The sequence below is a fragment of the Streptococcus infantis genome (assembly GCF_021497965.1).
Taxonomy (GTDB): domain Bacteria; phylum Bacillota; class Bacilli; order Lactobacillales; family Streptococcaceae; genus Streptococcus; species Streptococcus infantis_B.
In genome coordinates, this window is the sequence record NZ_CP046525.1 from 172,305 (window position 1) to 229,975 (window position 57,671).

37 protein-coding genes, 8 tRNA genes, 2 rRNA genes and 3 pseudogenes (2 of these 50 cut by a window edge) are annotated in these 57,671 nt (G+C 40.6%); 36 read left to right on the top strand and 14 right to left on the bottom strand.

All coding sequences use genetic code 11. From position 1 onward, the window contains the following. Positions 1 to 777 carry the 3' portion of a VOC family protein gene (locus GOM46_RS00910; protein WP_235083689.1) on the top strand. The gene continues 78 nt to the left of window position 1, outside the view, so the window shows 777 of its 855 coding nt (coding positions 79–855); its start codon lies off the left edge, out of view; its stop codon occupies positions 775 to 777. 49 nt (positions 778 to 826) lie between these two features. Here the strand turns inward: GOM46_RS00910 and GOM46_RS00915 are convergent, their stop codons facing one another. Then, complete coding sequence (locus tag GOM46_RS00915) at positions 827 to 2,839, bottom strand: DUF2079 domain-containing protein (RefSeq protein WP_235083690.1); 2,013 nt, start codon at positions 2,837 to 2,839, stop codon at positions 827 to 829. 486 nt (positions 2,840 to 3,325) lie between these two features. On the opposite strand from GOM46_RS00915, the gene GOM46_RS00920 reads away from it, so the two are divergent. Then, positions 3,326 to 3,583 (top strand): metal-sensitive transcriptional regulator, encoded by a 258-nt coding sequence (locus GOM46_RS00920; protein ID WP_006150993.1) that lies wholly within the window; start codon positions 3,326 to 3,328, stop codon positions 3,581 to 3,583. A gap of 97 nt (positions 3,584 to 3,680) precedes the next feature. Here GOM46_RS00920 and GOM46_RS00925 read toward each other — a convergent pair whose 3' ends face one another. Genes GOM46_RS00925 through GOM46_RS00935 form a run of 3 tightly spaced genes read right to left on the bottom strand, consistent with a single transcriptional unit; the run spans position 3,681 to position 5,945 of the window. Further along, positions 3,681 to 3,974: a rhodanese-like domain-containing protein gene (locus tag GOM46_RS00925; RefSeq protein WP_235083691.1), complete on the bottom strand. Its 294-nt coding sequence runs from the start codon at positions 3,972 to 3,974 to the stop codon at positions 3,681 to 3,683. After that, positions 3,964 to 5,619, bottom strand: a complete 1,656-nt coding sequence (locus tag GOM46_RS00930; protein ID WP_235083692.1) for an FAD-dependent oxidoreductase — start codon at positions 5,617 to 5,619, stop codon at positions 3,964 to 3,966. The genes GOM46_RS00925 and GOM46_RS00930 overlap by 11 nt, the downstream gene beginning before the upstream one ends. 20 nt (positions 5,620 to 5,639) lie before the next feature. Next, the gene (locus tag GOM46_RS00935; RefSeq protein ID WP_235083693.1) at positions 5,640 to 5,945 is read right to left on the bottom strand and encodes a rhodanese-like domain-containing protein; all 306 of its coding nucleotides are present in this window, start codon (positions 5,943 to 5,945) and stop codon (positions 5,640 to 5,642) included. A gap of 532 nt (positions 5,946 to 6,477) precedes the next feature. Between GOM46_RS00935 and GOM46_RS00940 the strand changes: the two genes are divergently transcribed. The 5 genes from GOM46_RS00940 (at position 6,478) to GOM46_RS00960 (ending at position 22,677) form a co-directional block, all read left to right on the top strand. Further along, positions 6,478 to 10,080 carry a DNA-directed RNA polymerase subunit beta gene (locus GOM46_RS00940; protein ID WP_235083694.1) on the top strand — a complete coding sequence of 1,201 codons (3,603 nt, stop codon included), beginning with the start codon at positions 6,478 to 6,480 and terminating at the stop codon, positions 10,078 to 10,080. A 32-nt stretch (positions 10,081 to 10,112) separates the two neighbouring features. Then, positions 10,113 to 13,763 carry a DNA-directed RNA polymerase subunit beta' gene (gene rpoC / locus GOM46_RS00945; protein ID WP_235083695.1) on the top strand — a complete coding sequence of 1,217 codons (3,651 nt, stop codon included), beginning with the start codon at positions 10,113 to 10,115 and terminating at the stop codon, positions 13,761 to 13,763. Positions 13,764 to 14,021: 258 nt separating this feature from the next. Further along, positions 14,022 to 20,567, top strand: coding sequence for a CshA/CshB family fibrillar adhesin-related protein (locus GOM46_RS00950; RefSeq protein ID WP_235083696.1), 6,546 nt, complete (start codon positions 14,022 to 14,024; stop codon positions 20,565 to 20,567). 145 nt (positions 20,568 to 20,712) lie between these two features. Beyond that, positions 20,713 to 21,276, top strand: a complete 564-nt coding sequence (locus GOM46_RS00955; protein ID WP_235083697.1) for a sugar O-acetyltransferase — start codon at positions 20,713 to 20,715, stop codon at positions 21,274 to 21,276. Between the two features lie 153 nt (positions 21,277 to 21,429). After that, positions 21,430 to 22,677, top strand: coding sequence for a carbohydrate-binding domain-containing protein (locus tag GOM46_RS00960; protein ID WP_235083698.1), 1,248 nt, complete (start codon positions 21,430 to 21,432; stop codon positions 22,675 to 22,677). 60 nt (positions 22,678 to 22,737) lie between these two features. On the opposite strand, the gene GOM46_RS00965 is transcribed toward GOM46_RS00960, so the two are convergent. The 3 genes from GOM46_RS00965 to GOM46_RS00975 form a co-directional block, all read right to left on the bottom strand. Then, positions 22,738 to 22,941, bottom strand: a complete 204-nt coding sequence (locus tag GOM46_RS00965; protein ID WP_000020982.1) for a CsbD family protein — start codon at positions 22,939 to 22,941, stop codon at positions 22,738 to 22,740. Between the two features lie 116 nt (positions 22,942 to 23,057). Further along, complete coding sequence (locus tag GOM46_RS00970; protein WP_235083699.1) at positions 23,058 to 23,690, bottom strand: DUF421 domain-containing protein; 633 nt, start codon at positions 23,688 to 23,690, stop codon at positions 23,058 to 23,060. After that, positions 23,687 to 24,139, bottom strand: coding sequence for a DUF3290 family protein (locus tag GOM46_RS00975; RefSeq protein ID WP_235083700.1), 453 nt, complete (start codon positions 24,137 to 24,139; stop codon positions 23,687 to 23,689). The genes GOM46_RS00970 and GOM46_RS00975 overlap by 4 nt, the downstream gene beginning before the upstream one ends. Positions 24,140 to 24,330: 191 nt before the next feature. Between GOM46_RS00975 and GOM46_RS00980 the strand changes: the two genes are divergently transcribed. The 15 genes and pseudogenes from GOM46_RS00980 (at position 24,331) to GOM46_RS01055 (ending at position 38,549) form a co-directional block, all read left to right on the top strand. Beyond that, positions 24,331 to 25,095: a nucleoside phosphorylase gene (locus tag GOM46_RS00980; protein WP_235083701.1), complete on the top strand. Its 765-nt coding sequence runs from the start codon at positions 24,331 to 24,333 to the stop codon at positions 25,093 to 25,095. Positions 25,096 to 26,532: 1,437 nt separating this feature from the next. Beyond that, positions 26,533 to 27,196: pseudogene (locus GOM46_RS00985) on the top strand (potassium channel family protein). 136 nt (positions 27,197 to 27,332) lie between these two features. After that, positions 27,333 to 27,441: pseudogene (locus GOM46_RS08410) on the top strand (YSIRK-type signal peptide-containing protein); the annotation flags it as partial. Positions 27,442 to 28,749: 1,308 nt separating this feature from the next. Then, complete coding sequence (locus GOM46_RS00995) at positions 28,750 to 28,824, top strand: hypothetical protein (RefSeq protein WP_235084134.1); 75 nt, start codon at positions 28,750 to 28,752, stop codon at positions 28,822 to 28,824. Between the two features lie 2,689 nt (positions 28,825 to 31,513). Further along, positions 31,514 to 32,081, top strand: a pseudogene (locus GOM46_RS01005) (30S ribosomal protein S4); the annotation flags it as partial. 587 nt (positions 32,082 to 32,668) lie between these two features. Beyond that, positions 32,669 to 34,190 (top strand): 16S ribosomal RNA (locus tag GOM46_RS01010). A 54-nt stretch (positions 34,191 to 34,244) separates the two neighbouring features. After that, positions 34,245 to 34,315, top strand: a tRNA-Ala gene (locus GOM46_RS01015). Between the two features lie 118 nt (positions 34,316 to 34,433). Next, positions 34,434 to 37,322, top strand: a 23S ribosomal RNA gene (locus tag GOM46_RS01020). The 16S and 23S rRNA genes sit together here with 8 tRNA genes alongside, the layout of an rRNA operon. Before the next feature lie 380 nt (positions 37,323 to 37,702). Beyond that, positions 37,703 to 37,773, top strand: a tRNA-Ile gene (locus tag GOM46_RS01025). Between the two features lie 264 nt (positions 37,774 to 38,037). Next, a tRNA-Phe gene (locus tag GOM46_RS01030) sits at positions 38,038 to 38,112 on the top strand. A gap of 16 nt (positions 38,113 to 38,128) precedes the next feature. Beyond that, positions 38,129 to 38,209 (top strand) — tRNA-Tyr (locus tag GOM46_RS01035). A 6-nt stretch (positions 38,210 to 38,215) separates the two neighbouring features. Next, positions 38,216 to 38,286: transfer RNA gene (locus GOM46_RS01040), tRNA-Trp, on the top strand. A 12-nt stretch (positions 38,287 to 38,298) separates the two neighbouring features. Continuing rightward, positions 38,299 to 38,371 (top strand) — tRNA-His (locus tag GOM46_RS01045). Between the two features lie 13 nt (positions 38,372 to 38,384). After that, positions 38,385 to 38,456, top strand: a tRNA-Gln gene (locus GOM46_RS01050). Positions 38,457 to 38,465: 9 nt separating this feature from the next. Next, positions 38,466 to 38,549 (top strand) — tRNA-Leu (locus GOM46_RS01055). Positions 38,550 to 38,610: 61 nt separating this feature from the next. Here GOM46_RS01055 and GOM46_RS01060 read toward each other — a convergent pair. The 6 genes from GOM46_RS01060 to GOM46_RS01085 all read right to left on the bottom strand — a co-directional run bounded on the left by GOM46_RS01060 (position 38,611) and on the right by GOM46_RS01085 (position 43,744). Continuing rightward, on the bottom strand, positions 38,611 to 39,762 hold the full coding sequence (locus tag GOM46_RS01060) for a tyrosine-type recombinase/integrase (protein ID WP_235083702.1): 1,152 nt from the start codon (positions 39,760 to 39,762) through the stop codon (positions 38,611 to 38,613). 51 nt (positions 39,763 to 39,813) lie between these two features. Continuing rightward, on the bottom strand, positions 39,814 to 40,152 hold the full coding sequence (locus GOM46_RS01065) for a DUF771 domain-containing protein (protein WP_235083703.1): 339 nt from the start codon (positions 40,150 to 40,152) through the stop codon (positions 39,814 to 39,816). A 64-nt stretch (positions 40,153 to 40,216) separates the two neighbouring features. Next, entirely contained in the window at positions 40,217 to 41,452 is a 1,236-nt protein-coding gene (locus tag GOM46_RS01070) for a replication protein RepA (protein ID WP_235083704.1), read from the bottom strand. 148 nt (positions 41,453 to 41,600) lie between these two features. Further along, on the bottom strand, positions 41,601 to 42,218 hold the full coding sequence (locus GOM46_RS01075; RefSeq protein WP_235083705.1) for a hypothetical protein: 618 nt from the start codon (positions 42,216 to 42,218) through the stop codon (positions 41,601 to 41,603). Further along, positions 42,215 to 43,384 (bottom strand): FtsK/SpoIIIE domain-containing protein, encoded by a 1,170-nt coding sequence (locus GOM46_RS01080; RefSeq protein ID WP_235083706.1) that lies wholly within the window; start codon positions 43,382 to 43,384, stop codon positions 42,215 to 42,217. The genes GOM46_RS01075 and GOM46_RS01080 overlap by 4 nt, the downstream gene beginning before the upstream one ends. 3 nt (positions 43,385 to 43,387) lie before the next feature. Beyond that, the gene (locus GOM46_RS01085) at positions 43,388 to 43,744 is read right to left on the bottom strand and encodes a hypothetical protein (protein ID WP_235083707.1); all 357 of its coding nucleotides are present in this window, start codon (positions 43,742 to 43,744) and stop codon (positions 43,388 to 43,390) included. A 231-nt stretch (positions 43,745 to 43,975) separates the two neighbouring features. On the opposite strand from GOM46_RS01085, the gene GOM46_RS01090 reads away from it, so the two are divergent. Further along, positions 43,976 to 44,521 (top strand): hypothetical protein, encoded by a 546-nt coding sequence (locus GOM46_RS01090; protein WP_235083708.1) that lies wholly within the window; start codon positions 43,976 to 43,978, stop codon positions 44,519 to 44,521. 15 nt (positions 44,522 to 44,536) lie between these two features. On the opposite strand, the gene GOM46_RS01095 is transcribed toward GOM46_RS01090, so the two are convergent. After that, positions 44,537 to 44,875, bottom strand: a complete 339-nt coding sequence (locus tag GOM46_RS01095; RefSeq protein ID WP_235083709.1) for a helix-turn-helix domain-containing protein — start codon at positions 44,873 to 44,875, stop codon at positions 44,537 to 44,539. 164 nt (positions 44,876 to 45,039) lie between these two features. On the opposite strand from GOM46_RS01095, the gene GOM46_RS01100 reads away from it, so the two are divergent. From GOM46_RS01100 to GOM46_RS01160, 13 genes are all read left to right on the top strand, one after another. Further along, positions 45,040 to 47,658 carry an SEC10/PgrA surface exclusion domain-containing protein gene (locus GOM46_RS01100; RefSeq protein ID WP_235083710.1) on the top strand — a complete coding sequence of 873 codons (2,619 nt, stop codon included), beginning with the start codon at positions 45,040 to 45,042 and terminating at the stop codon, positions 47,656 to 47,658. Between the two features lie 580 nt (positions 47,659 to 48,238). Next, positions 48,239 to 49,390 (top strand): N-acetylglucosamine-6-phosphate deacetylase, encoded by a 1,152-nt coding sequence (gene nagA / locus GOM46_RS01105; protein ID WP_006150219.1) that lies wholly within the window; start codon positions 48,239 to 48,241, stop codon positions 49,388 to 49,390. Between the two features lie 165 nt (positions 49,391 to 49,555). After that, positions 49,556 to 49,933: a DUF1033 family protein gene (locus GOM46_RS01110; RefSeq protein WP_006150119.1), complete on the top strand. Its 378-nt coding sequence runs from the start codon at positions 49,556 to 49,558 to the stop codon at positions 49,931 to 49,933. A 51-nt stretch (positions 49,934 to 49,984) separates the two neighbouring features. Continuing rightward, positions 49,985 to 50,923 carry a competence type IV pilus ATPase ComGA gene (comGA, locus tag GOM46_RS01115; RefSeq protein WP_235083711.1) on the top strand — a complete coding sequence of 313 codons (939 nt, stop codon included), beginning with the start codon at positions 49,985 to 49,987 and terminating at the stop codon, positions 50,921 to 50,923. Then, positions 50,847 to 51,890, top strand: coding sequence for a competence type IV pilus assembly protein ComGB (gene comGB, locus GOM46_RS01120; RefSeq protein ID WP_235083712.1), 1,044 nt, complete (start codon positions 50,847 to 50,849; stop codon positions 51,888 to 51,890). Before comGA ends, comGB begins: the two co-directional genes overlap by 77 nt. Further along, the gene (gene comGC, locus GOM46_RS01125) at positions 51,891 to 52,214 is read left to right on the top strand and encodes a competence type IV pilus major pilin ComGC (protein WP_235083713.1); all 324 of its coding nucleotides are present in this window, start codon (positions 51,891 to 51,893) and stop codon (positions 52,212 to 52,214) included. After that, the gene (comGD, locus tag GOM46_RS01130) at positions 52,177 to 52,611 is read left to right on the top strand and encodes a competence type IV pilus minor pilin ComGD (protein WP_029689590.1); all 435 of its coding nucleotides are present in this window, start codon (positions 52,177 to 52,179) and stop codon (positions 52,609 to 52,611) included. Before comGC ends, comGD begins: the two co-directional genes overlap by 38 nt. After that, positions 52,574 to 52,876 (top strand): competence type IV pilus minor pilin ComGE, encoded by a 303-nt coding sequence (comGE, locus tag GOM46_RS01135; protein WP_025169999.1) that lies wholly within the window; start codon positions 52,574 to 52,576, stop codon positions 52,874 to 52,876. Before comGD ends, comGE begins: the two co-directional genes overlap by 38 nt. Continuing rightward, positions 52,839 to 53,300: a competence type IV pilus minor pilin ComGF gene (comGF, locus tag GOM46_RS01140; RefSeq protein WP_235083714.1), complete on the top strand. Its 462-nt coding sequence runs from the start codon at positions 52,839 to 52,841 to the stop codon at positions 53,298 to 53,300. The genes comGE and comGF overlap by 38 nt, the downstream gene beginning before the upstream one ends. Further along, complete coding sequence (gene comGG, locus GOM46_RS01145) at positions 53,278 to 53,715, top strand: competence type IV pilus minor pilin ComGG (protein WP_235083715.1); 438 nt, start codon at positions 53,278 to 53,280, stop codon at positions 53,713 to 53,715. The genes comGF and comGG overlap by 23 nt, the downstream gene beginning before the upstream one ends. A 58-nt stretch (positions 53,716 to 53,773) precedes the next feature. After that, entirely contained in the window at positions 53,774 to 54,475 is a 702-nt protein-coding gene (locus GOM46_RS01150; RefSeq protein ID WP_235083716.1) for a histidine phosphatase family protein, read from the top strand. Between the two features lie 191 nt (positions 54,476 to 54,666). Further along, on the top strand, positions 54,667 to 56,373 hold the full coding sequence (locus GOM46_RS01155) for an ABC transporter ATP-binding protein (RefSeq protein WP_235083717.1): 1,707 nt from the start codon (positions 54,667 to 54,669) through the stop codon (positions 56,371 to 56,373). A gap of 1 nt (position 56,374) precedes the next feature. Beyond that, on the top strand, positions 56,375 to 57,671 hold the 5' portion of the coding sequence (locus GOM46_RS01160) for an ABC transporter ATP-binding protein (protein WP_235083718.1). 470 nt of this gene lie beyond the right edge of the window; the window shows 1,297 of its 1,767 coding nt (coding positions 1–1,297); it begins with the start codon at positions 56,375 to 56,377; its stop codon lies beyond the right edge, outside the window.

Here is a 57,671-nt window from a genome sequence, read left to right on the forward strand (position 1 = left end):
TTTTATCACCAATTACTAGGTTTGGAGATTTTGAATCAATCGGAGAAAGAAGTTCTTTTAGGTGCTGGAGGAAAACCGTTAGTAAAACTGATCCAAATAGAGGATGCCAGCAATCCTAAGCAGAGCTACGGACTTTATCATATGGCCTTGCTCTTACCGAGCCGAGAAGACTTGGCTAATGTTTTTAAACACTTGCTCGATTTAAAGATACCGTTAGTTGGTGGAGCGGACCATGGTTATAGCGAGGCTATCTATTTGGAAGATATAGAGGGTAATGGTATTGAACTCTACAGAGACAAACCTGTAACAGTCTGGGATATTCGTGAGGATGGCCGTATTATTGGTGTGACAGAAGAACTGTCTGCCCAAGATATCTATGAACTGGGACAAGAACTAGATCCCTTTGTAATTGCAAGTGGTACTAGAATGGGACATGTTCATCTATCCGTTAAAAACAGTCGAGAAGCGTCTGCCTTTTACCAAGGTTCTCTAGGTCTTAAGGATAAATTCACGATTCCACACGCCAGTTGGATTGCATCGGGGAATTACCATCATCATCTAGCAGTTAATGAATGGGGAGGTAAAAACTTAGCTCCTCGTGAGCAAGGAATGGCAGGCCTAGCCTACTATGTCGTTGAAGTTGAGAACAAAGAGGAATTATTAAAAGTATTTGCTCAATCTCAAACTGGCAAGGCGATAACTCAGTGGATTTCCTCTTCAGAGTTCAGCATGATTGATAAAGATGGTATCGTGACGCGAGTTAGAGTGGGAAATTAGAAAAGAGCGGTTCAGTCTACTTTAGAAGTAGTTTGAACTGCTCTCTTTTTTATTCAGGTTTTTCGAGAATGAAAAGTTCTTTTGTTGCGTACTTACTTTCTTTATATCCTAGTGTTTCATAACTAGTAATTAAAGGATCATAGACATCGTTCTTTCCTTTTTGTTCACGTGGAATTACGACATAATCAATTGATGGGTCAGCTTTTCGTTGGTTGTGGTAGAAAATATCGTATAAGGCCCGATGTTTTCTAAGTGCAGGTGTATAGCCCCCTTCTGCAACGATTGAGGCATCTTCTGGTAGAATTTCTAGGCCGTATTTGATTGCTTCAAATTTCTCTTTATTTTGTTGATAATAGCCAATGTTGAAAGACCAACTTTGAGTAAGGCGATGAAGAATAGTACCAGAAAAAATCATGCCAACAAAAATAAATGAAATCACCATTTTTTCGTTAATGTGTTTGTGCAATTTTAAATCTTCTAGAGCTAGCAAGGCCATTATGAAGAGTAAGGCTCCACTACCATAACTATATTGAAAGCCGATGTCGTATTGATAAGGCCAATCCGGCAATAAATTAATAACTACTAAAGGTAGAGCTAAAAAATAATTTGACCAGTTGCGTTGCAATAGTGGTAGAAAACACATAGGAGCTAACATCAGGAATAAATAACCTAGTTTTTTAGCCATGAATAAATGGCTGATGGCGAAACTTGGGTGAAGAACTAAATTTTTAAATACGGCTAAAATACCATTTTCATCTTTTAGTAAGAATGCATCGAATCGTGAGACCATTCCGCCTTCTCCGAATGTGCTCAGGATTAACAATGCTAGAGTGAAGTATAGAAGTGGTAGAAGAAATTCAGTTAGGATCAGCCATTGTTTGGTTTTGCTCGTCAGATTGAAACGTTTTTGTGATAAGAAATACATACCAATGCTAATAACATAGATAAAAGCATCTTCTTTCACAAGTAGTAGTAAAATAGTCGATACTAGGATACCCCACTTCTTCTCATTCACTATAAAATAGAATACCCAAAAAATCAAAGGAACTAAGAAACAATTTTCGTGTAGGTGATAACCTCCTGCAGTAGTTAATACTGGTAAAAGTACGAACCAAAGGACTGTCAAAATGTTTGCCAATTTCGATAAATTCAATTTTGATAGGAGTAATCTTAAAGGAATAACTGCAGAGAATACAACCCAAATTTGTAGTACCTCTAAAGTTTCAACATGAGGGAAAAGCTTGTAGAAAGGTAACATCAGATAGAAAATGGGTGAGATGTGAACTGCAAAGTGCGATAATACTCGATCGCGCTCTAGTGTTGTGATAGCGCTCAAATCGGTGCTCATGCGATGAAACATCTGTGAGAATAGACCAATATCAAAGGTAGAACCATCAAAGGTTTTTATTTTATAGATAAAAACAATCGAGAGATAGACAACATAGAGAGTAACGATAGAAAATACACCATAGGTTAGTAATTTTTTGTAGCGCTCTAAGTATTGCTTAAGCGGGGAGTTGTGAATTAAAAGAAGGGTGGTTCCTGAAAGCAAACCAGCAAAGATTACAGGCCAAATAATAATGTTAAATCGAGTGTCTGCCAAATTGAAAGCATGAAACTCAAGTGCAGTATCTTGGAAGTTTGAATTAAGCAATGTCAATAGACGAGGTGTTGTAAATAAAATAACTAGTAGGTACAGAAATGAAAATTTTTCTTTTCTGAGAAAACTGCCAATATATAGTACTAATGTCAGCAATAGCAAACCTAGGGATAAGAAAAAGGACATGCTCTTATAGATAGAAATAAATAATACAATGTTTAATAATAAAGTATTGATTTTGGAAATACTTAATGCAGGAATTTTTTTAGCAAAAAGAATCAAAGCGGACCCAACTATAAAAAAAGTTCCTATTATTAAAGCTGACACGGGAGCTAAGGCGAGAAATACATCGTGTGGTGTTGAAGTTAACAATTCGATCAAAATCATCAGAAGATAGGCTCCGAGTAAACACGATAAGTAATACATTCGTTGCTCTATCAAGTTTGTTAGAATTCGTTTCATTTCATAAAGTCCTCCAACTAGTATTCTATCATAAAAAAGTAATTTCTTTAGCTTGTGACTGATTATTATTTAGTTTTGAGTTGCCTTTAAAAAATATCTCTTACATTTTTTGAAGAATTACTCAACGTATTATCAGTTAGCATTTTTGAAATAAAAAGGAAAGAAAAGATAAGATTATGAAAATTAACCTTTCAGAAAACAAGCTACAACTATACCAAAGCAAGAAAAAACCGTCAAAGTCCTAGCCTACTATGTGGCTGAAATTGAGAACAAAGAGGAATTATTAAAAGTATTTGCTCAATCTAAAAGTAGCGAAGCGGTAACTCAGTGGTTTTCATCCTCAGAATTAAGCATGACTGACAAAGACGGTATCGTTACGCGAGTTAGAGTGGGGAACTAGAAGTCTTTACCTTTAAGATAAGTGCTCCTTTTGACAAAGGTCTGTATTAGAGATATAATGTAGAAAAATCGTTTAAGGATAAAGACATGACAAATTCAAAATACATTACACGCCTCAAACGCTCAGAGGGTCAATTGCGAGGTATTCAAAAGATGATGGAGGAAGAGCGTGATTGTGTTGATATCATTACTCAATTAACAGCAGTGCGATCCAGTGTTGATCGTATTATTGAATTGATGATAACGGAGAATTTAACATCTTGTATTAACGACCCTTTAGAGGATCCTCAAGCACAGAAGGAAAGATTGGAAAAGGCGGTTAAATACTTGATTAAACGCAAGTAATAAAAAACATACGTTTCTCTTAAATAGTGAACAAATGATTAAAAGAGCAGTTGGTTTTCTTGAAATTAGACCAATTGCTCTTTTTGAATTTTATTTATTAAATATCACCTGGCCAGTGGTTCATACCACCTTCTACATTGGTAACGGTGAGGCCTTGGGCGCTGAGAAATTGACAGGCAGAGGCGGAACGTACTCCACCTTGACAGATGACATGGTATTCATGGTCAGGTTTGAGTTCTTTGTAGCCTTGTTCCAAGGTACTTAACGGAAGATTTTTGGCACCTGGTGCATGTCCTGCTTGGAATTCATGTACTTCACGGACATCGATAAGATCTAGATTTTCATGTTGATATTTTTCATAAAAGTCAGCCATGCTGATATTAGTTACCATATTCTACTCCTTCTGGGTTAGCCATTTTGTATAGTGAATAAGCGCCGTCAAGGTTTTGGACGGTAAATCCTGCTTGCTTGAGGATACGCTCTGCGATATAGCTGCGTAAACCACTGTAGCAGCTGACGATGTAGGCTTGGTTCTTGTCTAGTTCATCCAAGCGTTTCCGTAGTTCGTTTAGGGGAATATGAATGGTATCGACTTTGAGTCGACCACTCTGGAATTCGCTACTTGTCCGTACATCTAGGAATTTCTTTCCCTTAGCCAGTTCGTCTTCGAGCTGGTACCATTGAACGTTGTCGCTGAGACCTTCGATAAGGTTCAAGGCTGCGTAACCCAGCATATTGACGGGATCCTTGGCAGATCCAAAAGGTGGCGCATAGGTAAACTCTAACTCTGGTAAGTCAAAGATGGTGAGATTTCCCTTGATAGCAGTTGCTAGGATATCAATTCGCTTGTCAACACCTTTCTTCCCAACTCCTTGGGCACCATAGATTTTGCCACTGGTTGGGGCGAAGAGGAGCTTCAAGGTCATCTCAGTAGCGCCAGGATAATAACCAGCGTGGTCTTTACCGCTGACATGAATTGTCTTGTATGGGAGTTGATTGTCACGAAGAGTGCGCTCGCTAAGACCTGTCGAAGCAGCTGTCATATCAAAAGCACGAACGATAGCAGTGCCGATACTGCCCTTGTTTGTACGACCGAGTCCTGCGATGACGTCTGCCACTTGCCGTCCTTGCCTGTTGGCAGGAGAAGCTAGAGAAATGAGGGCGTCTTGCCCTGTGATTTCTTGTTTGACGATGATGGCATCCCCAACTGCAAAAATATCTTTTTGACTGGTTTCGTAGTTTTCGTTGACGAGGATACCACCTCGAAGTCCCAGTTCAATCCCCGCAGCTTTGGCTAGTCCATTTTCAGGCTCAACGCCGACAGAAAGGATGGTGAGGTCAGAAGTGATCTTTTGACCATTTTCGAGAACGATGACTTTTCCTTGCTCTTCAAATCGAGTCGCAGACTGAGAAGTGATAACGCGAACGCCGTTTTTAACCAATTCTGTTTGGACAAAGGCTGCCATTTCTTGATCTAATGGTGGCAAGACATGAGGTGCTTTCTCCACGATAGTAACCTGCAATCCACGTTTTGCCAGGTTTTCAGCCATTTCAAGCCCGATAAAGCCTGCACCGATAACGACAGCTTCTTTTGGATGCTTGTCCAAGGCAGCCATAATCTCGTCAAGATCGGGAACATTGCGGAGTGTGTAGGCATTCTTAGCTTCTGCCAAACCTTCAATGGTAGGAACAAATGGTTTAGCTCCTGGGGAGAGGATCAACTTGTCGTAGCTTTCTGTGAATTCCTGTCCATCATGGCGTACGGTCACAGTGTGCTCTGCTGGTGAAATGCTGATGACCTCATGGAAAGGACGAACATCCAGATTAAAGCGTGCTTTGAGACTTTCAGGAGTTTGGACCAATAAACTATCACGGTTTGCAATCTCTCCTGAAACATAGTAAGGAAGTCCGCAGTTTGCAAAGGAAACAAAGGGACCTTTTTCAAAAATAGTGATTTCAGCGTCTTCCATGAGACGTCTGAGGCGGGTTGCTGCTGACATACCGCCTGCAACTCCCCCGACAATGATAATTTTCATTGGCTTTCTCCTTTAAACTTTTAGATGACCTTACCTGTCCAAGCGCTCATACCGCCTCGGACATTGATGACATCGTAGCCTTTTTTCTTTAGCTTCTTCGCAGCCATCTTGCTTCGAACACCGGAATGGCAAATGACATAAAGTGTTTCATTTGTCGCAGGTGTGTAAGCTCCGATTTCGGTTAGAGGAACATTCTTGGCGTTTTTGATATGGCCTCTACGGAATTCCGTAGGCGTCCGCACATCCAGTAGCTGAATTGGTTCCTTGAGTTTAGCTTCCAATTCGCTGGTAGAAATACTATCAATTTTTGTAAATAAATGAAACATAGGCACCTCCGATATACCCTTATGGGGTATATTAAACCACTAAGCAACGCTTTTGTCAAGCAAGTTGAATTGATTAGTATTGTTTCTTTTTCAGTATACAAGATGCTATCTTACAAACTAAAGAGTTGGTTGGTAGGTTAATGAATAGAACCTGTTCTATTTATTCAACAACTAGTTGTCTAGAAAATTACCCTTTCAGAAAACAAGCTACAACTATACCAAAGCAAGAAAAAACCGTCAAAGGACTTGAAAAATTAGAGAAAATCGGGTATAATATGAGTAATCATTTGTCGTAGGTTTTGTCTGAAATATTGTCCGGGCAAGGCTCACAGCAGTTAAATCTCCTGAAAAAAGTCGGATTTAACTGCTCTTTTTGTGCTTTCTTTCGGGATTTTTTGCATCTGTAACAGAGATTTAAAGATTCTGAAAATTAGTCGAGAAGGATAAGTTGATAGGGTTTTTAGGACCATTTAACGATAATTATTAGCTTAGGCGACTAAGCTTGGAACTTTATATACAAAGGAGAATCATCTTGGCAGGACATGACGTTCAATACGGGAAACATCGTACCCGTCGTAGTTTTTCAAGAATTAAAGAAGTTCTTGACTTACCAAATTTGATTGAAATTCAAACTGATTCATTCAAAGATTTCCTAGACCATGGTCTGAAGGAAGTGTTTGAAGATGTATTGCCAATTTCAAACTTTACTGACTCTATGGAGTTAGAGTTTGTTGGCTACGAAATCAAAGAACCAAAATACACGCTTGAAGAAGCTCGTATCCATGATGCAAGTTATTCAGCACCAATCTTTGTAACTTTCCGCTTGATTAACAAAGAAACTGGCGAAATCAAAACTCAAGAAGTTTTCTTTGGTGATTTCCCAATCATGACTGAGATGGGTACTTTCATCATCAACGGTGGTGAACGTATCATCGTATCACAGTTGGTGCGCTCACCAGGTGTTTACTTTAATGACAAGGTAGATAAAAACGGTAAAGTAGGCTACGGTTCAACAGTTATCCCTAACCGTGGAGCTTGGTTGGAACTTGAGAGTGACTCAAAAGACATCGCCTACACTCGTATCGACCGTACTCGTAAAATTCCATTTACGACCTTGGTTCGTGCGCTTGGTTTCTCAGGCGATGACGAAATCTTTGATATCTTTGGTGACAGCGAATTGGTTCGCAATACTGTAGAAAAAGATATTCATAAAAATCCAATGGACTCTCGTACAGACGAGGCTTTGAAAGAAATTTATGAACGCCTTCGTCCAGGTGAACCCAAAACTGCTGAGAGTTCACGTACCTTGCTTGTAGCTCGTTTCTTCGACCCACGTCGTTATGACTTGGCTGCTGTAGGACGCTACAAGATTAACAAGAAACTAAATGTTAAAAATCGTTTGCTCAACCAAACAATCGCTGAACCACTGGTAGATCCAGAAACAGGCGAAATCTTGGTTGAAAAAGGTACAGTCATGACCCGCGATGTTATTGAAAGCATCGAAGGTCACTTGGATGGTGATTTGAACAAGATTGTCTACACTCCAAATGACTCAGCGGTATTGACAGAACCAGTCGTACTCCAAAAATTCAAGGTTGTAGCACCAACTGATCCAGATCGTGTTGTGACTATCATCGGTAATGCGAATCCAGATGATAAAGTTCGCACAATCACTCCAGCAGACATCCTTGCTGAAATGAGCTACTTCCTCAACTTGGCTGAAGGTATCGGTCGTGTCGATGATATTGACCACCTCGGAAACCGACGTATCCGTGCCGTTGGTGAATTGCTTGCCAACCAAGTACGTCTTGGACTTTCACGTATGGAACGTAACGTTCGCGAACGGATGTCTGTTCAAGATAACGAAGTGTTAACACCTCAACAAATCATTAATATCCGTCCAGTAACTGCTGCAATCAAAGAATTCTTTGGTTCATCTCAATTGTCACAGTTCATGGATCAACACAACCCACTTTCTGAGTTGTCACACAAACGTCGTTTATCTGCCTTAGGACCTGGTGGTTTGACACGTGACCGCGCTGGATATGAAGTGCGTGACGTGCACTACACTCACTATGGTCGTATGTGTCCGATTGAAACGCCTGAAGGACCAAACATCGGTTTGATCAACAACTTGTCTTCATATGGACACTTGAACAAGTATGGTTTCATTCAAACACCATACCGCAAGGTTGATCGTGCGACTGGTAAAGTAACCAACGAAATCGTTTGGTTGACTGCCGATGAAGAAGATGAGTACACAGTTGCTCAGGCCAACTCAAAATTGAACGCAGATGGAACTTTTGCAGAAAAAGTTGTCATGGGACGTCACCAAGGGGTTAACCAAGAATATCCAGCATCAAGTGTTGATTATATGGATGTTTCTCCAAAACAGGTAGTTGCAGTTGCGACAGCATGTATTCCTTTCTTGGAAAACGATGACTCCAACCGTGCCCTCATGGGTGCTAACATGCAACGTCAGGCTGTGCCTTTGATTGATCCAAAAGCACCATTTGTTGGTACTGGTATGGAATATCAAGCAGCTCATGACTCTGGAGCGGCTGTTATTGCTCAATACGATGGTAAAGTTACCTATGCAGATGCAGATAAGGTAGAAGTTCGTCGTGAAGACGGTTCGCTTGATGTTTACCATATCCAAAAATTCCGTCGTTCAAACTCAGGTACTGCCTACAACCAACGCACCCTTGTAAAAGTTGGTGATGTCGTTGAAAAAGGTGACTTTATCGCTGATGGACCTTCTATGGAAAAAGGTGAAATGGCGCTTGGACAAAACCCAATCGTTGCCTACATGACATGGGAAGGTTACAACTTCGAGGATGCCGTTATCATGAGCGAACGCTTGGTCAAAGATGATGTCTACACATCTGTCCACCTTGAAGAATACGAATCAGAAACTCGCGATACAAAGCTTGGCCCTGAAGAAATCACTCGTGAAATTCCAAACGTTGGTGAAGATGCCCTTAAAGACCTTGACGAAATGGGGATTATCCGTATCGGTGCCGAGGTTAAAGAAGGGGACATCCTTGTAGGTAAAGTAACACCTAAGGGTGAAAAAGACCTTTCTGCTGAAGAACGTCTCTTGCACGCTATCTTCGGAGACAAATCTCGTGAAGTTCGTGATACTTCTCTTCGTGTACCACACGGTGCCGACGGTGTTGTTCGTGACGTTAAAATCTTTACACGTGCAAATGGTGATGAATTGCAATCTGGCGTTAATATGCTGGTTCGTGTATATATCGCTCAAAAACGTAAGATTAAGGTCGGAGATAAGATGGCCGGACGTCACGGAAATAAAGGGGTTGTCTCTCGTATCGTTCCTGTAGAAGACATGCCTTACCTTCCAGATGGGACTCCAGTCGATATCATGTTGAACCCACTTGGGGTACCATCACGTATGAATATCGGTCAGGTTATGGAGCTTCACCTAGGTATGGCAGCTCGTACTCTTGGTATCCACATCGCAACACCAGTCTTTGACGGAGCAAGTTCTGAAGACCTTTGGGACACTGTCAAAGAAGCAGGTATGGATAGTGATGCTAAGACAATTCTTTACGATGGACGTACAGGTGAGCCATTCGATAACCGTGTGTCAGTCGGTGTCATGTACATGATCAAACTTCACCACATGGTTGATGATAAATTGCACGCTCGTTCAGTCGGACCATACTCAACCGTTACTCAACAACCACTCGGAGGTAAAGCTCAGTTTGGTGGACAACGTTTCGGTGAGATGGAGGTTTGGGCACTTGAAGCCTATGGTGCATCAAATGTCCTTCAAGAAATCTTGACCTACAAGTCTGACGATATCAACGGACGTTTGAAAGCTTATGAAGCTATTACAAAAGGAAAACCAATTCCAAAACCAGGTGTTCCAGAATCGTTCCGAGTTCTTGTAAAAGAATTGCAATCTCTTGGTCTTGACATGCGTGTTCTTGACGAAGATGATCAAGAAGTGGAACTTCGTGACCTCGATGAAGTGGAAGACGATGATGTCATCCACGTAGATGACCTTGAAAAAGCCCGCGAAAGAGCAGCTCAAGAGGCAAAAGCAGCCTTTGAAGCTGAAGAAAATGCAAAAGCGGAAGCAACAGAAGAAGCTGCTGAACAAGAATAAGCAGTTCACTTAAAATAGAAAGGGAAGAAATAGTGGTTGATGTAAATCGTTTTAAAAGTATGCAAATCACACTAGCTTCTCCAAGCAAAGTCCGTTCATGGTCTTATGGAGAAGTCAAAAAACCTGAAACAATCAATTACCGTACGTTGAAACCAGAACGTGAAGGACTCTTTGACGAAGTGATCTTTGGTCCTACAAAAGACTGGGAATGTGCTTGTGGTAAATACAAACGCATTCGTTACAGAGGGATTGTTTGTGACCGTTGTGGTGTTGAAGTAACGCGTACAAAAGTTCGTCGTGAACGTATGGGACACATCGAGTTGAAAGCTCCTGTATCTCATATCTGGTATTTCAAGGGAATTCCAAGCCGTATGGGCTTGACCCTTGATATGAGTCCTCGTGCCCTCGAGGAAGTTATCTACTTTGCTGCTTATGTGGTGATCGATCCAAAAGATACACCACTTGAGCACAAATCTATCATGACAGAGCGTGAATACCGTGAACGCTTGCGTGAATATGGTCAAGGATCATTCGTTGCCAAAATGGGTGCTGAGGCTGTCCAAGATCTCTTGAAACAAGTTGATCTTGAAAAAGAAATTGCTGAACTCAAAGAAGAGTTGAAAACAGCTACTGGACAAAAACGTGTCAAAGCTATCCGTCGTTTGGATGTTTTGGATGCTTTCCACAAGTCTGGAAACAAACCTGAATGGATGGTTCTTAATATCCTTCCGGTTATTCCACCAGATCTTCGTCCAATGTTGCAATTGGATGGTGGTCGTTTTGCCTCATCTGACTTGAACGACCTTTACCGTCGTGTTATCAACCGTAACAACCGTTTGGCTCGTTTGCTTGAGTTGAATGCACCAGGTATCATCGTTCAAAATGAGAAGCGTATGCTTCAAGAAGCAGTTGACGCTTTGATTGATAATGGTCGTCGTGGTCGTCCAATCACAGGGCCAGGTAGTCGTCCGCTTAAATCATTGAGCCACATGCTCAAAGGTAAACAAGGACGCTTCCGTCAAAACTTGCTTGGTAAACGTGTTGACTTCTCGGGACGTTCTGTTATCGCCGTTGGTCCAACTCTTAAGATGTACCAATGTGGTGTGCCACGTGAAATGGCTATCGAGCTCTTTAAACCATTCGTGATGCGTGAAATCGTTGCACGCGATATCGTGCAGAACGTGAAAGCTGCGAAACGTTTGGTAGAACGTGGAGATGAACGCATCTGGGATATCCTCGAAGAAGTGATCAAAGAACACCCAGTGCTTTTGAACCGCGCACCGACTCTTCACCGTTTGGGTATCCAAGCTTTCGAGCCAGTCTTGATTGATGGTAAAGCCCTTCGTTTGCACCCACTTGTCTGTGAAGCTTACAATGCCGACTTCGACGGTGACCAAATGGCCATCCACGTACCGCTTTCAGAAGAAGCTCAAGCAGAAGCTCGTATCTTGATGCTTGCTGCTGAGCACATCTTGAACCCTAAAGATGGTAAACCAGTTGTTACACCATCTCAGGACATGGTTTTGGGTAACTACTACTTGACCATGGAAGAAGCTGGTCGTGAAGGTGAAGGAATGGTCTTCAAAGACCGTGACGAAGCTGTCATGGCTTACCGTAATGGTTATGTTCACCTTCACTCACGTGTTGGTATTGCAACAGATAGCCTCAACAAACCATGGACAGAAGAGCAAAAACACAAAATCTTGCTTACAACTGTCGGTAAAATCCTTTTTAACGATATCATGCCAGAAGGCCTACCTTACTTGCAAGAACCTACAAATGCGAACTTGACAGAAGGTGTTCCAGATAAGTACTTCTTGCCACTAGGTGGAAATATCAAGGAAGCTATTAGCAAACTTGAAATTAACGCCCCATTTAAGAAGAAAAACCTTGGAAATATCATTGCTGAAATCTTCAAACGTTTCCGTACGACAGAAACATCTGCCCTACTTGACCGTATGAAGAACCTCGGTTACCACCACTCAACTCTTGCAGGTTTGACAGTGGGTATTGCCGATATCCCAGTCGTTGAAGATAAGGCTGAAATCATCGAAGAATCACACAAACGTGTAGAACAAATCACAAAACAATTCCGTCGTGGTATGATCACAGATGATGAACGCTACAATGCTGTTACAGCTGAATGGCGTGCTGCCCGTGAAAAATTGGAGAAACGTTTGGTTGCCAACCAAGATCCTAAGAACCCAATCGTTATGATGATGGACTCTGGAGCCCGTGGTAACATCTCGAACTTCTCACAGCTTGCCGGTATGCGTGGTCTGATGGCTGCTCCGAACGGACGTATCATGGAATTGCCAATCCTTTCAAACTTCCGCGAAGGTTTGTCAGTACTCGAAATGTTCTTCTCAACTCACGGCGCTCGTAAAGGTATGACCGATACGGCCCTTAAAACAGCCGACTCAGGTTACTTGACTCGTCGTTTGGTTGACGTTGCCCAAGATGTTATCATCCGTGAGGATGACTGTGGAACTGACCGTGGTCTCTTGATCCGTTCTATCACTGAAGGTAAAGAGATGATTGAGTCTCTCGAAGAGCGTCTCAATGGTCGTTACACTAAGAAAACTGTTAAGCATCCAGAAACTGGTGCAGTTATCATCGGTCCAAATGAATTGATCACAGAAGACAAGGCTCGTGAAATTGTCAATGCTGGTGTTGAAGAAGTAACTATCCGCTCAGTATTTACATGTAACACTCGTCATGGTGTCTGCCGTCACTGTTATGGTATTAACTTAGCGACTGGTGATGCTGTTGAAGTCGGTGAAGCAGTTGGTACAATCGCTGCCCAATCTATCGGGGAACCTGGTACACAGCTTACAATGCGTACCTTCCACACGGGTGGGGTTGCCTCAAATACCGATATCACTCAGGGTCTTCCTCGTGTCCAAGAAATCTTTGAAGCCCGCAATCCTAAAGGGGAAGCAGTTATCACAGAAGTTAAAGGACAAGTTACTGCTATCGAAGAAGACGCTTCAACTCGTACCAAGAAAGTCTTTGTTAAGGGTGAAACTGGCGAAGGCGAATACGTGGTACCATTTACAGCACGTATGCGTGTTGAAGTCGGCGATCAAGTTTCTCGCGGTGCAGCCTTGACAGAAGGTTCTATCCAACCAAAACGTCTCCTTGCTGTACGTGATGTCTTGTCAGTTGAAACATACCTTCTCGGTGAAGTACAAAAAGTTTACCGTAGCCAAGGGGTAGAAATCGGTGACAAACACATCGAGGTAATGGTTCGTCAAATGATCCGTAAAGTTCGTGTCATGGATCCAGGTGACACAGACCTTCTAATGGGTACTCTCATGGATATCAACGACTTTACAGATGCTAACAAGGATGTTCTCATCGCAGGTGGAGTACCAGCGACAGGTCGCCCAGTCCTTATGGGAATCACCAAAGCCTCACTTGAAACAAATAGTTTCTTGTCAGCTGCTTCCTTCCAGGAAACAACTCGTGTCCTTACAGATGCAGCTATCCGTGGTAAGAAAGACCATCTCCTTGGTCTCAAGGAAAATGTTATCATCGGTAAGATTATCCCAGCTGGTACTGGTATGGCTCGCTACCGTAACATTGAACCACTAGCGATCAATGAAGAATCATCTCTTGCTGATTCACAAGAGGAAGAGCAAGTGGATGTCCTAGTAGAGACTGTTGAAACAGGTGAATAATCTACTCATCTGAAAGAGGGGAACTTCCCTCTTTCGGTGTGTATTGGTCATGAAAGTGTAATGTATATTTTCCTAAAAAATAGGAATATTATGGAATTAAAACATATTAATTTCATTTTGAAAAAAGTGAGCAAAAAGCTTTGCTTTTTAGACTTTGTCATGATAAAATAAGACAGTTGCATGTTTAGGATTTTGTAAAAAACAATGCATAAATGATAAAAAAAATATACTCCCAAAAGGGGAATGGAGGAAAAAATCGTGAAAAATGATTTGTTTAACGACCGAATCAGTCGATTCTCGATCCGTAAACTTCATGTAGGAGTTTGCTCGGTCCTACTAGGAACGTTAGTGATGCTCGGAACTGCCACAGGTGTTGGTGCCGATGAAGTGACGGAAGAAAAACAAGCTGATGGTGTTGCAGCAACGACAGAAGTCGGTAAAGCTGAAACTCCAGTTGCGACTGAAGCAACAACAGCTAAAGAAACTACAACAGCTAAAGAAGTAACTTACCAAGCAGAAGCGGCTCCTGCGGTTTCAACTGAGGTAAAACCTGAACTTAAGACTGAAACATTAGCAGCTTATGTTGCTGAAGTTGAAGCAAACTTGGCAAATGGTAAATACAGTAACAAGACAGATGAGAGTGTAGAAGTTCTCAAAGCAAGTCTTGCAAACGCTCAAAATGCTCTTGCAACTGCTACAAGCCAAGCCGAACTTGACGCAGCTTACCAATCACTCGTAACGACTGTCAATGCGAAACTTAAAAACAAGGAAGTAGCTAAAGTAGAAAAACCAGTAGTTGAAACTCCTGCTACAACAGAAGCCACTACAGGTAAACCTGCAGAAAACACACAGCCAGCTGAAGGTACTAACGCAATCGCAAATACAGGGGAAAACGACCCTCGTAATGGGAAAGGGATTGACAAGAATACTGCCTTCCGTGCAGATACTGCAACAGCTACTGGAATTGGTGCAGACGTTGAAGATGCAACTTCTACTCCAAAAGTTGAAAAACCAGGCTTTACAACAGATCTTGATGCCAAATCTATGACTAGCCAGATTACTTGGTTGGACTTTGGAGATGTAGCTAACTGGACAGGTGCAAAAACAGTCCTCGTTCCTAAAAATGACGCTTTTCCTGATAAAGATATAGAAGAAAAATTAGCTCTTCAAGTTGGCGCTACTTATACCAAGGAAATCATGCCTGGCTATGTAGTCACTGTAAAAGTCAAATCCTTGAAGCCTTTCCAAGCGACTGAAATCTATAAAAAACGGATGGAAGAGCAAGGGGCTACAGAAGCTGAAAAAGCAACCTATGATCCAAATGCAAAAAATGGCTATGTAAGTGGTGTTACTTCAAAAGGGGCTAAAAAAGCTTTTAATGATGGCGAAGAAGCCGACGTTGTCGCTGATGCTCAAAATAATTGGACTGAAATTAAACTTGAAAACGTTGATACGAAAACCAAGAAGACTACCATGAGTTCAGCTATGAATGGTGGGAATATTGGGGTTCAGTTTGAAATCTCTGCAACCTTCCGTGGAAAGAAAGTTAAACCGGCTGTTGTCATGGCTGATGGAGAGTCTGCTAACCCTGGTGAATTTGTTATGTTCACTACCAACGGACAAGGTTGGCAGCACATTGGGGAATGGAAGAAATTTAATAAACCAGCCACTTCTGTTCCTTATCAACCACAAGATACAGACAACCTTTTGGGACCTAAACCTAAATATAATAACATTAACCTAAGACAACTTCGTGATTCTACTCAAGTTGGACCAGAAAAGAAACCAGTAGCTTGGAAATATTTCGGAAATCCTGACCAAGTTACAGGTGGTCTAGGAACTGGTATCTTTGGACCAAATATTTCTGAAGGTAATTACACAGTTCCACTCGTAATGACGCGTGGAGCATCTGAAGTGGGACTTTATATCGCTTCAGGTGGTAAACAGTCTGCTATGCTAGGATTCTTCCCACTTGATGAAGGGGATGCTCCTGAGTCATATGGTAAAGCAGTCCATACCATTGCAACTGTTGACGGTGTTACTGGAGCTAAAGTAAATCAACCGTATCTTGGTAGCGTGAGCCCTGATATGGATGAAAACACGACTCTTGACTGGTTCGGTGATGATAAGACAACTACAGCCGATGAAGGAATTGATCAATTGCTTCCAGAAGAACTCAAAGGTACAACCAATGAGATGATCAAGATGGACCGTACACGCCCAGGGAACTACAAGATGTCAGTTCAAGCTCATCTAGATGGAGCTTCAGAAGCACATATCTATGGTTGGGTAGACTTTAACCAAAATGGTAAATTCGATGAGGATGAACGCTCAAATCTCGCTACAATCACACAAGATGGTACAGTCGAGTTGACCTTTGCAAACAGCAAGACTTATATCGACCCTAGCGTTAATGAACTAGGTGCTCGTGTCCGTATCGCTAAGAAAGCGAACGAGATCGAAAGCCCAACTGGTATGGCCTTCTCAGGGGAAGTAGAAGACTTCAAGACTCAAATCACCCACCCACCTAAAGGGGAATTCAAGGAAACTTCTGGTCCTCAAGCTACTAAACAAACAGCAACTGTAGCCTTTACAGCACGTGGAGAGCACAAGTATCAACGTAACTCTCAGGCTGTCATCGACGAAACTGTAGAACCATACATCGTTGACAAAGATGGCAACCGTGCAACCCTTGATGCAGACGGTTACTACGTCGTTAAAGGTCAAGGTAAGTACAAGATTACTGCTAAAGGTAAAGATGTAGATGTTGAGTTTATTCCTGAGGATAACTTCCTTGGAACAGCTGATGGTATCTCTATCCGTCGTGTAGATAACAATGGCTACGATACTGGTTGGTCATCAAAATTCCCAGACAAAGAACCAAATATTGATGGTCAGTTGAATACCATGGATGGTCAATACGTTCCAACAGTCACTCCGATTGAAATTGAAGGGGTTGATAAGACATCGACTGATATTCAAGGTGCAACTCAAAAAGAAACACCAACCTTTAACACAACTGCAACTAACGCAAAAGGTGATAAGATTGCGATTACTCCAAGCGTGGACTATCCAGCTAAGTTGGTAGATCCAGCAACTGGTCGTACTACTGATGCGACATCTGTAACAGTAGCGGGAGAAGGAACATACACGATCAATCCTTCAACAGGTGAAGTAACCTTCACTCCAGAACCTAGCTTTACGGGTCCAGCAAAAGGTGTAGAAGTTACATTGTCAGCTCCAGTTGGTCGAAATAAAGATGGTCATATCCAAGAAGAGTACATCAAGACAGCAACAGCTAAGTACACTCCAACAGTTGTAGGAGTAACACCAACCGCAACACCAGCAGAAACAAAAGATATTCAAGGTGCAACACAAACAGGTAAGCCTGAATTTAAGGGTGGTACAGTTGAAGTTAACGGTGTTGAGAAGACTGTTCCAATCAACGAAGATGTTCCAGCAACATTTGACGATGGTTCAACAACTAAGACAGTAGAAGGTGTTGGTAAATTTACGGTTGCAGCAGATGGAACAGTAACATTCGTTCCAGAACCAAACTTTGTAGGAACTGCACCAGCAGTAACAGTTGTTCGCGAAGATAAGAATGGAACAAAAGCTTCTGCGACATACACACCAACAGTTGTAGGAGTAACACCAACTGCAACACCAGCAGAAACAAAAGATATTCAAGGTGCAACTCAAACAGGTAAGCCTGAATTCAAGGGTGGTACAGTTGAAGTTAACGGTGTTGAGAAAACTGTTGAAATCAACGAAGATGTTCCAGCAACATTTGACGATGGTTCAACAACTAAGACAGTTGAAGGTGTTGGTACTTACACAGTTGCTCCAGACGGTACTGTCACATTTGTACCAGAAAAATCATTCGTAGGAACTGCTCCAGCAGTGACAGTTGTCCGCGAAGATAAGAATGGAACAAAAGCTTCAGCGACCTACACACCAACAGTATTACCAGTAACACCAACTGCAACACCAGCAGAAACAACTGACATCCAAGGTGCCACTCAAACAGGTAAGCCTGAATTCAAGGGTGGAACTGTAACGGTTGATGGCGTTGAGAAAACTGTTGAAATCAACGAAGATGTTCCAGCGACATTTGACGATGGATCAACAACTAAAACAGTAGAAGGTGTTGGTACATACACAGTAGCAACAGATGGAACAGTTACGTTCGTTCCAGAAAAATCATTCGTCGGAACTGCACCAGCAGTGACAGTTGTTCGCGAAGATAAGAACGGAACAAAAGCTTCTGCAACCTACACACCAACTGTAACTCCTGTAACACCAACAGCTGAAGATGCAACTACAACTGACAAACAAGGTCAAACACAAACTGGTAAACCAACCTTCACACCAGGTAATGAAAATGTCCCAATGGATGATGATACACCTGCAACCTTTGAAGATGGTTCAACAACTAAGACAGTTGAAGGTGAAGGAACTTACACAGTAGCACCAGATGGAACTGTTACTTTCGTACCAGAAAAATCATTCACAGGGACAGGTACAGGCGTAACTGTGAAACGTGTTGATAAGAATGGTACACCAGTTACAGCTAAGTACACACCAACTGTGACTCCAGTAACTCCTACAGCAACTCCAGCTGAATCAGAAGCACCTCAAGGTGTGGTTCAAACTGGAACAGTAACCTTCACAGAAGGTGACCCAGTTGCACCAATCGACAAAGATACTATTACTCTTCTTGACGAAAATGGCCAACCAGCAGAATCAGTAGTTGCTAAGTCACCAGAAGGTAAAGAAATCGGTACTTTCACAGTTGATAAAGAAACAGGCCTTGTAACCTTCACACCAACTGATAAATCTTACTCAGGTGAAGTCGTTCCAGTTAAAGTTCAAGCTAAGGATGCCAACGGCACTCCAGCTGAAACAACATACACACCTAAGATTACTCCAGTTGTTCCAACAGCTGATCCAACAACATCTACTGATATCCAAGGTAAGACACAAACAGGTAAACCAACATTCACACCAGGTAACCCAGATGTACCGATGGATGATGATACACCTGCAACATTCGAAGATGGTTCAACAACTAAGGTAATTCCAGGTGAAGGTACATACACAGTAGCACCAGATGGAACAGTAACATTTGTACCAGAAAAATCATTCACAGGAACAGGAACAGGCGTGACTGTTAAACGTGTAGACAAGAATGGTACACCAGTTACAGCTAAGTACACCCCAACTGTAACCCCAGTAACACCAACAGCGGAACCAGCAACATCAACAGATATTCAAGGTAAGACACAAACAGGTAAACCAACATTCACACCAGGTAACCCAGATGTACCGATGGATGATGATACACCTGCAACATTCGAAGATGGTTCAACAACTAAGGTAATTCCAGGCGAAGGAACTTATACAGTAGCTCCAGACGGAACCGTTACATTTGTACCAGAAAAATCATTCACAGGAACAGGAACAGGCGTGACTGTTAAACGTGTAGACAAGAATGGTACACCAGTTACAGCTAAGTACACCCCAACTGTAACCCCAGTAACACCAACAGCGGAACCAGCAACATCAACAGATATCCAAGGTAAGACACAAACAGGCAAACCAACCTTCACAGAAGGTGATCCAAATGTGCCAATGGATGATGATGTTCCAGCAACCTTCGAAGATGGATCAACAACTAAGGTAATTCCAGGTGAAGGAACATATACTGTAGCTCCAGATGGAACAGTTACATTCGTACCAGAAAAATCATTCACAGGAACAGGAACAGGCGTGACTGTTAAACGTGTAGATAAAAACGGTACACCAGTTACAGCTAAGTACACCCCAACTGTAACTCCAGTAACACCAACAGCGGAACCAGCTACATCTATTGGACCAAAAGGTAAAGAACAATCTGGTAAACCAACATTCACACCAGGTAACCCAGATGTGCCTATGAATAATGATGTTCCAGCTACATTTGAAGATGGTTCAACAACTAAGACTGTTGAAGGAGTTGGTACATACACAGTAGCTCCAGATGGAACAGTAACCTTTAAACCAGAACCAGAATTTACTGGAACTGCTCCATCAGTGACAGTTGTGCGTGAAGATGTTAACGGAACAAAAGTTTCTGCAACTTACACACCAACTGTAACCCCAGTTACTACGTTTGTAGACAAAGATGGTAAACCAATTCCAGGTAACCCAACAGAAGACGGTGAACAACCTAAGAAAGATATCCCAGGTTACCGCTTCGTTGAAACTAAGAAATTGCCTAACGGGGATACAGTCCATGTCTACGAAAAAGTAACAACTTCATATGTTGATGAAAATGGTAAACCAATTCCAGGTTACCCAACAGAAGATGGCGAACAACCTAAGAAAGATATTCCAGGTTACGAGTTTGTGAAGACAGTTGTTGATAAAGATGGTAATGTCCAACACATTTACAAGAAGAAAGTGACACCAACACCAACGCCAACACCAACACCAACGCCAACACCAACGCCAACACCAACACCAACACCAACACCAACGCCAACACCAACGCCAACACCAACACCAACACCAACACCAACGCCAGCACCAGCACCAGTGCCAACGCCAGCACCAGCACCAGTGCCAACGCCAGCACCAACACCAGCTCCGGTGCCAGCACCAGTTCAAGAAAAACCAGCCCCAGTTGCTGAAGAGGTCGTTTGGACAACTGACCAATTGCCAAATACTGGTACTGAAGATCATGCCAGCCTTGCTGCCCTTGGTTTAGTAGGTGTCTTGAGTGGATTTGGACTTATCGCTCGTAAAAAGAAAGAAGACTAATCTGACTTTTAAAGATAGGAATAGTTAACTTTCTACTTAAAAACTAGTACATCATTAGATGTACTAGTTTTATTAATCTCTTTGCTGCTTGTTTTAAGGATAGAACTATGCTACAATCTTGTAAAGCAAACAAGGAAGTCAAACTATGAAAAGTGAATATCAAAAAATGATTGCGGGAGAACCCTATCACCCGTTCGATCCAGAACTTCGTGCTCTATCGCAAACAGCACGACAAAAGCAAGCAACTTTTAATGCAGAAGTGGACCCAGTGAAAGGGATGGAAATCATCAAAGGATGGTTTGGCTCAACTGGTGAAAATCTCTATGTCAATACTCGTTTGATGGTTGATTATGGTGTCAATATTCATTTGGGAGAGAATTTTTATTCCAATTGGAATTTAACCATGTTGGATGTTTGTCCGATTACCATTGGAGACAATGCCATGATTGGACCCAACTGCCAATTTTTAACCCCTCTTCATCCCCTGGATCCCGACGAACGAAATTCGGGTTTAGAATTTGGAAAACCAATCACGATTGGTAAAAATTTCTGGGCAGGTGGTGGAGTCACCGTTCTTCCGGGAGTTACGTTAGGTGACAATGTTGTTGCGGGTGCAGGAGCAGTTATTACTAAGTCGTTTGGCGACAATGTAGTCCTTGCAGGAAATCCAGCACGAGTTATCAAGGAAATTCCAGTTAAAGAAAACTAAAAGAACAGCGAAAAGCTGTTCTTTTTATTTGTAAATGATTTTACTTATCAATAGTGCTAAGTAGGTTTAAGAAAATTTTCAGAAAAAATTTAGGTTATTTTTAGGGAGTTTCTATAGAATGATACTAAGTAAAATGAAGATGAGGAAACTAGTATGAAAACAAAAAAATGGACTTTCTTATTAACGACGATTGCTACTCTGTCTCTGGTGACGGCATGTGCCCAGTCAACATCAAATTCAACAACTAGCAATACCGCAACAAGCACCACATCAACTACAAATGCTAAGAAAACTAGCTATTTTACGGATAAAGACTATGATACTTCTTATGATGAAAAGTCTGCATCAACTGTAACGATGTCAGGATCAACAGCGACAGTATCTGGTGACGGAGTTGCCGTATCAGATTCTACCGTCACAATTTCTAAGTCTGGTACCTATGTGATTTCAGGTCAATCTGACGGTGTTCAAATCAAAATTGAAGCTGAAAAGACTGATGATGTACATATTGTTCTAAATGGCGTTACTATGACCAATACCAATGCAGCTATTTCTGCCACATCAGCCGGTCATGTTTACTTAACTCTAGCAGATGGTACAACCAATAGCCTGTCAGATTCTGCTTCTAATAGCGATGAAAAAGCTGATGCAGCCCTCTTCTCTAAAGTGGACTTGACCATCAATGGTAAAGGAACTCTTAATGTAGATGGCAAGAAAAATAATGGTATCAAGGCAAATGATACACTTCACATCACAGGCGGAACCTACAACATCACGGCAGTCGGAGACGCCTTTAATGTCAATGATGAACTCAATATTACTGGCACAACCATGACTATCGATGCCAAGGAAGATGGGGTCAAGGTAGATAATGATGACGATACATCTGTAGGAACCATGTATCTCTCTGACAATACCATCACTGTTACTGCTGGTGATGATGGCATCCACGCATCAGGTGATTTGGTGATTGATAGTGGTACCTATACCGTTAAGAATTCTACAGAAGGGCTTGAAGGTAAGTCAATTACTATTAACGGTGGGGACATTACTATTTACGCGACAGACGATGGTGTCAATGCAGCCAACAAAAATGCCCAACAAAGTGAAATCTTCTTCACCATGAATGGTGGGAATTTGACAGTTGAAGTTGGCCAAGGGGACACAGATCCAATTGACTCAAATGGGAATATCACAGTTAATGGAGGAACCATCAAAATGACTGGTCAATCTGGTTTTGACTTTGACGGAACAGCGACCTACACAGGTGGAGATATCTACCTCAATGGTGAAAAACAAACTGAAATCGTTAACTCTATTCCTGGAGGCGGAGGAGCACCTGGTGGTGGTCCTCAAGGAAATGGTGGCCCTGGAGGTCCCGCTCCTGATGGACGACCATAAAAGAAAATCTCCTTTCTCGAAAGAGAAGGGAGATTTTTATGATATTAGGACGAGAAAGAATTATTCTCCGTCTTTTTTAAAGATGTTTTTAACGCCAGATACTGCACCTTCGACAGCTTCTTTAGCATCTTCAGCAACTTCTTTAGCTTTTGAAGCTACTTTTTCTGCAGCTCCTTCAGCTTGAGTTTTTGTATCGCCAGTAAGTTTACCAAAACCTTCTTTAACAGAACCTTTAGCTTGGTTGAATTTTTCTTCGATTGACATGGGGGTTACCTCCGATAATGTATTGTATTATCTAAATCAAATCAGATAATAAACTAAGTATATACCCATTATTATCAAAAAGCAAAAAACTGATACGTAAAGCATCAGTTTATTTTTTAATAGGTTACAACATTCAATTGACCTTTATCATATTCAGCGATAAAGATATTAGACACTTCTTCAAAGCCTTCTTGTTTTAACTCCTCCATTAACCACTCTTCAGTTTTTCCAATGGTTTCTAGAATTTCAACTTGGACAACACCATCTGTGATGACTGGGTACTTAGGATTCTCGTCCCCCATTCTTACAACAATTAACTGTCCATTTTGCTCAATCACAGCTCTTTTGACATCCTTTAATTGGAAAATTCCTTGGGCACGCAATTTAAGAGCTACATCTGCAGCTGCAAGACCTTTTGAACGACAAGCTTCTGAATCTAATTTTCCATTTTTAATGATAATAGTTGGTTTCCCGTCAATTAAGTGTTTGAAAAAGGAAATATTGGTATTCAGCCATTTAAGGAGCAGGATGAGAATAGTCCAGATAATGAGGATAACAACGTATTGGATGATGGTGATTGAACTATTGTAGATGATCCCGCCGATAATACCCCCGAGAACAAAGTTCTGTATTTGGTCTACTGCAGAACTTGGTGCTAGATTTCCTTTACCTGTTACGTTAATAACAAAAACAAGAGACAGAAGCCCCAAGGCTAATTTAATTGCAATTGTAGCAAAAAAGCTTATCATTTTTCAACCTCCACGAGTTCCACATCTGATTTATAGAGTTCCATTTTTTCTAATAAATAGCTATCTTGGTCAGTCCCGCTAATCGCACGATAAAAATTGTCGCCAACCTTAATAATCGCTCCATCAGTTATAGCCGAAGTATTGACATAAACATCTTTTTTATCAATACCTAACTCTTTTGATACAATCTCGATGAAGTGTAAGGAACTACGAAATTGATTATCGTTGGATTGACTGCTTTGAAGATTCGTAATGCTAATCAATACAAAAGCAATTAACGTCAAAATAGAAATGAGCGATAATTCACGGAACTTGCTTCCTTTTTTATCTTTGAAAGCCTTAAATGCAAAGAATCCAGTCACAATCACTAAGAGCGTCGACACAATAATCATGGCCCAATTCTGTTGACTGATCTGACTGAGCACATAGTCATAGGAATAGAATTTCATAAGATTTCTCCCTTTTTCAAATTCAATCTATTATAAACTAATTCCTAAGTTTTAGCAATTTTTTTAGTAGAGGAAAAAGCATTTAATGGTTGTTTCCTACTCAAGGTAGTTTTTTCTGATTTGACTTAGCCTCCCGTCTTGACTTTCGTTTGGCTTTTGTTATAATAGTACAAATTTAGAGGAGGTGCTCTATGATTCAAAAACATGCTATTCCTATTTTAGAGTTTGATGATAATCCTCAAGCAGTCATTATGCCCAATCATGAAGGCTTAGATTTACAGTTGCCAAAGAAGTGCATCTATGCATTTTTGGAAGAGGAGATTGATCGCTATGCTCAGGAAGCAGGAGCAGAGTGCGTAGGGGAGTTTGTTTCTGCCACTAAGACCTACCCGGTTTATGTCATGGACTACAAAGGTGAAAAAGTGTGTCTTGCCCAAGCGCCTGTCGGTTCCGCTCCAGCGGCCCAGTTTATGGATTGGTTGATTGGCTATGGTGTGGAGCAAATCATTTCCACTGGTACTTGTGGAGTCCTAGCCGATATAGAGGAAAATGCCTTTCTCGTCCCTGTTCGCGCTCTGCGAGATGAGGGGGCCAGCTACCACTATGTAGCGCCTTCTCGTTATATGGAGATGCAGATTGAGGCTATCTCTGCCATTGAGCAAGTCTTGGAACAACTAGGCATTCCTTACGAGGAGGTCATGACTTGGTCGACAGATGGTTTTTACCGAGAAACGGCTGAAAAGGTTACCTATCGTAAGGAAGAAGGCTGTGCAGTTGTGGAGATGGAGTGTGCAGCTCTTGCAGCAGTTGCCCAGCTTCGAGGAGTAGTTTGGGGTCAACTTCTATTTACAGCCGACTCTCTAGCGGATTTAGAAAATTATGATAGCCGCGATTGGGGTTCAGAAGCTTTTGACAAGGCCTTAGAACTCTGTCTTGAAATTGTTAGTCATATGTGACTGCTTTTACTGTTTTATGGTAAAATGTAACTATGTTATTCAAAATCATTTTCGGAAAAAATAAACGCGAACCTTGTGGTCGTTTATCACCTTGCTCGTCGAATTTTTTTTTTTTTTTAAAGTTTTGCTTTGTTATTTTCGCAGGCTCTCTCCTTTTGAGTCTGCCATTTGTGCAAGCAACAGCTCCCAAGCGACCTATTTCGACCATCTCTTTCCAGCAGTATCCATGGTCTGTGTGACAGGACTCTTTACTCAACCGTAAGCTACTACATATAACATCTGGGGTCAGTTAATCTGTATGTTTTTTGATCCAGATTGTGTTTGGGTCTCATGACCTTTATAGTTGGGTCTTTTATATTCAAAGTAAGCAAAAGCTCAGCCTTCGTAGCCGTGAAACATTCTGAGAGCTTTAGTTTGGAGAAACTCAGTCTTTAATGTTTTTCATACGTTCGATTTCTTGACGACTTTTACTTTGAAGGACCGGAGTCCTTCCTATTAGTTTCGTTTTTGTTCCGGATTTGGTTGGGGCCGAGGAATTTTTCACCTCTATTTTCGTAGCCTTTTCAGCATTCTGTATGCTGTTTTGATAAATTTTGGAAGTACAAGTTTAGTAGTCTTTCAACTGAATCCTTTGATTATCAGTGCTTGCTGCTTTGACATCATCAGCGGTCTAGGGTTCATGTGTTTGGTTTGACCTGGCCAGCATCAGTTGAGCAAGAAAAAACGTGGCTTCGCTTCCATACCAAGTTGGTTCTCTTCTTGAAGCTGGAATTTTATTTACTGGAACAGTTTCACCCTCTTGATAGAGTGGAACAATCCAGTACCATTGGAATCTCAGCATCCCTGATAATTGCTAGTGCGTTTTTTCCAACAGTTTAGTATGAGAACGGCAGGTTTTGGCTTCTATTGATTACACCAGGCTCGGCCTGTTACTTTGATGATTTATATCTTCCAAATGTTTCTCGGTGGGGCCCTGGTGGATGACAGCTGGGGCTTAAAATCACAACCTTCTTTGTATTATTAGTATTTGCACGCAGTGAACTTTTAGGATTCCCCCATGCCACTGTAGCTCCGGAGAACATTTGCCCTCGGACAGTCCAAAAATCATTCAGTGTCTTTATTATCTCTGGGGGGGGGTGGAACTTTCTTGCTGGGCTTGATTCTGTATGGGTAACCGCAGAAGGATATCCGCGCTTTATCTACATCATGTTTGAAACAATTTCTTACCCTTGCTACGGTCGGGTAACTGCAAATTTGACACAGAGTTAGGCAGATTAGCTCTTAGCATTATCAATGCTACTGATGTTTAAATCGGACGAATTGGGCACTAGACGCTATTAGTTATTTTGGCTGAGTATCAAACCCGTAAGAACGATATATCCACTATATGAAGCAGATATACCATAGGCTAGTTAAGATAAACTATTCGATCGTACAATCGGAATTTTTAGGTTTAGGAATTTTTGGGAGCATTGTTCTCCGCAGCGCTTGCCAAGCATGATATCCATATCATAGCTATTGACGACCATGAGGAACTTATCAATCATTTGAACCTGTTTTGTTTGCGCCGTTGGTTGTTGGAGATAGCAGCAGGGGGGGAAAAAAAGGGGGGATGAGGAACTCTTGTTTATCAGCCGGGATTGATACCTGTGATACGGTTGTGTCGCAACTGGTGAAAACTTGGAGTCTAAGTGTTTCTTGCGGTTCTGCTTGCAAGGATTTGGGAGTACCACTGTTATTGCTAGGTCAAAATTCTACAGCAAAAAAGTAACTTGAAAAATCGGTGCAGAACTCTGTTTATTTCGCCAGAGTATGAATGGGTCGTTCATTAGCACAAACGATTCTCTTTCATAATACGTGACGTCTTTCAGTTGGACAAGAATGTCTCATTGTTGCGATAAAATCCCTGCATCCTTGGGTAGGTCAGAGTCTTAGCCAATTCAATCTTACGATGACGCTATATTCATATACTTGGTTTTCGTAAATACGAGAATGCTCCACTAGATGTTCATTCGGACTGCGGAGACCTTTTACAGTCTGATACTCTACATGGCTATTATTAATTAACCAATACTTAGATAATCTTTGCAAACCTCAATAAGTAGAAGAAAAAGATTATTGAGTCAATAAAATATTTTATAGAGGGATTTAAGAAAAAATTGTAACTTTTCTTATCTTTTTAATTTAGGAGATTATATAGACGTCATCAAAAAAAGAAAACTCTAAGGAGAATTCCTATGAAATCCAATCCAAATCAGAATATACTCGTTGGTCTATTCGCCGTCTCAGTGTCGGTGTTGCTTTCAGTTTTTTTGTAGCTATGGCTTCTTTGTCCTGGTCGGGCAACAAGTTCTGCGGTGCTGATGTGGTCATCAGACCACTGCTCAAGTCTTGCCAGAAATGCAGATTCGTGAGTGAAAAGAGCGCCTTAGCCAGCAGAGGCTCTAAGAAAAAGCATGTCCGATGTAGCTCTCCTTCAGAACAGGCAGATTCAGTCCTAAATTAAGCTTGATTCTACAGCTCCCCAGAAAAGCGGATGAGCTGATAAGACCAGTGTAGTTTCCCAAAGAAGAGTGCAAAGCAAAACCAGAATCTACGAAACAAACAGAAATAGGTTAAACCTGCAACAAATTCTGCTCCTGTAGTCCCTCTGGACAAGACCGTAAGGCAAGTGAACTCACCTAGCAACCACTCCAGCTGAATGCAAAAGGTGTGGCGACAATACCAAAGACACAGTATATGTCCAGCACTTACTTGGGACAAGGCCATTACCCAGGCCCATTCCACAGCCGGTGGTTAACCAAGTTATCCCAATACTGAATTCTCGCCGGTGGACGGTATGTTGACTCTTTTGATCTGAAGGCATCAGACAAGGCCCATGGTCAGACAACGGGTTCGGCCAAAAATTCCCGCTCTTCCACCAGTCGAGAAATTGGGCAAAGGTCTCTACTTCTATGAAGTGGATTTGGCAGGTACTAAGGAAAATCAATAAAGCTCTTGAAACAAAAAAACGGCACTCAAAGCTATAAAGCTACCTTGAAACAAACGGCAAACTCAAGCTATCAAGCTACTATTAAAGTGTATGGTGCGCAAGATGGCAAGCGATTGAGCACCTCCGACTAAGGCTTTGATGTCACCTGGAACGGCTTGACACCCCTGCTGAGTACAAAAAGGTGTTGGCGACAATACTAAGACACAGTTATGTTCCAGCCACTTCTTGGACCAGGCCAATTAACCCAGGACCTTCACAGCCGGCGTCAACCAAGTGATTCATATGAAATTCTTCGGCAAGGTGACGGTATGTGCTCGCCTTATCTTGCAAGCTGTCTGATAGGCACCATGGTCAGACAACGTCGGCCAAATCCCGCTCTCACCACCAGTAAGAGAATTGGAAAAGGTCTTACGTCTATGAGTGATTTGGCAGTAACTCAAGGAAATCAGATAAAGAGCTTTCTTGACCTCTTGAAACAAACGGCACTCTAAGTTATCAAGCTACATTAAAGGTGTACGGTGCGACAAGATGGCAAAGCAGATTTGAGGCAACTCGTAAGCGACTAAGTATTGGATGTCAACTTGAACGCTTGAACACCCTGGCTGAGTACAAAATGGTATGGCGACAATACTAAATACACAGTCGATGTTCCCGCCACTTACTTGGACAAGGCTTACCCAGGACCATTTCACAGCCGGCGTCAACCAGTGATTCCATATGAATTCTGCCGCAGGTGACGAGTATGTTACTCGCCTTATCCTTGAAAGCCTCTGATAAGGCGCCCAATGGTCAGACAACGGGTCGGCAAAAATCCCGTTCTCCCACCAGTAGAGAAATTGGAAAAGGTATCTACTTCTATGAGTGAGATTTGGCAGTCTCAAGGAAAATCAGAATAAAGAGCTTCTTGACCTCTTGAACAAAACGGCACTCACAAGTATAAGCCCATTAAGTGTACGGTGCGAAAGATGGTAAGTCGATTTAAGCAACCTCGTAGCGACTAGGATTTGACAGTGAACTGGACGGACTACCGTCCCCTATTCCGATGCAATTCATGCCTTTGCTCCACTTCTAATGGTTCATCTATGCCGACTCCAATGATAATGTCATCAAGATGCGCTAATATGAATCTTCAAATGCCCGCTCTACCGGATAAGATATGCTAGCAAAGCGCAAGACAAACATGAACCCAGCCATCCAATGATACACCAAGCAATGAACAAGACCAATCTCTAGCATCCTCAGCAAGCCGGTTCTGATGAGGACAGATGGCATCTAATTAACGGGTGTCCAGTCCAATGATGGTTGATCAAATGAACGACCAAAAGACATGCTTCCATATACCGGTGAATCCCAAACCTCAATGTCTACTCTTGGATCTCTTTGGACTCGCCTTGGGCCGTCTTGTTGGATTTTTGGGTTTTGGAAAACCAAAAGAGAAGATTACGGTTCAATCATTTTAACATACGGAAAATAGTGTTATACTAAGCAGTATAACACGGTTTTTTGTCAAGGAGTGTCAATGAAAAGACAATTGTTGTTGTTGATGATGAGCTAGATTTCTAGATATCAAAATCGCTTCTTTTACAGGCAGGCTACGATGTTTTAGTCGCCCATGAATGGTAAGGAAGGATTGGAACTTTTTAGAAAAACTATCCCGAACCCCCTCCCCAAAAATTTTCACAGATATCTGATGCCTAATATGGCCTGTTAGATTTCATCAGTGAAGTCAGTATATTGCTCCTGCTCACCCTTTCTCTTTACAACTGCTAAGACAGCGACAAGATAATATTTTATGGATTAATTTGGTGCAGATGATTTTATAGTAACCGTTTAGCGCCAGGGAATTGGTTTTTGATAGTGATAATATCTTGCCCGCCTTATTCGTGGCGGAGGACCGGCAATTGATTTTGGTGACTTAGTGATCAACCATGTGACTCATGAGGTTCGCATTGGGGAACAGCCTTGGAATTGACAGTCATCTTTGTGAAACTTCTATGGATATTGCTAGCAATCCTGAGAGAGTCTTTTCAAGACTGAACTTTCTGATAAGGTAATGGCAAGGGACTATGTGGATGATACAATCACTCAATGTTCATATTCGTGCGCTTGGACAAGATTGTAAGTATACGAATTTAACCTCCTGCGATCAAACTTTTGGGGAATATGGGCTATAAGATGAAGACCGAGAGGAAAAAATGAAATTAAAAGCTATATTTTAGTGGGGTATCTAGTTCCGACTCTACTACGATTTTGGTTGTTTTTTCTGTGCAATCCCACCTCAAAGTGTTGATTGAATAAAATTGAGTTACTTTTTCTAGTTGGAATGAACCTTGTTGCCTATTTTTCATTGGAGCTGCAGTGAGCATCTTTCTTTTGTCGCCCCGTTTCTGCTCTTCTCTGAAACATTTGGAAAAACAAGCTCAGGATATAGCAAGCAAGGTTTCAGTACGAATCGAAACAAGGCCCATTAAGAATTTCAAGAGCTAGGCCGGCTTTTATGACAATGTTCCCACAATTTGCATGCTACCCCCCCCTTTCAATCACTGATGAGAGCGAGCAGAAGAGAATGATGATTGGCTCAGCTCTCTCACGATATTAACACCCATTCTCCATCATGTTACTGTGGAGGGATTCTATGAGTGATCAGAAGAGGAGCGGCGTCACTTATTTAACCACGATTGGTCGGCAAACTGAGCCGTCCCTAACAACTAGTGGAGGAATTGTGGATGTTTTGACTCTTACACACAACCTCAAGATACTGCTGATGAGAAGTCGAAGAGGTCTTTTTCTGATCAGCTGTTGATTGAGTCCCATGGTGAATTTCAACTCCAGATTGTAACAAGAGAGCGGGATGTTTTACATTCCAGTATCACCTGAGTCGGCGAAATCAAGAGCCTTCTGAAACGTGAAGATATTCTGGTCATTGTTTAAACAATGCCTTTAAATATCAGAACCAGACCAGAATCGAGTTCTGGGGATACACAAATTAACGACGAGCTGACATCAGTGTAAAGACGGGGGCAGGGGATCCATTTCCTGAGATTTTGGAAAATTTTTAACAGATTGTAATCGTAGTAGAAACTTCGCGAAATATAAGACAGGTGGGCATGGATTAGGCCTTGCATGCACAAGAACTGGCCCTCAGCTGGTGCGAAATCACAGCAGACAGTCAAATATGGGGCTTAGGAAGCAAGTTCACATTCTGCCTTAATTTGAAATAAAGGTCGTAAAATCTCTTTACAAATCGATGGATTCATGATACAATACCCTTTAGTGTGAAATAGCAGCGTAAGTCTTGGTAAGCTCTGTCAGACAGGTGTCCTTATGACAATAACCTTGGCTTTTTTAGGCTAAGGGCATCTGCACGAATCAAGCTTTTCTAAGTGCTATTTTCCACGAATATTCTTTATATAGGAGGACATATATATGTCACTGTTATACAGGACCTCTTGGAAACAGCTCGTCGCCTTGGCCTTTCATTTCAAGGTACAGGTAAAGAATTGGCACCGTCGTAACTACGTCCAGGGTCACTGGACCAACAACCGTTTTAAAAATTGTCAGAATAGGTTTTGCAATTGGCTAAAAACAACTTCGTTCACATACGGTGTTGTGAAAACAATTCCGTAACTTGTTCGTAAACGACAAAAAATCAAGGTGGAATCCTTGGTTTCAACTTCATTCTTCTTTTGGAACGTCGCCTTGGATACGTTGTTTTCCGTCTTGGTCTCGCGACTACCGTCGTCAAGCACGTCATTCGTAAAACCACGGTCAGCATTCTGTAGTTGACTGAACAACTGCCGTTGATATCCGCTTTCATACCGGTAACCCAGTCCAAAGTGATCTCAGTTTTCGCCTAAAAATCATTGTGCAAATTGTTCCAGCTATCCACTTGAAAGCTGTTGAAGCTAAACTCTTGGACGTCACAGCATCGTATCATTTCGACGCTGAACAATTGGAAGGTTCATTGACTCGCTTGCCAGAACGTGATGAAATCACCCAGAGCACGAGCACTTATCGTTTGAATTCTCACAAGATGCTTAATTTTAAGAAATATCTTACGAAAAGCCTACAACAGTTGGGCTTTTTGTTTTTACACTTTCAATCAAGATCTCTCCTATTTTTACAATAAAAGTTACTATTGTTTTTATCTTATATAAACGAGTAAGTTATTAGACGGTAGTTAATAAACTGCAGGAAAGATAAAAACAAATTTTACAAAAATCAGAAAACCAGTTGACAGCGTCAAAAAGTAAAGGTTATAATAGAAGAGTTAAAAAGCTCAGGGTCCGTGGTCAAGGGTTAAGACACGCCTTTTCCGCGGTACACGGGTTCCGAATCCCGTACGGCTATGAGTGTAGTCGCGGTTAGGTTGCTAAGGATTTTTAAAAAGTTACCAAACATGTTGACAGAGAAAAACGACTGTTATATACTAATATATTGTCCGCAAGCGCGCAAAGACCCTTCAAAAATGAACAAGACGAACCATGTGCAGGGCCACTATAACTAAGGTTTATAGGTGAACTGAACATGAAAAACAATTAAATCTGTCAGTGGACAGAAACTGAGTGAAGAACTAAACTTTTTAATGAGAGTTGATCCTGGCTCGGATGAACGCTGGGACGGCGTGCCTATACATCAAGTAGAAACGCTGAATGCTGGTGCTTTGCACCTGAGCGATGAGTGTGCGAACGGGTGAGTAACGCGTAGGTAACCGCCTAGGTAGCGGTGGATAACTATTGGACGATAGCTATACCGCATGACAACAGTTATTGCATGAATAACTGTTTAAAAGGGCAATTGCTCCACTACCAGATGACCTGCGTTGTATTAAGCTAGTTGTTGAGTAACGATCCACAGCGACGATACATAGCCGACCTGAGAGGGTTGACGGCCCACACTGGGACTGAGACAGGCCCAGACCCTACGTGAGGCCAGCAGTAGGGAATCTTCGGCATGACGGAGTCTGACCGAGCAACGCCGCGTTAGTGAAGAAGGTTTTCGGATCGTAAGCTCTTTTGTAAGAGAAAAACGAGTGTGAGAGTGGAAAGTTCACCACTGTGACGGTATCTTACATAAAGGGACGGCTACTACGTGCCGAGCGCCGCGGTAATACGTAGGTCCTCCTATCGTTTATCCGATTTATTGGCGCAGGCGGTTTAGATAAGTCTGAGTTAAAGGCTTGTGGCTAACCATGTACCTTTGGAAACTGTTTAACTTGAGTGCAAGAGGGGATAGTGGAATGCCATGTGTATCGGTGAAATGCGTAGATATATGGAGGAACCCGGTGGCGAAGCGGCTCTCTGGCTTGTAACTGCCTGAGCTCGAAGCGTGGGAGCAACGGATTATATACCCTGGTAGTCCACGCCCGTAAACGATGAGTGCTAGTGTTAGACCCTTTTCCGGGTTTAGTGCCGTAGCTAACGAATTAACACTCCCGCCTGGGGAGTACGACCGCAGGTTGAACTCAAAGGATTGACGGGGGCCCGCACAACAGCGGTGGAGCATGTGTTTAATTCGAAGCAATCGCGAAGAACCTTACCAGGTCTTTGACATCCATCTGACAGCTCTAGAGCATAGAGTTTTCCTTGGGACAATGAGTTACCGGTGGTGCATGGTTGTCGTCAGCTCGTGTCGTGAGATGTTGGGGTTAGTCCCGCAACGAGCGCAAACAACCCCTATTGTTAGTTTGCCATCATTCCAGTTGGGCACTCTAGCGAGACTGCCGTAATAACCCGGAGGAAGGTGGGGATGACGTTAAATCATCATGCCCCTTATGACCTGGGCTACACACAGTGCTACATCTTGGTATCAACGAGTCGCAGTCGGTGACGGCAAGCTATCTCTTAAGCCAGTCTCCAGTTCGTGATTGTAGGCTGCAACTCGCCTACATTAAGTCGGAATCGCTAGTAGATCGCGGATCAGCACGCCGCGGTGAATACGTTCCCGGGCCTTGTACAACACCGCCGTCAACCACGAGAGTTTGTAACACCACCGAAGTCGGTGAGGTAACCCTTTGGAGCAAGCCGCCTAAGGTGGATAGATGATTGGGGTGAAGTCGTACAAGGTAGCCGTATCGGAAGGTGCGGCTTGGATCACCTCCTTTCTAAGGATAAGTGGTATAAGCACATTGGTCTTGTTTAGTCTTGAGAGGTCTTGTGGGCCTTAGCTCAGCTGGGAGAGCGCCTGCTTTGCACGCAGGAGGTCAGCGGTTCGATCCGCTAGGCTCCATTGGTGAGGATCACCCAGTATGACATTGAAAATGAATATCTATTATCAAATAGTAACAAGAAAATAAACCGAAAACGCTGTAGTATTATAAGATTTATGACTGAAGGTCAAAAAAGTAAGTTAAGTTAATAAGGGCGCCCGGTGGATGCCTTGGCCAGGAGTCCGAAGAAGGACGTGACAAACGACGATATGCCTTGGGTAGCTGTCGTAAGCGATGATCCAGGATTTCCGAATGGGGGAACCCAACAGGTACTACCTGTTACCCATATCTGTTAAGATATGAGGAGGAAGACGCAGTGAACTGAACACTAAAGTAGCTGCAGAAGAGAAGCAAAAGCGGATTGCCTTATAGCGTCGAGCGAAACGGCAGGAGGGGCAAACCGAAGAGTTTACTCTTCGGGGTTGTAGGAACTGCGATGTGGACTCAAAGATTTAGAAGCATGATATGGGCGATCAGCCAAGAGAGTGAGAGCCTCTCGTATTTTAAATATTCTTTGTACCTAGCAGTATCATGAGTACGGCGGAACACGTGAAATCCGTCGGAATCTGGAGGAACCATCTCCCACCCTTCTCCCTAGTGCCGATATTGAACCAGTACCGTGATGGAAAGGTGAAAAGCCCCCGGAGGGGAGTGAATAGAACCTGAAACCGTGGCCTACAACAAGTTCGGCCGTTAATGGGTGAGAGCGTGCCTTTTTAGAATGAACCGGCCGAGTTACGATGATTCGAAGTTCAGTTGAAGAGACGGAGCGTAGGGAAACCGAGTCTGAATAGGGCGCTTAGTATAATGTCGTAGGACCCGAACAACCAAGTACCTACCCATGAGCGAGTTGAAGGTGCGGTAAGACCGCACTGGAGGACCGAACCAAGGGCACGTTGAAAAGTGCTTGGATGACTTGTTGTAGCGGAGAAATTCCAAACGAACTTGGAGATAGCTGTTCTCCTCTCCCGAAATAGCTTTAGGGCTAGCGTCGAATTAGATTCTTGGAGGTATAGACTGTTTGGGTAAAGGGGTCCATCCCGGATTAACCAATCTCGATAAAACTCCGAATGCCATGAATTATGGTCGGCAGTCAGACTGCGAGTTCTAAGATCCTGTAGTCGAAGGGAACAGCCCAGACCACCGCTAAGTCCCAAATCATTGTTAAGTGGAAGATGTGGGGTTGCACAGACAACTAGGATGTTCGCTTTAGAAGCAGCTATTCTTCAAAGAGTCGGATTCTCACTAGTCGAGTGACCCTGCGCCGAAAATGGTACCGGGGCTAAAACAATTACCAAGCTGTTGATACCTTTATAGGTAATGGTAGGAGATTCGTTCCTATGTGTGGCGAAGGTTACCGTGAGGAGCAGCTTGGAACGCATAGAAGGAGAATGCCGGTATAGTAGCGAAATACAGGTGAATTCCTGTCCACCGTAAGACTAAGGTTTCCAGGGGAAGGCTCGTCCCGCCCTGGGTTTAGTCGGGAACCTAAGAGAGACCGAAAAGGTGTATCCGATGGACAACAGGTTGATATTCCTGTACTAAGAGTATGTAGTTATGGAGGGACGCAGTAGGCTATACTAAAGCAGACGATTGGAAGTGTCCTGTCTAAGCAGTGGGTGTGAACTGAGTCAAATGCTTAGTGTCTATAACATTGAGCTTGTGATGGGGAGCGAAGTTTTAGAGTAGCGAAGTTAGTGAAGTCACACTGCCAGAAAAGCTTCTCAGCGTAACATACTCTAACTATTACCGTACCGCAAACCACACAGGGTAGTCGAGGCGAGTAGCACTCAGTGAAGCGAGAGAACTCTCGTTAAGGAACTCGGCAAAATGACCCCGTAACTTCGGGAGAAGGTTGCTGGACTTTAGTGGTCAGCCGCAGTGAATAGGCCCAAGCAACTGTTTTTATCAAAAACACAGCTCTCTGCTAAATGTAAGATGATGTTAGGGGGTACGCCTGCCCTTTGCTGGAAGTTAAGAGAGGCTTAGAGGTAACTCGAAGGTATGATTGAAGCCCCAGTAACGGCGGCCGTAACTATAACGGTTTCCTAAGGTACGAAATTCCTTGTCGGTACGTTTTCCGACCCGCACGAAAGGCGTAATGATTTTGGGCACTGTCTCAACGAGAGCTCGGTGAATTTTTAGTACCTGTTGAAGATGCAGTTAACGCCGCGACAGGCGGAAAGACCCCAATGGAGCTTTTTACTGCATTTGATATTGAGTGCTGTACCACATGTACAGGATAGGTAGGAGTCCTATGAAGATCGGACGCCAGTTTTTGCGCAGGAGACGTTGTTTGGATACTAACCCTTGTGTTATGCCACTCTAACCCGGATAGTGATTCCCTTCGGAGACAGTGTCTGACGGGCATTTGACGGGCGGTCGCCTCCTAAAAGGTAACGAGGCGCCCCAAGTTTCCCTCAGAATGGTTGGAAAATCAGTCGCTAGAGTGTAAAGGTACTAAGGGACTTTGAACTGCGAGAGCTACAACTCGGGCAGGGACGAAAGTCGTGGCTTATTGGGAAAAAAAATCCGTTGGTTCCGTATGGAAGGGCTCGCTCAACGGATAAAAGCTAGCCCTGGGATAACAGGCTTATCTCCCCCAAGAGTTTCACATGACGGGGAGGTTTGGCACTCATGTCGGCTCGTCGCATCCTGGGGCTGTAGTCGGTCCCACGGGTTGGGTGTGTTCGCCCAATTAAAGCGGCACGCGAGCTGGGTTCAGAACGTCCGTGATACAGTTCCGGTCCCTATCCGTCTCGGGCGTAGGAACTTTGAGAGGATCTGCTCTAGTACGAGAGGACCGGTGGACTTCCGCTGTGTAGCCAGTTGTCTTGCCGAAAGGCATCGCTGGTAGCTATGTATGGAAGGATAAACGCTGAAAGCATCTAGTGTGAAACCCACCTCGATGAGATTTTCCCATGATTTTATATCAGTAGACCCTGAGAGATATCAGGTTAGATAGGTTAGCAGTGGAATGTGGCGCACATGTAGCGGACTAATACTAATAGCTCGAGACTTATTCCAAAGTACTGAGACTACGAAAGCGAGTTTTTTTCCTAAGTATTTGATAGATATTCAATTTTGAGTAGGTATTACTCAGATGTTACGTGCGAGTAGCCTAGAGATACACCTGTACCCATGCCGAAACACAGAAGTTAAGCCCTAGAACGCCGAAGTAGTTGGGGTTTTCCCTGTGAGATATAGAAGTTCGCTTAGCTCAGGGAGTTTAGCTCAGCTGGGAGAGCATCTGCCTTAAGCAGGGGTCGCGGTTCGATCCCGTTACTAAAACCATTTAAGCGTGTGTAGTTTAGTGGGTAAACCTACAGCTTCCAAGCTTTGTCGCGAGTTCGATTCTCGTCACCCGCTTTGACTTTGTTCAATTACCAAGTTTGTTTTTTTTACTTGGGCGCGTAGCTCATGTGGTTAGAGCTCACGCCTGATAAGCGGGGTCGGTGTTCGAGTCCACTCGTGCCCATTTTTTATAAATATGGTCCTTTGGTCAAGGGGTTAAGACCCGCCTTTTTCACGCGTACACGGGTTCGAATCCCTTACGGACTATTTTGTTGGAGATGACCCAAGTCGGGCTGAAGGGACCGGTCTTGAAAACCGTCAGGCGTGTAAAGCGTGCGTGGTTGAATCCCACATCCCTCCTTTATTATTAACGCGGATGAGGCAGCCTCGGTAGCTCGTCGGGCTCATAACGCCAAGGTGTAGGTTCAAATCCTGCGCCCCGCATATTGGCTCGGTAGCTCATTTTGGTAGAGCAATGGATTGAAGCTCCATGGTCGGCTGTTTCGATTCCGTCCTCGCGCCATTATTTTATAACATACGGAAGGGTAGCGAAGAGGCTAAACGCGGCGGACTGTAAATCCGCTCCTTCGGGTTCGGGGGTTCGAATCCCTCCCCTTCCATCCTCTACGGGCATAGTTTAAAGGTAGAACTAAGGTCTCCAAAACCTTCAGTGTGGGTTCAATTCCTACTGCCCGTGTTTAATAATATGGCGGGTGTGGTGAAGTGGTTAACACACCAGATTGTGGCTCTGGCATGCGTGGGTTCGATCCCCATCACTCGCCTATTTTATATTATTGGGGTATAGCCAAGCGGTAAGGCAAGGGACTTTGACTCCCTCATGCGTTGGTTCGAATCCAGCTACCCCAGTTACTATTTGCCGGCGTGGCGGAATTGGCAGACGCGCTGGACTCAAAATCCAGTGTCCGCAAGGACGTGCCGGTTCGACCCCGGCCGCCGGTATAGAATAGTATTAAGAAACGTTGTTAAATCAACGTTTCTTTTTGCTTTGGTCAACTTATGGTCAACAATTCTCTTTTTCAACTAAACTTGTTAATATTGACCGAACTTTATTGTTTTCAATTTCTGCTTTTTCCTTTATTAGATGGCCGTAAGTTTCAGTTATTTGTTTAATATCTCGATGCCCCATTAACTTTGAAACTGCCCAAATATCAACACCCATTGCTAACATAGTTGAACAATAAGTGTGTCTCAGACCTGTACTTGTCATATTCTGCGGATAAATTTTCAAATTTTTTAAAATTTGCTTTAAATGCTTATTGATTCCTGAATTTGTTACAATCTTATAATTCAAATCTACTAAAATCATATTTTCGTTATTTGTAATTGTGCCGTTTTCAATGAATACAGTTTGCTCTTGTTTTAATTTCTTTAAAATAGTTAAAGTATCATTATCAATTGGTATTGTACGGACTGATTCTTCTGTCTTTGGGTTTGCCCAACGTTTTCTAGCTGTATCATATCGTCTATAAGTTTTGATTTCTGAACTTTTCCACAATACACAATCCCAAGTGAGACCTGCAACCTCTCCTGCACGTAATCCTGTTTTTAGTTGAATTAGAAGTAAATACGGTACAATCGAAGTTGTTAAATCAAGATTGTTTTCTAAATATGTTACTAGTTTTTGATAGTCATCAAAACTATGAATATATTTTTCATCTCTTCTTTTTTTGGGTGGACGACCTGAAAGAATGACACCTTCAGTAAAATCTTCTATATTGAGCTTATCTCTTTTAGCAAACACAATCACATTTCTAATTTCCGCATTCATTCTACTAACATTGTCACGACAATTTGTTTCAGCGTACTTATTAATAAATGCTTGATATTCGCTTGCTTTGATTTTTAAAGCTGGTTTTTCTTTAAAATATTCTTTGATAAACTTACCACGCAATAAATGTTTATTAAATGTAGTTTCTGCTTTTCCAAGTGGTTTAACTGTTAATTCTAACCACTTCTCCCATAGAGCATAGAATGGAATGTTTTTATCAATTATTGCACCATTAAACAATTTTAACTCAAGAGCTAGTGCCTCAATTTCTGCTTCTCTTTTTGTCTTAAATCCTGAATTTGAAGCAACTACCTTTTTATTTTTATCAAAAATTCTATAATCCCATAAATTCTTTTTTCCTCGTTTTCTATATGAAACTGACATGATTACCTCTTTCTAAAAGACGATAATCAAGATATTATCTTGATTATCGTATCATAAACTAAAAATTTCTGCAAAATTTTCTTCAAAAAATTGTTTCGTTTTGCTAGCTAGGAAGTAGTACCGTCCACCCTGGTTATTTGGATATTTCACAAAACCATCCTTGTTTTTATCAATATCAATTTTTGAGCGGATATCTGCACGATAGAGAACATTTTCTAATAACCACGGTCGAGATACTGAAATCATCTCTAAAACCTCGGATAAGCTCATATATTTCCCATCTGAAGCTTGTGTTTTTAAGTTGAGATATTCATCTTTTTCAATAATGATATGTGTTTTAGGAAGATTTACTTCTAAATTGTCTATTTTGATTAAAATTTTATCTGTCATATGAATTTTTCTCTTTCTATGATAAAATAAGGTATAAAAATAGTATTTACTATTTCCATTAACTTTAGTTGTCGCTGTTTTTCTTGGTTTGGTCACTAGAGGAATCAGCGATTTCTTTTTTTATTTCTGATAAAACATCATCAGTAACAATATTTATACCTTTATTAATTAATTTTTGTGCAAAATCTCCAATACATTGTTTTTGTTCCACCAAATTTAGAAATTGCTCCATCGTAAACGTTATTTCTTTGTACTCGATATCATTAATTTTGACATGATAAACAACGTAATGAATACGTCTATGAAGCTGGGTTATAGGGTCGTTTTTCTGCTTATCGGGAGAAACTAACATCTTGTAAATTTGATATGGACTGAAAATGCTAGAGATATGGACTGTATCCCATAAAGCATATACATTGCTGTAACGTGCATGAACTTGGTTTGGATATACATCTAGCAACTTTAAAAATGTTTGATAATCAATATCCCCTTTAAATTCATCCATAAATAAAATTGATTCTCCGGTATAATTATCAAGCCCCCCTGTACCATAATCTGATAAAACATAAACATTTTCAATGCCAAATTCTTCTTTTAAACGAACTTGCATATAACTTTTACCTGTTCCTGAACCTCCCAAATGCCAATATACAGTGATGTTCTTGACCAAAGGAGCGTTAGCGACTTGCATCTGATAATAATGCTCTTTAATCATTTTTGAAAACTTGCGATAAGATAAATTTTGACGCATAATCTCTTCAGGGGATAGACCAGCTTCAAGTAACTCTTGAATTACTTCTAAATCTTTTCTTTTTCCTTGTTGATTCGCTTCAATAATACCATGATTCATCATCGGAACAACAGTTGTATGAGCTTTTTCTTCATGCTTCCCTGTCTTATTGAGATATGCTATGACTTGTTCACGAGTTCCACGAGTCAGCTCAACATGAATAGTGGGGTAGAGCTTTTTGATAGCTGAAAAACGTGTCTGATTTTTTGCTTCTAAAATCAGATGGGAGTGATGATTACCATTATCTCCTATCTCATAATTTGCAGCTGCTGAACGAGTTTCTTCTTTACCGTCAACCCAGAGATAAATTAGATGTTCAACCATTTCTTCGGGACTATAATTTTTATTTGGGTTAAGATTGTTACGAAATTCATCGACTTGTTTACGAGTTTCATCTGAATATTTTTCATCATTAAAACTTGTATCATTAACATTGAAAAGTTTATCAATATTATTTAAAGTACAGCAGAAAGAGCTGGCTTTGTATTGAGAATTAAGTTCTTTTGACATGTTATAAATTCCTTACTTACTTTCTTTTTGTCTTGTCTTTGATGTTGTGTAAAGGTAATACTAGCTTTACTCAACAACCTAGACATATAACGAACCGCGTATATGTGCTGGTGTACCTGCTTACCTTCAGTAGCAGTACACCGCACTATTAACCATCATTATTTTTAATAGGATAGACTTCACCAATATTACATTTAGCAACAGATGAAAAATTTTTACCTTCAGTGTCTCTAATAATATCGTTGAATTGATAATCTTTATCTAAATAATTTAATTCCTTTTTTATTTTTGGAAATAATTTTTCAATAATATCAGCACTTTCATTATTTGAGGGCAATCTTCCATTTAATACTGCATAATCTTTATAATAAGTGACAGTCAATGCTTTTAATGAACGATTGGCTTTCTTTACAATGACTTGTTTTGTATTCAAATAACGTGAAGATTCTTCCATTGACGGCTCTACATTGATGTGAGTACAATAACGACGAATTTTCCTAGTAGCTAGATAGGATTTTATACCATTGATGAAAGAATCAGAATCAGCACTTCGAGATATAAAATCTATACCAATTGTTATTAATAAGACAGAAAATGCACTTGCTGTAATTAAACGCAATATCCAAATAGACATTACAAAATAATAGAACGTTTCTAAGTGAATTTGAATAATTAAAAACGTTGCTAAACGTTCAAAAATAAAGAAGATTAATGAAATAAAAATTGTAAAATTAATTACATTATACTTATTCAAATAATTTTTCATGAAATTTTTTCCTTTCCGATATCATATGTTGGGGTAAGCAAGGGCATGATGTGAGTTCTGTGTTCATTATCTGTAAACTTGACAATACCAGTGCCGATTCCGGAGGGGACTACTATATTGTCGACGTTTGCGTTGGGTAATAAAAATTGACATGTGTTCGCATTTATCTCACCTAAAATAAAGATACAGTTGATTTGTTCTCGAACTGCTGTATTCCCTGCAAAAGCAGTCGCATCAAAACGTTGACTGCATAGAATGAGAGAAATTGAGGTTTGCCGACCTAGAAGCGCAATAGTTCCCAGTAATTGCCCAAATGCTTCACGAGACTGCTTTGAACTACCTTGAACCAACGCCAGCAATTCATCTATTACAATATAAATTCGTTCGAAACGCTTATTGGGTTCTTTCAATAATATCTCTCCACGTTCATAAATCTTTCTGATGATTTTTGACAAAGTCTCATTCACTACAGTAAGGAAGTTGTTCAAATTTTCGCCCTGAGTTGGAGCTAATACTTCCAAACCTAATTCTTTGCTTAATAAATAAATGTCCGAAAGTTTTGGATCAACGCAAATAATTTGGTTAGTAAATGATTTTAAACAAGTAATCAAATAACGTAAAAAATGTGTCTTGCCTGAACCAGATGCCCCGCTGACTGCCAAATGTGTAACCGATTTTAAAGAGATATTACAAATGTTGTTCGCCATAATTGGAAGAGTATTTTCTGACACGTTCTTTTTAATAAAAGATTCTAGATTATCAATCTTTAAACGCGTTGGGATGCCATCGAGCCAAGGAAAGAAAAATGCACGTGCTTGATTTTCATTGGTTGTATCATAAGGAACAAAAAATGCATTATTCTGTGGTAAGAGTGTCTTGTATGGATATAGTATTCCAGAGCATATTGCTGAAATTTTAAAGTATAATTGAGAATCTAAGGAATACGAAACAGGAAGATTTGCAATGTAAAAGAATCCCGTGTCATTGCTTGCGACTTTAATATTAAACGAACCTAAATATGATGATTCATTATTAATATCTAGAGCATTATTCAAATTTCTTAGAATGAATTGTTCTAATTCGAATTTGTCTTTACCAAATTCAACTACATCAGCAGAAGTTGCTGATGTAGCTTGAGTTTGACTTTTATTCATTAGAAAAGCCATCAGTTATTTTCCTTTCTTGATACTTGATGCTCTGAAAAAAAGCTGTCCGTACTGATTTTCAAATGCTTCTAACCCTTCAAATTCAACAACATCTCCGATATCAATCTTAGATAGGTCTGGTTTATCTTCAGGTAAAAACTTGACTTTGAAAGGATTGTGATTGTCAGTTGCAACGTATACTTGATAAGCTTGGATTTTATCAGTACGTTTCATTTTTTCTTTACCATTGATAACTTCGCCAGTTTCTTCAAATTCATATTGAATTTCTAACTGTTTACCTACTAACTTAACGACCTCATTTGAAAGAGCTTGTTCTGCAAGGCTAGCACTGTAGCCATTAATTTTTTTAAAGAATACCATAAGTGGTACCTCCTTTTTATTTAAATTTGCGGTAGCTTTTTGCGATTGCTACACTATTATCGTAACAAAAATAACCGGTTAATTCAATATAAAATCGTCTATATAAACGATTGTTATTTAAACGGTGTTACTTAAAAGTTTGACATATAAATAAATAAGTGGTATAATATTCTTGTTTAAATAACCGATTATATGCAAATATTAACCGATTGTAAAAATGGAGGGTGTGTAATGTCAAAAAATTCAATTAAAGAAAAATTTTATGAAGGTAAAAAGTATCAAACTAGTGCGTATTTAAGAGAAAAGTTGTTTTTGTCAGCAGAAAGATGTCGTTCAATTTTACAGGGGTACGAATATAATTCAGAACTAGGAGAAAATCCTAAGTTCTATGATGAAGATATTATCAAGAGTATTATTGATGATTATAACAATGACGAAGTAAAATATAAAGCACTTGAAAAACGTAAAATTAAGCAAGAAAAAGAAAGAGCTAAAGCAGAAAAATTATCATTTGAGAATTCTGAATCTGAACTAGTAGATGTAGGAGAATGGTCACTGGTTAATCATAGAGTAGAGAAGGAGCTTGTATCTACGATGCTGAAAAATTTGTTTTCGGCTCTAGGACTAGAATTTGATATTGAATTATTTTATAAGGATGTTGAAAAGGTAGAAAAATATAAATTACATGTTGGGAACTACGGCGTAGTACGTCCGCTTGAAATTATTGATGCAGAAAATAGATTACTAGGAAATGATGGTTATTTGAAAAAAAAATAAACCGCTGAGATTTTCTCAGCGGTTGTTTATATTGTTTAATAAAGTGGATATTGCATCTATTATATCTGTTTTTTGTGGCTCTGAAAGCTGTTCAAGTTGACTGATGATGTTTTCAATTTCTTTACTTTGGATTGGGAAATCAAAGTTGAAAAAAGTTCTTTCATCTACTTCAAGAGCAGTTAGAATTTTATTCAGTGTTTGTATTTGAAAATTATATTTTTCGTTTTCAATGTTATGAATATGTTTAGAACCCAATCCAGCCAATTCTGAAAGTTTCTCTTGACTTAATCCTTTTGTAAGGCGTAAGTATCTAATTCTTTTTGCAATAAATGTTTGTAAGTTATTTTGATTCATATTTTTTACCTTCACTTTATATTGTAAAGATAAAAATTATAAATAATAAGTAGTATAAATTACACTTAGAACAATAATAAGTGTTGAATATTACACTGATTAATGATAAAATAACATAATGAAACTATAAAAATCACTCAATAATGTGATTAAAGGAGAAATTGATGAAAAAATTGCAAACGTTAACTACAACAGCAGTTATTGGGCTTGCATCAGCTGTTGTGCCTACATTTGCTCAAGAAGCTAACTCTGATGTAGATACGGCAACAAGCGTAAATGAACCAGCACTTGTTGAAAAGCCTTCTGCTGAAAAATCATCAGACATCAAACCAGCTCTTGATGCTCAAAAGAAAGTTGTAGAACAAACTAAAGAACAACTTACTGATGCACAAGATAAAGCTAATGAAGCTGACAAGCAAGTGTCTAGCGCTCAAACAGAAGTAACTGAAGCTACTGAAGCTGTTAAACACGCTGAAGAAGTTGCTTCTAAAGCAACACCTCAAAACATTGAAGCTAATAAAGCAGACCAGAAAGCTAATCTTGCTGACCAAAAAGCAAACGAAACAGAAACAGCTAATACTGATGCAAAAATTGCAACTCAAACTGAAACTGTAACTAAAGCTCAAACAGGTGTGTCTAACGCTGAACAAGAACTAAAAGATGCTAATGCTAATGTTTCTGCTAAAGAAACTCAAGTTCAATCTGCTAAAGACGCAATTTCAGGAACTGGACTTGCTCAAGCTGAAGATAAACTTGACGAAGCTAAAGCTGAAACTAAGGGTGCTAAAAAGAATGTCACTCTTGCAGACACAGCTTTGACTGATGCTAAGAAAGCTGACCAAAAACGTCAAGAAGCTATTGACAACGCTCAAACAGCTGTTAATGCTAAAACAACTGTAGTCAATGAAGCTAAAGGAAACCTTGCTTCAGCTACTACAAAAGCTAATGATGCTACATCAACACTTTCTCAAGCTAAAGATAAATTTAATGAAGCTACTAAAGCTCTAAATAGAATTGATATTGTCAAAATTCCAGATTTGACTCAATTCAAGAAAGCTATTGCTTCAGGTAGCGATGAACTAATGACTAGCACTGGTGCTAAAATCTGGGAAAATTCAAAATCAGAATCTTTAATCTCAGAAAGCTCTAAAAATGAACCTGTTGACCTTGATAACTTGACAGATGCACAAAAAGAAGAAATTTCTCATTTGTACATTCAAGGATTGAAGGAAATCCGTGAACAATTAAAAGGTAACGGAAAATACTCAGTTGCATCAAAAGAAGACACAGGTACAACAAAAGAAGCTATCGCACTTGCTACTGAAAGAGCTAAAGCTTACACCGAACGTGGTCAAAGTCCAGTAACTCACGGTCACATTGGTCTAGGTGTTGAAAACCTTGCAGGCTTAGGTTCAAAAGAATACTTCACATCAATGTATGACTTGAAGAAAGCCGTTGTTGACTCTCTACTTCATACTTCATTTGGTGATGCCCCATCAAAATGGGGACACTTGAAAGCTAACCTTGACTTTGCATCAAGAGCAAAAGTTGGTCTTGATGTTGCAAACATCAACGGTTATTACTGGTTAGTAATTGCTTTCAGTGATAAAGGTAAAGACCTTGTAAATCCAAAGGATGCTGAAGCAATTCAAAAAGCTTATGACGTTGCTAAAGCTGAAAAAGATACAGCTCAAACTGCTTCAGAAAAAGCAAATGATGCTCTTAAACAAGCATCAACTGACTATGCTAACGCTTTAGACCTTAAAACTTCAGCAGAAAAGACATTGGCTGATGCTACTGCTACACCAATCCAAACTACTGTTGCTGAAAACAACTTGCGTCTTGCAAAACTTGCTCTTGACAACGCACAAAAACGTCAAGCTGAAGCTCAAAAAGCAGTTGATAACTTCTCAGCTGACCTTGCATCTAAGAAACAAGCTCTTGATGATGCTAAATCAGCTCTTGAATCAGCTCAATTAGTTAAAGAACAAAAAGTTCAAGCTCTTACTGATGCTAAAACTGAACTTGCTCAACAACAAAGCAAACTTGAAAATCTTCAAGCTCTAAAAGCCAAATTGGTTGAAGAAAAAGACCGTTTGGTTACAGAAGCTAAAGCTCTTGCTGAAGAATTAAAAGCTTACGTTGAGAGTTCAGAAAAGCTTGCACAAACAAAAGCAGAGCTGAAAGAAAAAGAAGCAAAACTTCTTGAAGTTAAAGAAAAAGCAGAAAATGCAAAAAATAAAGTTAGTGCTATTAATACAAAACTTGTTGAGGAGCAAGCAAAACTAGCTAAGCTTCAAGATACGTTTGATAAGCTTCAAGATTTAGAAGAAAAATCAAAACACAACAACGTTACAAAATTATCAGATGGAACAATTGTTGCTGTTCCTAAAGACACACCTATTTCTGAAGAGCGTCCTGAAATTGATATTAAAGCACTAAAACAAGCTATTGCATCAGGTAAAGATGTTGAAATTGTTGACGGAAAAGTTGTTGTACGTGATAAAAGACAAATTAGTGTTGAACATCCAAAAACAAGCAATGATAAATCGAAGCAGGCTTACGCAAGTGATAAAAATGTTACTATTGACAACACAGGGAATGTTATCGTAAAGGGTCAAACATATACAAGTCAGCAACAGGCATCAAGTAAGCCGACTTATTCACGGGTAGAACGTGCAAAATCATTGCCAGAAACAGGCGAATCATCGAGTATTGCAATGTTGGTACTCGGTGCAATTCTTGGAGCATTTGGACTTGTAACGGTACGTAGAAAGAACTAGAATAATAAAAAATCTTCTTACATATGTAGGAAGATTTTTTGTATTCACAAAGCTAGTTTAAAAGACTGCGCTATTTAAACTAGTTTTGAGAATGAATATTGGACTATACCCATTGTGCCGAACACAGTATCGAACTATGTATCAAAAATTGAAATTATTAAATTTTTCAACTTAGAAATTATAGCAAAAACTAAAAATTTATTTGGTCAACCATTGGTCAACTTCTCAATTTTGAATACTAACTAGCGTGTGATAACATCTTGATTTAATCGCTTTTTGGTTATTTATTTTAATTTATTTTAACGCTAGTTTGTTGGCCGCCGGTATAGTAATACAGACAAGGTTTTCGTGCCTTGTCTTTTTTATTTTTTCTTCCAATTTTTTTCTCATAGTTACTTAAAATTACTTTTCATAAATTTCACCTTTATTGATATTTTTTACTTTATTTTTACTAAATCTTCAATTATTTCACATTATTTTTAACTAAGATAGGTCTATACCATTTACAAATTAATTATAAAGGTTTATAATGTAATTGACATAATAAATATCAGAAAATTGTTTTATGGAGGTAAAGATTATGCCTAAATATATTAAAGCTGATCAATTTTTCTATCCGCATGGGGTTCGTCGTGGCGGTTTTTTAGAACTTGTTGAAGGAAAATTTGGTAAACATGTAGATCAAGTGCCAGAAGGTTCTGAAATTATTGATTATAGTGGTTATAGTATTGCACCAGGTCTTGTGGATACTCACATTCATGGTTTTGGTGGGGTTGATGTTATGGATAATAACATTGAAGGTACGCTTCATACAATGAGTGAGGGTCTACTTAGTACGGGTGTAACCAGCTTTTTGCCAACAACTTTAACTTCATCATACGAACAATTACTTGCTGTTACTGAAAATATTGGTGCCCGCTACAAAGAAGCAACTGGGGCTAAGATTCGTGGTATTTATTTTGAAGGACCTTACTTTACTGAAAAATATAAGGGAGCTCAAAACCCTGCTTATATGAAAGATCCTAGAATGGATGAATTTCGTGCTTGGCAGAAGGCTGCTAATGGTCTTCTTAATAAGATTGCTCTTGCTCCAGAACGTGAAGGTGTAGAAGACTTTGTTCGTACTATTACTGGAGAAGGTGTAACGGTTGCTCTTGGTCACTCTAATGCAACATTTGAGGAAGCTAAAAAAGCTGTTGATGCTGGTGCAAGTGTATGGGTTCATGCCTATAACGGTATGCGTGGCTTAACACACCGTGAACTTGGGATGGTTGGAGCCATGTATGAATTGCCACATACTTATGCAGAATTGATCTGTGATGGTCATCACGTAGACCCTAAGGCCTGTGATATTCTTCTTAAACAAAAGGGTACTGAAAATATTGCTCTTATTACAGACTGTATGACAGCTGGTGGTTTACAAGATGGTGACTATATGTTGGGTGAATTCCCAGTTGTAGTTGCTGATGGTACTGCCCGTCTTAAATCTACAGGGAACTTGGCAGGTTCTATTCTCAAACTTAAAGATGGTTTGAAAAATGTTGTTGAATGGGGGATTGCAAATCCTCACGAAGCTGTCATGATGGCAAGTTTGAATCCTGCAAAATCTGTTCATATTGATGATGTCTGTGGACAAATCCGAGAGGGTTACGATGCTGACTTTATCGTTCTTGATAAAGATTTGGAATTGGTAGCAACTTATCTCGATGGTGAAAAACGTTATCAAGCATAGAAATATAAAGCAGTGACTAGTCTTAGTTGCTGTTTTTTTGTTAGCTGTATTTCTTGTGTGATTTCGTAAATTATAAAGACTTTATGGCTGTTACTGAAAACGAGCAAATTTCTTTCATTGTGCAAAAAAATTCGCTATAATATACGATACAAAGGAAATGAAACTATGTATCGAGTTATAGAAATGTATGGGGATTTTGAGCCTTGGTGGTTCATAGAAGGATGGGAAGAAGACGTCATAAAGAGTAAGAAATTTGAAAATTACTATGACGCTTTGAAGTACTATAAATCTTGTTGGTTTGAGCTGGAAAAGAAAATTCCGCTTTACAAAAGTCGTGGAGACTTAATGACTATATTTTGGGATCCAGAAGATAAACGTTGGTGTGAGGAATGTGATGACTTTCTGCAACAGTACCATTCGCTTGCTCTACTGGAAGATGGTCAAGTCATCCCAGACGAAAAGTTTAGACCTGGTTATGAAAAACAAACTGGTTTAGATATTCACCGAACTTGTCGTATCAAAAAAGATAGAACAACTTTTTAATAAAGTTGTTCTTTTTTATATTTTCTTCGAATAATAAACTGAGGAGGAAATATGGTACAAGCACTTGCACAAGAATTGATTAGTCTCGCAAAAAAGAATGGAGCGCAGGACATTTATTTTGTTCCCAAGAATCAGGTTTATGAGCTACATATGCGAATTGGAGATAAAAGACATCTAATTGATACCTATGATTTTGAAAAGTTGGGGTCTGTCATTAGTCACTTTAAGTTTATTACGGGGATGAACGTAGGCGAAAAACGTCGTAGCCAGCTTGGTTCCTGTGACTATCAGCATGATGACAAGGTTTCTTCACTCCGTTTATCAACTGTAGGAGATTATCGTGGGCATGAGAGTCTAGTTATTCGACTTTTACATGACCAAGAACAAGAGTTGCACTTCTGGTTTCAGAACCTTAAGGAACTGGAAAAGGGCTTTAGACAACGCGGGCTTTATCTTTTTGCAGGCCCTGTAGGAAGTGGGAAAACGACTCTAATGCATGAGTTAGCTAAGTCATTGTTCAAGGGACAGCAAGTCATGTCCATTGAAGACCCAGTCGAGATTAAGCAGGAAGAGATGCTACAATTACAACTTAATGAAGCAATTGGGCTGAACTATGAAAATTTGATAAAACTCTCCCTACGGCATCGTCCAGACCTTTTAATTATTGGAGAAATTCGGGATAGTGAAACAGCCCGTGCTGTTGTACGAGCCAGTTTAACAGGGGCTACAGTATTCTCGACTATTCATGCAAAGAGTGTTCGTGGGGTCTATGAGCGCCTTGTGGAACTTGGAGTTAGTGAAGATGAACTCGCAGTTGTTTTACAAGGTGTTTGTTACCAGAGACTAATTGGGGGAGGAGGAATTATCGATTTTGCAAACCAAAATTATCAGGAACACCAGGCAAACAAATGGAATGAACAAATTGACCAACTTCTTAAAGAAGGACATATCACTACCATTCAAGCTGAAACGGAGAAAATTAGCCACTAGTAAGCAGAAGAAAATCATCACTCTCTTTAACAATTTATTTTCGAGTGGTTTTCACTTGGTAGAAATCACTTCCTTCTTAGATAGAAGTCATTTGTTGGAAAAGGAATATGTATCTCAGATGCGCTTAGGACTCTCGCAGGGGAAATCCTTCTCGGAAATGATGAGGACTTTAGGTTTTTCGAGTGCGATTGTCACGCAACTTTCATTGGCTGAAGTTCATGGAAATCTTCATTTGAGTTTAGGGAAAATTGAAGAGTATCTTGATAATCTTGCTAAGGTGAAGAAGAAGTTAATTGAAGTTGCGACCTATCCAGTCATTTTGTTAGCTTTCTTATTGGTAATTATGTTGGGTTTGCGAAATTATCTCTTGCCCCAACTGGATAGTAGTAATATAGCTACCTTAGTGATTAGTAACTTGCCACAGATTTTTCTCGGACTGACTCTAGTAGTAGCACTCGCATTTTTAACAGGATTGATTTTCTACAGAAAATCTAGGAAGATACAAGTCTTTTCTTTTCTGGCTAGAATTCCTTTTATCGGTGTGTTTATTCAGTATTATCTGACTGCCTATTATGCTAGAGAATGGGGAAATATGATTGGACAAGGATTAGAATTGTCACAGATTTTCCAGATGATGCAGGAGCAGGGCAATCCACTTTTTAAGGAAATTGGTTTGGATTTATCTCAGTCATTACAAAATGGTCATGAATTTTCTAAAGTTGTTCAAGATTATCCCTTCTTTAGAAGAGAATTGGGATTAATCATTGAATATGGAGAGGTCAAATCCAAGTTGGGAAGCGAATTGGAAATCTATGCGGAAAAAACTTGGGAATCATTCTTTACCCGAGTCAATCGGACCATGAACCTAGTTCAACCGCTGGTGTTTATTTTTGTAGCCCTACTAATCGTTTTATTGTACGCAGCTATGTTGCTGCCAATGTATCAAAATATGGAGGTAAATTTTTAGATGAAAAAAATGATGATGAAATTAAAAGAAGCAAAGGTAAAAGCTTTTACTCTGATCGAAATGTTAGTGGTTCTTCTTATCATTAGCGTCCTACTCTTGCTTTTTGTGCCAAATCTGACGAAGCAAAAGGATGCAGTGAATGACAAGGGGAAAGCGGCTGTCGTCAAGGTGGTAGAAAGTCAGGCAGAACTCTATAGTCTGGACAAAAATGAAGATGCCAGTCTAAGCAAATTACAGGCAGATGGACGTATCACTGCCGAGCAGGCAAAAGCCTATAAAGAATATCATGCAAAGCAAAAGACAAGTCAAACAGTTGCGGATTAGGGCTTTTACTGTGCTAGAAAGTCTATTGGTATTAGGAATAGTCAGTCTGTTAGCTTTGGGCTTGTCAAGTTCAGTTCAGTCCACTTTTGCGGCTGTGGAGGAGCAGATTTTCTTTATGGAGTTTGAGGAACTATATAGAGAAACGCAGAAACGGAGTCTGGCTGGTCAGCAAAAGATGAACTTAATGTTAGAAGAGAGAAGTATTGATAATGGTTACCGAAAATTAGCCATCCCTAAAGGAATTCAACTGAAGTTCAATCAGTCAATCACCTTTGACAAGGCTGGAGGGAATTCATCTCTGGCAAGTGTGAAATTTCAAACAAGGAAAGAGGTAGTTCGTTACCAACTATATCTAGGAAATGGAAAGATTAAACGTATTCAAGAAGCAAAAAATTAAGGCGGTTATTCTGCTAGAGGCAGTGATTTCCCTTGCAATTTTTGCTAGTATTGCAACCCTCTTGCTAGGACAGATTCAAGAAAGTAGAAGGAGAGAAGCAGAACTTCTAAAACAGGAAGAAGTTTTGCGAGTGGCCCGTATGGCTTTGCAGACTGGAGAAAAGCAGTTGACGGTTAATGGGCTTACGGTTGATGTTGTCTCGAATGAGCGAGGTTTGGAGGTGTATCATGGAACTGAAAAATTACTGGCGATTCAAGATAAGTAGAGTCAGAGCCTTTACTCTTTTAGAATCCCTGGTTGCTCTTATTGTGATTAGTGGGAGTTTACTTCTTTTTCAATCTATGAGTCAACTCTTGGTTTCAGAAGTTCGCTACCAGCAGAAAAGTGAGCAGAAGGAATGGCTCTTATTTGTGGATCAGCTGGAAGCAGAGTTGAATCGAACTCAATTTGAAAAAGTGGAGAATGATAGACTTTACATTAAACAGGATGGGAAATCTATCTCTATGGGTAAATCAAAGTCAAATGATTTTCGGAAAACAGATGCCAGTGGACGTGGTTATCAACCTATGATCTACGGTCTGAAATCAGCTCATATTTACCAAAAAGGGCAAAATGTTCATTTTTATTTTCAGTTTGAAAAGGGACTTGAGAGGGAGTTTATCTATCGTGTGGAAAAAGAAAAAAGTTAGGGCTGGAGTTCTCCTTTACGCCGTTACTATTGCTGGAATTTTTAGTCTCTTATTGCAGTTTTATCTGAATCGACAAGTGGCTCATCATCAGGATTATGCCCTTAATAAAGAAAAGCTTCTTGCATTTGCAATGGCTAAAAGAACTTATGAAAAAGCTAGTTCTGAAAGTGGAGAACAGTCATTTGACATAGGAAAGTCAACTTATCATTATGATGAGAAGAGCTTCATAACAACTGTTAACACTGGAAAAAATCAATTTGAATTTCGTTTTTCACCTTTGAAAAAGACCGGCCAAAAGTCTGAGAAAACAGAAAATAAGCCCAAAGAAGGAAATGAGGAGAAAAAAGAAGAAGGGAGCAAAAAAGAGACGGCTAAGTCTTATAAACTAGCACCTTCAAAGAACGGAACAGAGTAGTTTGGACGAGGTTTTTGTCTGAAATCATGCTATAATAGATACATATGGAGGACGGAATATGTCAGGTATAAAATTGTATCTAGTACGTCATGGGAAAACAATGTTTAATACAATTGGTCGTGCTCAAGGTTGGAGTGATACTCCTCTAACAGCTGAGGGAGAACGAGGCATTCATGAATTGGGGATTGGTTTGCGGGAGTCAGGTTTAACCTTTGAACGTGCTTATTCAAGCGATTCTGGGCGGACCATTCAGACAATGGGAATTATCCTTGAAGAACTTGGTTTGACAGGGCAAATTCCTTATCGCATGGATAAGCGAATTCGTGAATGGTGCTTTGGTAGTTTTGATGGTGCTTATGATGGAGATCTTTTTATGGGTATCATCCCTCGAATCTTTAATGTCGATCATGTGCATCGCTTGTCCTATGCTGAGCTGGCTGAGGGTCTGGTAGAAGTAGACACAGCAGGTTGGGCTGAAGGCTGGGAAAAACTAAGTGGTCGTATCTGGGAAGGGTTTGAAGCCATTGCCAAGGAAATGGAAGCTAATGGGGGTGGGAATGCCCTCGTAGTCAGCCATGGAATGACTATTGGAACCATTGTTTATTTAATTAACGGCATGCATCCGCATGGTCTTGATAATGGAAGTGTGACGATTCTTGAGTATGAAGATGGTCAGTTCTCAGTCAAGATTGTTGGGGATCGTAGTTACCGTGAAATTGGACGAGCTCAATTAGACGAGCAAGATAGTTCAGAGCAATAAACATTCTCCACAAAGGCAGAAGATTTTTTTAAATGATTTAATAGAATGCTGATGTCGTCATTGCACAAGCTTGCGAGAGCTGAGTGCTTTGACAATAGCATTCTTTTTTGTTAGAATAGCATCAACATGAAAGCATAAGAAGGGACTGACAGAGCTGTCGTTCCCTTTTGTCTATCTTATAAGGAGGAAATATGCTGTTTCAGAAAATAAAATCCTATAAATGGCAGGCTCTGGCTTCCTTGGTTATGACAGGATTAATGGTCGCAAGTTCACTTCTGCAACCACGTTATTTGCAGGAAGTTTTAGAGGCACTGCTAACAGGTGATAATGAGGCTATTTATAGTATCGGTTTTTGGTTGATTCTTGTTGCCTTGATTGGTTTGGTCGCAGGTGGAATCAATGTTGTGTTAGCAGCCTACATTGCGCAAGGAGTTTCTTCTGACCTAAGGGAAGATGCCTTTCGTAAGATTCAAACTTTTTCATACGCCAATATTGAGAAGTTTAATGCAGGGAACCTCGTTGTCCGTATGACCAACGATATCAATCAGATTCAAAACGTCGTTATGATGACCTTCCAAATCCTCTTTCGACTACCGATTTTATTTATTGGTTCCTTTATATTAGCTGTTGTCACCTTGCCTTCGTTGTGGTGGGTGCTGGTTCTTATGGTCGTTTTGATCGTTGCTATGACGGGTCTTATGATGGGAATGATGGGGCCTCGCTTTGCAAAATTCCAGACCTTATTAGAGCGTATCAATGCTATTGCAAAAGAAAATTTACGTGGTGTGCGCGTGGTCAAATCTTTTGTTCGAGAGAAAGATCAGTTTAATAAGTTTACGCAAGTGTCAGATGAGTTGCTGGGAGAAAACCTTTATATCGGCTATGCTTTTTCTATTGTTCAACCTGCAATGATGTTGATTTCTTACGGTGCTGTCTTTCTTTCAATCTGGCTTGTAGCAGGTATGGCAGAGTCAGATCCTTCAGTGGTTGGTTCCATTGCTTCCTTCGTAAACTATCTGAGTCAGATTATCTTTACTATCGTTATGGTCGGATTTTTGGGGAACTCAGTCACTCGTGCCATGATTTCCCTCCGTCGTATTCGTGAAATCCTGGATACAGAACCGGCTATGACCTTTAAGGATGTGGAAGATGAAGATTTGGAAGGAAGTCTCAGCTTTGAAAATGTGACCTTCACCTATCCAAATGATGAAGAACCTATCCTAAAAGATGTCTCCTTCGATATTGCAGCTGGTGAGATGGTTGGGGTTGTCGGAGCAACTGGTGCAGGGAAATCAACCTTGGCTCAGTTGATTCCACGACTGTTTGATCCTCAGCAAGGTTCGATCAAAATTGGCGGAAAGGACATTCGTACAGTTAGTGAAGGGACACTTCGCAAAACAGTTTCTATCGTCTTACAGAGAGCCATTCTCTTTAGTGGAACCATCGCAGATAATCTCAGACAAGGAAAGGGAGATGCGACAGTTTCAGAAATGGAACGCGCAGCTCGTATCGCACAAGCTAGTGAATTTATCAGTCGCATGGACTTGGCTTTTGAAAGTCCGGTCGAGGAACGTGGGACCAACTTTTCTGGTGGACAAAAACAACGAATGTCTATTGCGCGTGGGATTGTCAGCAATCCTAAAATATTGATTTTCGATGATTCAACCTCTGCACTTGATGCCAAATCAGAACGCTTGGTTCAAGAAGCCCTTAACAAGGATTTGAAGGGGACAACTACGATTATCATCGCCCAAAAAATAAGCTCTGTTGTTCATGCGGATAAAATTTTAGTGCTTGATCAAGGCCGCTTGATTGGTCAAGGCAAACACGCTGACTTGGTTGCAACAAACCCAGTTTATCGAGAAATTTACGAAACGCAAAAAGGAAAGGAGGAGTAGGATGAAGACATTTCGATTTTTTTGGAACTATTTTAAAGTTTACAAGATATCCTTTGTCGTTGTTATCACTATGATTATCATTGCAACGGTAGCACAAGCTCTCTTTCCAGTTTTTGCAGGTCAAACAGTAACGGAACTAGCTAATTTGGTTATAGCCTATCAAAATGGAAATTCAGATATGGTTTGGCAAAGTCTATACGGACTCCTTATTAATCTTGCCTATGTTTTGATTGCGCTCGTGGTGTCTAGTCTCATCTATATGGTCTTGATGAGCCGCATTATTGCTGAATCTACAAATGAGATGCGTAAGGGGCTTTTTGGCAAGCTTTCTCGCCTGACAGTTTCCTTCTTTGACCGTCATCAAGATGGGGATATTCTGTCTCGTTTTACCAGTGATTTGGATAATATTCTCCAAGCTTTTAATGAAAGTCTTGTGTCTGTCATGACCAATATTGCCCTTTACATTGGTTTGCTGATTGTCATGTTTGCAAAAAATGTTACCTTGGCTTTGATTACGACTGCTAGCACTCCGATAGCAGTTGTCATGTTGTTCTTTATCTTAAAGCTAGCGCGGAAATACACCAACCTCCAACAAAAAGAAGTTGGGAAGCTCAATGCTTATATGGATGAGAGTATCTCTGGACAAAAAGCAGTTATCGTTCAAGGTATCCAAGAAGATGTGATTGCTGGTTTTGTCGAGCAAAATGAACGTGTTCGAAAAGCAACCTTTAAGGGCAGAATGTTTTCAGGAATTCTCTTTCCTGTCATGAACGGAATGAGCTTGGTCAATACAGCTATTGTTATTTTTGTCGGTTCAGCTGTCTTACTAAATGATAAGAACATCGAGACAGCAACTGCTCTGGGCTTGATTGTCATGTTTACTCAGTTCTCGCAACAGTATTACCAGCCCATTATCCAATTAGCAGCGAGCTGGGGAAGCTTGCAACTGGCCTTTACAGGTGCGGACCGTATCCAAGAAATGTTTGATGCAGAAGAAGAAATTCGACCTCAAGATGCTCCAGTATTTAACGAATTAAAAGAAGGTGTGGAGATTCGTAACGTGGACTTCTCCTACCTTCCAGGACAACCAATTTTGAAAGATGTTAGCATTTCAGCTCCAAAAGGAAAAATGATTGCGGTAGTTGGTCCGACAGGTTCAGGGAAAACAACTATCATGAACCTCATAAATCGTTTTTATGATGTGGATGCAGGAAGTATCAGCTTTGATGGCAGAGATATTCGCGAGTTTGATTTAGACAGTTTGCGAAGTAAGGTGGGAATTGTCTTGCAGGATTCTG

Bases quoted from the DNA above. Each gene is read 5' to 3' on its own strand.
- GOM46_RS00915 (WP_235083690.1), bottom strand. From the start codon at position 2,839: ATGAAACGAATTCTAACAAACTTGATAGAGCAACGAATGTATTACTTA.
- GOM46_RS00920 (WP_006150993.1), top strand. From the start codon at position 3,326: ATGACAAATTCAAAATACATTACACGCCTCAAACGCTCAGAGGGTCAA.
- GOM46_RS00925 (WP_235083691.1), bottom strand. From the start codon at position 3,974: ATGGTAACTAATATCAGCATGGCTGACTTTTATGAAAAATATCAACAT.
- GOM46_RS00930 (WP_235083692.1), bottom strand. From the start codon at position 5,619: ATGAAAATTATCATTGTCGGGGGAGTTGCAGGCGGTATGTCAGCAGCA.
- GOM46_RS00935 (WP_235083693.1), bottom strand. From the start codon at position 5,945: ATGTTTCATTTATTTACAAAAATTGATAGTATTTCTACCAGCGAATTG.
- GOM46_RS00955 (WP_235083697.1), top strand. From the start codon at position 20,713: ATGAAAAGTGAATATCAAAAAATGATTGCGGGAGAACCCTATCACCCG.
- GOM46_RS00960 (WP_235083698.1), top strand. From the start codon at position 21,430: ATGAAAACAAAAAAATGGACTTTCTTATTAACGACGATTGCTACTCTG.
- GOM46_RS00965 (WP_000020982.1), bottom strand. From the start codon at position 22,941: ATGTCAATCGAAGAAAAATTCAACCAAGCTAAAGGTTCTGTTAAAGAA.
- GOM46_RS00970 (WP_235083699.1), bottom strand. From the start codon at position 23,690: ATGATAAGCTTTTTTGCTACAATTGCAATTAAATTAGCCTTGGGGCTT.
- GOM46_RS00975 (WP_235083700.1), bottom strand. From the start codon at position 24,139: ATGAAATTCTATTCCTATGACTATGTGCTCAGTCAGATCAGTCAACAG.
- GOM46_RS00980 (WP_235083701.1), top strand. From the start codon at position 24,331: ATGATTCAAAAACATGCTATTCCTATTTTAGAGTTTGATGATAATCCT.
- GOM46_RS01060 (WP_235083702.1), bottom strand. From the start codon at position 39,762: ATGTCAGTTTCATATAGAAAACGAGGAAAAAAGAATTTATGGGATTAT.
- GOM46_RS01065 (WP_235083703.1), bottom strand. From the start codon at position 40,152: ATGACAGATAAAATTTTAATCAAAATAGACAATTTAGAAGTAAATCTT.
- GOM46_RS01070 (WP_235083704.1), bottom strand. From the start codon at position 41,452: ATGTCAAAAGAACTTAATTCTCAATACAAAGCCAGCTCTTTCTGCTGT.
- GOM46_RS01075 (WP_235083705.1), bottom strand. From the start codon at position 42,218: ATGAAAAATTATTTGAATAAGTATAATGTAATTAATTTTACAATTTTT.
- GOM46_RS01080 (WP_235083706.1), bottom strand. From the start codon at position 43,384: ATGGCTTTTCTAATGAATAAAAGTCAAACTCAAGCTACATCAGCAACT.
- GOM46_RS01085 (WP_235083707.1), bottom strand. From the start codon at position 43,744: ATGGTATTCTTTAAAAAAATTAATGGCTACAGTGCTAGCCTTGCAGAA.
- GOM46_RS01090 (WP_235083708.1), top strand. From the start codon at position 43,976: ATGTCAAAAAATTCAATTAAAGAAAAATTTTATGAAGGTAAAAAGTAT.
- GOM46_RS01095 (WP_235083709.1), bottom strand. From the start codon at position 44,875: ATGAATCAAAATAACTTACAAACATTTATTGCAAAAAGAATTAGATAC.
- GOM46_RS01100 (WP_235083710.1), top strand. From the start codon at position 45,040: ATGAAAAAATTGCAAACGTTAACTACAACAGCAGTTATTGGGCTTGCA.
- nagA (WP_006150219.1), top strand. From the start codon at position 48,239: ATGCCTAAATATATTAAAGCTGATCAATTTTTCTATCCGCATGGGGTT.
- GOM46_RS01110 (WP_006150119.1), top strand. From the start codon at position 49,556: ATGTATCGAGTTATAGAAATGTATGGGGATTTTGAGCCTTGGTGGTTC.
- comGA (WP_235083711.1), top strand. From the start codon at position 49,985: ATGGTACAAGCACTTGCACAAGAATTGATTAGTCTCGCAAAAAAGAAT.
- comGB (WP_235083712.1), top strand. From the start codon at position 50,847: ATGAACAAATTGACCAACTTCTTAAAGAAGGACATATCACTACCATTC.
- comGC (WP_235083713.1), top strand. From the start codon at position 51,891: ATGAAAAAAATGATGATGAAATTAAAAGAAGCAAAGGTAAAAGCTTTT.
- comGD (WP_029689590.1), top strand. From the start codon at position 52,177: ATGCAAAGCAAAAGACAAGTCAAACAGTTGCGGATTAGGGCTTTTACT.
- comGE (WP_025169999.1), top strand. From the start codon at position 52,574: ATGGAAAGATTAAACGTATTCAAGAAGCAAAAAATTAAGGCGGTTATT.
- comGF (WP_235083714.1), top strand. From the start codon at position 52,839: ATGGAACTGAAAAATTACTGGCGATTCAAGATAAGTAGAGTCAGAGCC.
- GOM46_RS01150 (WP_235083716.1), top strand. From the start codon at position 53,774: ATGTCAGGTATAAAATTGTATCTAGTACGTCATGGGAAAACAATGTTT.
- GOM46_RS01155 (WP_235083717.1), top strand. From the start codon at position 54,667: ATGCTGTTTCAGAAAATAAAATCCTATAAATGGCAGGCTCTGGCTTCC.